Below are 55,690 nucleotides of genomic sequence, written 5' to 3' on the forward strand. Positions count from 1 at the left end.
GAGCCGGTAGGCGCGGCGGGCGCGGTCCTGCTGCAGCAGGCCGGCCGCGACCAGGGTCTGGGTCAGGCGGCTCACCGTGGAGTTGGAGAGGCCGGTCCGCTCGGCGATCTCCCCGTTGCCCAGCAGGTCCGACCCGGGCCGGAAGGCCCGCAGGATGTCGGCACCGCGCAGCAGGGAGCGGTTCGCTGCCGATCGGCCAGGGTGTTCTTCGAGCGGATTCATGGTGTGCCTTTCGAGGGTTTACCCAGGTGTCTGGGCAGCATTTCACTCGTTCACAAGGTCATTCTAAATTCCACTGAATGGAATTGAGTGGGTCTCAAAAGGGCCATGCACCCATAAGCTCAGGACTCGCCCAACAGGTCGACGCGGCACAGAACCCGAGGCGGCTTCGACCCCTTTCCATCCAGGAGACATCACATGAAGTTCTTTCCCATTTCCCTGCGTGGCATCGCCAGCGGCCTGTGCCTGAGTCTGGCGGCGTTCGCGGGTGCGGCCCATGCCGAGTACCCGGCGGAGAAGCCTGTCCGCATCGTCGTGCCGTTCGCACCCGGCGGTGGCACCGACCTGATTGCGCGCACCCTGGGCCTGGGCATGTCCCAGGCGCTGGGCCAGACGGTGATTGTGGAAAACAAGCCCGGTGCCGGCACGGTGATCGGCACCGACCTGGTGGCCAAGAGTGCGCCCGATGGCTACACCCTGGTGATCGCCACCATGGCGCATGCCGTGAACCCCAGCCTGCTCAGCAAGCTGCCCTACAACAACGACACCGCGTTCGCACCGGTGAGCCTGGTCGGCCGGGGGCCGAACGTGCTGGTGGTGCGCACCGAAAGCCCGTACAAGTCGGTGAAGGACGTGCTGGACGCCGTGAAGTCGGGCAAGAAGCTGACCTACGCCTCCCAGGGCAACGGCACCTCGGCCCACCTGGCCGGTGAAATGTTCGTCAACCTCACCAAGGCCGATCTGCTGCACATCCCCTACCGCGGCGCCGGTCCGGCCATGAACGACCTGCTCGGTGGCCAGGTGGACCTGTTCTTCGGCACCGCCGCCGCGGTGTCCAGCATGGTGGAACAGGGCAAGCTGCGCGCCCTGGCGGTGACCACACCCGAGCCGTCGCCCGCGTTCAAGGGGGTTCCCACGGTGGCCGCCACGGTGCCGGGCTACTCGGTGGAAAGCTGGTACGGGTTCTTCGTCCCCGCGGGCACGCCGGCCCCCGTGATCGCCAAGCTCAACGCCGCCGTCAAGAAAGCCGCGCAAAGCCCCGAGTTCGTGAAGAAGGTGGAACACGAGGGTCTGGTCGTCAACGCATCCGATCCCGCCGAGTTCGACCGCTACGTGAAGGCCGAAGAAGCGCGCTGGAGAAAGATCGTCAAGGAAAACAACATCAAGGCCGACTGAACCCGGATGCCTGACATGGACTACACACTGATTGAACTGAACGTGAGCGAAGGCATTGCCACGCTCACCCTCAACCGCCCCGAAAAGCGCAACGCCATGAGCGATGGCATGCGCTCGGAGTTCATCCACGCGCTGGAGTCGGTGTCCGCCGACAAGGCGATCCGCGCCCTGGTGCTGACCGGCGCCGGCAAGGGCTTTTGCGCTGGAGGCGACATCAGCGGCATGCAAAAGCGCATGAACGCCCCGGCGGGCGAAGTGGGCTTCAACGGCTGGCACCGCCAGCAGCGGGTGCACCACACGCAGGCCCTGCTGCACACCTGCCCCAAGCCCGTGATCGCCGCGGTCAATGGCGCGGCCTCCGGCCTGGGGGCCGACACCGCGCTGGCCTGCGACTTCATCATCGCCAGCGAGTGGGCGAGCTTTGCCTGGTCGTATGTGCTGCGCGGCATCATCCCGGACGGCGGCGGCATGTATTTCCTGCCGCGCCGCGTGGGCCTGGCCAAGGCCAAGGAACTCATCTTCACCGGCCGCCAGGTCAAGGTGGACGAGGCCCTGGCGCTGGGCATCGTCGACCGCAAGACTGGCGCGGACACGTTGCTGGCCGACGCCCAGGCCTGGGCCGCGGAGCTGAGCCAGGCCTCCGGCACGGCCATCGCACTGACCAAGACCATCCTCAACCAGAGCTTCGAGTTGAGCTCGCACGACGTGTTCGCGCAGGGCAGCCAGGCGCAGGGCATCTGCTACACCAGCAGCGAACACCGCGCCTCGGTGGAAGCGTTTCTGGCCAAGGCCGCCAGCAAGGAGTGAAGACCATGGACGCCATCTCTCGCCTGCTGCAGCCGCGCAGCGTCGCCATCATCGGTGCCTCGGCCGACCCCGGAAAAACCGCCGGACGCCCGGTGGCCTACCTGCAGAAACACGGTTTTGCCGGTCGCATCCTGCCGGTGAACCCCAAGGCCGACCGCATCGGTGACCTGCCGTGTTACGCCGACATCGCTTCGTTGCCGGAAACGCCCGATGTCGCCATCGTGCTGCTGGGCGCCGAGCGTGCCCACCTCGCGGTGAAGGAGCTCTCGGCGCGCGGTTGCGCGGCCGCCATCGTGCTGGCCAGCGGTTACACCGAGATCGGCGAAGACGGCGCGCGCCGTCAGAAGCAGTTGGTGGAGGCCGCCGGGTCCATGCGCATCCTGGGTCCCAACACCATCGGGCTGGTGAACCTGACCGACGCCATCGTGCTCTCCGCCACCGGTGCGCTGGAGATGGATGAGTTCCCGGTGGGCGGCATCGGCGTGGTGTCGCAAAGCGGCGGCATCCTCGGCTCGCTGCTGTCGCGGGCCGCCGCACGCGGCATTGGCCTCTCCAAGCTGATCTCCACCAGCAACGAGGTGGACCTGGAGCTGGCCGATTTCATCGACCACCTGGCCGACGACCCGGCCACCCAGGTGATTGCGCTCTACATCGAGACCGTGCGCGACCCGGCCAAGTTCCGTGCCGCCTGCCTGAAGGCGGCGAGCAAGGGCAAGCCGGTGGTGGCGTTCAAGATCGGCCGCTCGGAAGCGGGCGCACAGGCCGCCGTGTCGCACACCGGTGCCATGGCCGGCGCCGACCGCATGTACGACGCGCTGTTCAGGCAGGTGGGCGTGATCCGCGCGCAGACCTTCAACGACCTGCTGGACATCCCCGTGGCCCTGGCCACAGGCCGCCACATGCGTGGCCGGCGCGTGGCCATCCTCACCAGCACCGGCGGCGCCGGCACGCTGGTGTCCGACGACCTGGGCGTCGCCGGTTTCGAGACCCCGGCGCCCGATGCCGCCACGGCCGAGGCGCTGCGCGCGCTGCAGACCGGCAGTGAAGCCGTACTGGACCGCAACCCGATCGACGTGACCCTGGCCGGCCTGCGGCCCGACCTGCTGCGCGGCGCGATCCGTGCCCTGCTGGCCAGCCCGAGCTACGACGCGCTGGTGATCATCGTCGGCTCGTCCAGCCTGGCCATGCCCGAGCTGATGGCCAACGCCATCCGCGACTGTCTGCCCGATTCGGACAAGCCGGTGATGGCCTATGTGAGCCCGCACGCGCCCGAGGTGGGCGCGCTGCTCACGCGCCACGGTGTGCCTGCCTTCTCTGCGGCCGAGAGCTGCACCGCGGCGCTGGCCGCCATGTTCAGGGTGGGCAGCTTTGTGGCACCGGTCGAAGAGAAGGACACGGTGGGAGTCGTCGACACGGGCGATCTGCCTTCGGGCTCGCTGGACGAGGCCCAGGCCAAGCAGCTGTTCGCGCGCTTCCAGGTGCCCTGTGCGGCCGAGCGTATCGTCACCACCCGTGCCGAAGCCGAGGCCGCCGCGCGCGAACTGGGCGGCCGCGTGGTGCTCAAGATCCTGTCGTCGCAGATCACGCACAAGAGCGATGTGGGTGGCGTGGCCATCGGCCTCACACCCGAGACCGTGGGCGAGCGCCTGATCAGCATGATCGCCGATGTGCAGGCCAAGGCCGGTGTGCGCCCGGACCGCTTCCTGGTCCAGGAGATGGTGGGCGGCGGCACCGAGCTGATCCTCGGCATGCACCGCGATGCACTGGGCACGGCCGTGCTGCTGGGCATGGGCGGCGTGACGGCCGAGCTGTTCAAGGACACCACCATGCGCCTGCTGGCGCAGGATGGCCAGGGCCTCAAGGCACTGAGTCGCGCCGACGCCTTGTCGATGGCGAAAGACCTCAAGACCTGGCCGCTGCTCGACGGCTTCCGCGGCCGGCCCAAGGCCGACGTGGAGGCGCTGGTGGACGCCATCGTGGCGTTCTCCCGCATGGCGGCCCAACTGGGCGACCGCCTGGTGGAGGCCGAGATCAACCCGGTGTTCGTGCGTGCGCAGGGTCAGGGCGTGAGCGCCGCCGACGGTGTGGTCGTGCTGGCCTGAGGAACGCGCCATGACGCCACGCGTGCACCTGGAGCGGGACGGCGGGATCGCTGTCATCGTGATCGACAACCCGCCCATCAACGCCGGCTCGGCTGCCGTGCGGCAGGGCCTGATGACCGCCATCGAGACCCTGCGCAACGACGACACGCTCGAAGGCGCGGTGCTCATCGGCGCCGGCAGCACCTTCATTGCCGGCTCGGACCTGCGCGAGTTCGGTCAGCCGCTGACCGAACCGCAGCTGCCGGCCGTGATCGCGGCCATCGAGACCTGTAGCAAGCCGGTGGTGGCGGCGCTGCACGGCGCCGCGCTGGGCGGGGGCTTCGAGCTGGCGCTGGGTTGCGATGCCCGCGTGGCCGCACCGGGCTCCGTGGTGGGCTTGCCCGAGGTGACGCTGGGCATCATTCCCGGCGCCGGTGGCACGCAGCGGCTGCCGCGCATCGTCGGCATTCCACGTGCGATCCGCATGATCTGCTCGGGCGAACGTGTGCCCGCTGCGGCCGCGCTGGAGGCTGGTCTGGTGGACCAGATCGCCAGCAGTGATTTGCGCGCAACCGCGGTCGCGCACGCCCGGCAGCTCAGGGGAGAGAAGCGGCTGGTGCGCGAACGCGATGTGCCGTCCACCCAGAGCGCGGAGGTGGGGGAAGCCACGACCGCTGCGCTCAAGGCCGGCAAGCGCCGGCCTGCGGTGCTGGCGGCCATCGACGCCATCACCGCCACGGCCCACGTTGGTTTTGATGACGGCCTGGCCGACGAACGCGCGGTGTTCCAGCGCTTGCGCGTCTCGCGCGAGGCATTCGCGTTGCGGCACCAGTTCTTTGCCGAACGCGACAGCGCCAAACATCCGTCCCTGGACGGCGCCGTGCCACGTGCCGTGGAACTCGTGGCGGTGATCGGCGCGGGCACCATGGGATCTGGCATCGCCATCTCGGTGCTCGACGCAGGCCATCGTGTGCTGCTGCTGGAGCAGGACGCCGCGGCGCTGGAGCGGGGGGCTGCGCGCATCCACGCGCACTACGCCGGCCAGGTGCAGGCAGGCAAGCTGGGTGCCGGCGCAGCCGCCGCAGTGGAAGCCCGGCTGCAGACCTGCCTGGACTGGGCCGAACTGGCCAGTGCCGATCTGGTCATCGAAGCCGTGTTCGAAGACCTTGGGGTGAAGCAGCAGGTGTTCCGGCGCATCGACGCGGTGGCGCGACCGGGCGCGGTGCTGGCCTCCAACACCTCGTACCTGGATCTGGACGCCATCGCTGCGGCCACATCGCGGCCTCAGGACGTGATCGGCCTGCACTTCTTCAGCCCGGCCCACGTCATGAAGCTGATGGAAGTGGTGCGCGGCCAGGCTTCTGCGCCCGACGCGCTGGCCACGGGGCTGGCGCTGGGCAAGCGGCTCAAGAAGCAGCCGGTGCTGACCGGCAACGCCTTCGGCTTCATCGGCAACCGGCTCTACGCGGCCTACCGGCGCCATTGCGAATTCATGGTCGAAGAGGGCGCCTGGCCCGAACAGGTCGACGCCGCGTTGCAGGCCTTCGGCTTTGCCATGGGCCCGTTCGCGGTGGCCGACCTGTCGGGCCTGGACATCGCCTGGCGCATGCGCCAGGCCCAGGCCGCCACGCGCGACCCGAAGGCGCGCTACGTGCACATCCCCGACCGGCTGTGCGAAGCCGGGCGCCTGGGCCGCAAGACCGGCGCCGGCTACTACCGCTACCCCGAAGGCGGCAAGGGCCCGCAGCTGGACGAAGCGGTGCATCAACTCATCGCGCAGGCCCGCGCGGACAAGGGCCTGCAGCCCCGCGAGCTCGGCGATGACGAGATCGTGCGCCGCGCGCTGCTGGCCATCGTCAACGAGGCCGCGCTGCTGCTCGCCGAAGGCGTGGCCGAGCGCGCCACCGACGTGGACGTGGTGCTGGTCAACGGCTATGGTTTCCCGCGCTGGGAAGGCGGCACCGTGTTCTGGGCGCGCGAACGCGGTGCGGCCGCGCTGCAGGACGACATGCGGTGGCTGGCGGAGCTCAGCGGGCCGGGCTTTGTGACCGGCGACCTGCACCACCTGCTCAACACGGAGAACTGAACATGCACGCCGTTGAAACCTTCGCGCGCTTTGCCACCGGCTTTGCCCGGACACCGCTGCCCGCCGAGGTGGCGCACCACGCCCAGCGCGCCGTGATCGACTGGTACGCCTCGATCTACCCGGGGCTGGACACGCCGGCGGTGCAGGTGCTGATGAAGACCATGGCCGACGACCTGGACCGGGGCGCGGCGCAACTGGTGCAGGGCCGAAGCGCCACGACGCGCGCGGCCGCCCTGATCCAGGGCACCGCCGCGCACGCCGCCGAGGTGGACGACAGCTTCCGCGACGCGATGTACCACCCTGGCGCGGCCACCATCGCCGCAGCCTTGGCCGTGGCCCAGACCGTGGGCGCGAGCGGCCCCGAGTTCCTGCGCGCCGTGGTGCTGGGCTACGAAATCTCCACCCGCATCGGCGTGGTGATGGGGCGCCCGCACTACCGGTACTGGCACAACACCGGCACTATGGGCAGCTTTGGCGCCGCAGCGGCGGCGGCGAGCCTGCTGAAGCTGGACGAAGCGGCCTTTGCCCATGCGCTGGCCATCGCCGCAACCTTCACAGCCGGTCTGCAGCAGGCCTTCCGTCTGGAGGCGATGGCCAAGCCGCTGCATGCGGGCCGAGCGGCCGAGGCCGGTGTGCTGGCCGCGCAGCTGGCTGCGGGCGGCATGCGCAGCTCGCTCGATGTGCTCGAAGGCGAGTCGGGCCTGGGCCAGGCCATGAGCGAAGGACCAGACTGGTCCGCCATCGGCGCCACGCTGGGCACCGACTTCCACATCACCCGCCTGACCTTCAAGAACCACATCGGTTGCGGCCACACCTTTGCCGCCATCGATGGCGCTCAGGCCTTGCAGCAGCAACACGGCTTCGGCCACGCCGACATCGAACACGTGGCGCTCGGCGTGTACCAGCCCACGCTCGACATCGCCCCCCACGTGGACCCGCAGAACGCCGACCAAGCGCGCTTCAGCCTGCACTACATGGTGGCCACCGCGCTGGTGCACGGCAGCGTGCGCCTCTCGGCCTTCGAGCCGGACCGCCTCAACGACCCAGCCACGCGTGCGCTGATGCAGCGCATCCACAAGGCGCTGGACCCGGCCGTGGACGCCGCCTTTCCGGGCCGGCGCGGTGCGCGCGTGACGATCACCCTGCGCGATGGCCGCCAGCTGACCCTGCTGCAGCCCGACCGCAAGGGCGACCCGGAACTGCCGCTGTCCGACGCCGACCTCGAAGGCAAGCTCATGGAGCTGGCCACGCCGGTGATCCGTGAGGCGCAAGCCCGCGCGCTGCTCGCGCGCATCTGGCAACTGCACCAGAGCACCCAACTTCCCTGAACGGAGACACCATGACCCACGCCTTCATCTGCGACGCCGTGCGCACCCCCTTTGGCCGCTACGGCGGTGCCCTCTCCAGCGTGCGCGCCGACGATCTCGGGGCCGTCCCGCTGCGGGCGCTGATGGAGCGCCATGCGAACCTGGACTGGGATGCGGTGGCCGATGTGGTCTACGGCTGCGCCAACCAGGCCGGCGAAGACAACCGCAACGTGGCGCGCATGAGCGCGCTGCTGGCGGGCCTGCCGGTCTCGACGCCGGGCTCCACGGTCAACCGCCTGTGCGGTTCGGGCCTGGACGCGCTGGGCACCGCGGCGCGCGCCATCAAAAGCGGCGAGGCCGAGCTGATGATCGCGGGCGGTGTGGAGAGCATGAGCCGCGCGCCGTTCGTGATGCCCAAGGCCACCAGCGCCTTCTCGCGCGCCAACAGCGTGGAGGACACCACCATCGGCTGGCGCTTCGTCAACAAGCTGATGAAGGCGCAGTACGGCGTGGACAGCATGCCCGAGACGGCCGAGAACGTCGCGATGGAGTTCAACATCTCGCGCGCCGACCAGGACCGCATGGCTGTAGCCTCGCAGACCAAGGCCCTGGCGGCGCAGCAGGCGGGCGTGTTCGATGCCGAGATCGTGCCGGTCCATGTGCCACAGAAGAAGGGCGATGCCCTGGTGGTGAACCGCGACGAACACCCGCGCGCCACCTCGCTCGAAGCGCTCGCCAAGCTCAAGGGCGTGGTGCGCCCCGACGGCAGCGTGACCGCCGGCAACGCCTCGGGCGTGAACGACGGCGCCGCCGCGCTGCTGCTGGCCAGCGAAGCGGCCGCCGCGCGACACGGCCTCGTGCCGCGCGCCCGCGTGCTGGGCATGGCCACCTCCGGTGTGCCGCCGCGCATCATGGGCATGGGCCCGGCGCCGGCCGCGCGCAAGGTGCTGGCGCTCACCGGGCTCTCGCTGGGGCAGATGGACGTGATCGAACTCAACGAGGCGTTCGCTGCCCAGGGCCTGGCCGTTCTGCGCGACCTGGGCCTGGCCGACGACGATGCGCGTGTGAACCCGAATGGTGGCGCCATCGCCCTGGGCCATCCCCTGGGTGCCAGCGGCGCCCGCCTGGCCACCACCGCCGTCAACCAGCTGCACCGCGGCGGTGGCCGCTACGCGCTGTGCACCATGTGCATCGGGGTGGGGCAGGGCATCGCGGTGGTGCTGGAGCGGGTGTGACCCGACCCATTTTGTTTCGTGGGCTACCGTGGAACCAGGAAGGTGGATGGCTCGTCCACTTCTGCCTGGCCTGCCCGTTCGGGCGAAGCCACCACGAAGCGGATGGGCACCACCTCGCCGGCGTGTTGCGCCGCCTCGACGCTGGGCATGCGGACGGTGGCCGTGATGGTGGTGGCCTGTGCCGGCCCCAGCTCTGCGGTGACGGGTTGGTGAAGGCTCACCAGATGTGATGGCTCCACGGCCACCACCACCGTGCGGGTGTGGTCCGACGCGTTCATCAGCTGCAACGTATAGACGTTCTCCACCGCCCCCTGTTCCACCTGTCGCGCCATGACCGAGCGGTCGCGGATGACGTTCATGCGCACGTCCGTTCGGTTGGCGAATGCCGCGACGGTGGCAGCGATGACCAGGGCCAGAAGACCGCCATAGACCCAGACCCGGGTACGCCACACGCGCTGCAGGAAGGGGCGCTGGCTGCTGGCGGCACCACCCAGTTCGTGCAGGGAGGCCATGCGGATCAGGCCCTTGGGGGCGTGCACCTTGCCCATCACGTCGTCGCAGGCGTCGATGCACAGGCCGCAGCCGATGCATGCGGCCTGCAGGCCGTTGCGGATGTCGATGCCCGTGGGGCAGACCTGCACACACAGGGTGCAGTCGATGCAGTGACCCTGGTTCACAGTTCGGTCGTCGTCTTCGAGACGGCCGCGCCGGGGTTCACCCCGCCGATGGTCGTAGGCCACGTTGAGGGTGCGCTCGTCCATCAGCGAGCCCTGGAAGCGTCCGTAGGGGCACATGTGCAGGCAGACCTTCTCGCGCACCAGGCCGGCGTTGAGGTAGGTGAACAGGCCGTAGAACAGGACCCAGAAACTGGTCCAGGGCCCCACGGACAGTGTCAGGGTGTCGGCCGCCAGCGGCCGGATAGCGGTGAAGTAGCCCACGAACGTGAAGCCGGTCCACAGACCGAACGCCGCCCAGGCCAGGTGCTTGCCGCCCCGGCGCAGCAGCTTCTCCGGGCCCCAGCCCGCCTGGTCCAGGTGCTTGCGGTTCTGCGGGCTGCCTTCAAACCGGTGTTCGATCCACATGAAGAGCGACGTGTAGACCGTCTGCGGGCAGGCGAAGCCACACCAGACCCGCCCGACCACCGCGGTGGCAAAGAACAGCAGCAAGGCGCTGATGACCAGCAGGGCCGCGAGGTAGATGAGGTCCTGTGGAAAGAGCACGGCACCGAACAGGTAGAAGCGTTTGGCTTCGAGGTCGAACAGCACGGCCTGCCGTGCGTTCCAGTTCAGCCACGGCACGCCGTAGAAGAAGGCCTGCGTCAGCCACACGAAGGTCCAGCGCCAGCGGTTGAAGAGGCCCTGGGTGGAGCGGGCGTGGATCTTGTCAACGGGTGTCCAGGCTTCGGTGGGCTGGATCGGGATGACTTTGGGCATGGGGTGCCTCGTGTGTGTTTACGGGTGTGGAAGGTGGCGCAAGCCGGCGCGCAGCATCTGATGGGTCTGGACCAGCGATGACCACAGCGGCTGGTCGCCCAGCCATTCGTCGGCGCGCAGAAAACTCTGCTGGAACTGCACGTCGCCGCAGGCGGCCGAGGACCACAGGTCCGGGTTCTCGCCAGGGCGCACGGTGAGCCCGTTCTCCTCGGAGCGGACAAGCAGCACGCCTTCGATCTGGCCTGCGGTCTGCACCGGCAGCAAAAGGGAGAAACCATCCCATTGCAGGTTGGGCACCCCGCGCAGCAGCCCATGAAACTGCCAGCCCAGTCCCACGGTCCTGGCCTCCAGGGGTGGCGACTCCAGGGCCGAAGCGCCGGCAGCCGCACCGCCGAGCAGGTCGGGCAGGTGCAGCTCCCTCAGGCCGATGTTGTCGGTCCTGACCAGCGCCTCGATCACCAGACGCTGGGACAGGAATACCAGCCGGTCCGCGTGATGCTGGCACTCCAGCCAGTGACGGGTGCCTGGGTCGCGGAACAGGTCTTCCAGTTGGCCGCCATGGCCCCCCAGGTGGCTGGGTACGCCCACGCCGAGGCATCCGCTGGCGGCCATGTCGGCCAGTCGCACCTGGGCACAAGGCAGGGCAGCGCGCGGCTGAACGCGGAGGAGGGCGGTGTGTGCAGACATGCGCTCATGGTGCCGCCAAGGGCTCTGGTGCGCAGGATTCAGATGGATGGAAAACCAACCGTATCAGTTGTCCTCTGATACCCATGGATTTACCGCCTTCTGATACGGCCCTTCCTCAGAAAATGGGCGGACACTGCCGCAGATGAGCTGCACACGGTCTGTTCTGATTGGTTTGTTGGCCCTGGTGATCTTCCCGTTGCTGGGTGATGCCCTGTCCCGTTGGCTTCGCGTGTCGGTGCCCGGGAGCTTCTGGGGCTTCCTGATGCTGTCGCTGGCCCTCGGTGTATTGAGGGAGGTGCCCAGGGCCTTGTCCAGCGCTTCCGCCTGGCTGTTGAACCACCTGGCGCTGTTCCTGCTGCCTTCGCTGGTGGCCGCTGTGGTGGGGCTGCGGTTCGTTGCCGACGCGATGCTTCTCCTGGTGGTGACCGGTCTGCTGGTGACCGTGCTCATGGCGGTCGGTGGCAGCCTGGTCGTGTCAGCACTCAAAGACCGGCAGGAAAGCGTTGATGACGCTTGAAAAAGCTGCGGCCTGGCTGTTGGCCCTGATGTGTTACCTCACGGCGCGTGAGCTGTTTCGCCTCAGTGGGCGCCATGTGCTGGCGCTGCCGGTGTTCGTGGCTGTGCTGCTGGTGCTGGGGGCAGGGTCTGTGCTGGGGATCGATGCGGGCACGTTCGCCGGCCATACCCAGGCGCTGAAGTTCGCCATGGACGTGGCGGTGGTGGGCATGGCTGTTCCCCTGCACATGGTTTGCCGTCAGCTGGGGATCCTGCTGGTGCCCCTGCTGCTGGGTGTGCTGGTGGCCGCCACACTGTCGGTGGTTGGGGTGCTGTTGGTGGGCTGGGTGCTGGAGACGCCGTGGGTCATCACGGCGGCAGTGGCACCCAAGGCTGCCACCATGCCGGTGGCGCTGTCGCTGGTGGCCAACGATGCGGCACACCAGGCTGTCGCCGTGGCGGCGGTGTTCCTCACCGGTTTGTTCGGCGCCTTGCTGACGCCGTGGGCCCTGCGCCGAACAGGGGTGGTCGATGAACAGATCCATGCGTTCGCGCTCGGCGTGAGCGCACACGCCATCGGTCTGGTGCGAGCCCAGGCCCAGCACCCGGCGCACCTGGACCTCGCGGTTGCTGGCATGTGCGGCAATGCACTGGTCACAGCCCTGCTGTGTGCCCTGCTGCTGTTCTGAAGCATGCGCCCGGACACTTCGAACCCCCTACCATCGAGGCTTCCTCTGGGGATCCTCGAAGACATGTCGTCTGGCACCTTGACGCGCTACCAGCAACTGGCCGATGAACTGGCCGGCAGCATCCGTGCGGGGGTGCTGCGGCCGGGTGACCGGCTGCCCTCGGTGCGCGACCTGCGCCGACAGCGTGGCATCAGTCCTTCCACCGCCTTCCAGGCCTATGCACAGCTGGAATCCGAGGGGCTGGTCGAGGCGCGGGTGCGGTCCGGCTACTTCGTGCGGGCGCGGCGTCCCCTTTCTGGGAAGCCCCCGGAGGCCGCGCCACCGAGCGGGCGGATCACACCGGTGGCCATCAGCGAGCTGGTGTTCGAGCTGCTGGGTTCCACGCGCGATGTGGACGTGGTGCCGCTCGGATCGGCTTTCCCCGCGCCCGATCTGTTTCCGTTCGAGGCGCTGGCGCGGGGCGGTGCGAGGGCCATGCGGCGCCTGGGCCCGGCGCAGATTTCGGGCGCGCTGACCGCGGGTGACGAGACCTTGCGGGCACAGGTCGGTCGGCGCTATGCGCTCAACGGCGTGACCCTGCAGGCCGACGAACTCATCGTGACCAATGGCGCCATGGAGGCGCTCAACCTCTGCCTGCAGGCGGTGACGCAGCCGGGGGACGTGGTGGTGGTCGAGTCGCCCACCTTCTACGCGGCGCTGCAGGCACTGGAACGCCTGCACCTGAAGGCGGTGGAGGTCGAGACCGACCCGGTCGAGGGCGTGCGGCTGGACTCGCTCGAAACCCTGCTCCAGCGCCAGAAGGTGGCCGCGTGCTGGTTCATGCCCACCTTCCAGAATCCGCTGGGTGCGCTGATGTCGAACGCCAAGAAGCAGGCGCTGGTGCAACTGCTGGCGCGCCACGGGGTGCCGCTCATCGAGGACGACGTGTACGCCGAGCTGCACTTCGGCGCGCGCCGACCACTGCCCGCCAAGGCCTTTGACCAGGAGGGTCTGGTGCTGCACTGCTCGTCGTTCTCAAAGTCGCTGGCACCGGGTTACCGGGTCGGCTGGGCGGCCGCCGGGCGCTACGCCAGGCACGTCGAGCGCCTGAAGATGATGACCTCGCTGGCCTCGCCCATTCCGCCGCAGCTGGCCGTGGCCGAATACCTGGTGCAGGGTGGTTTCGAGCGCCACCTGCGCCATCTGCGCGAAGCCCTCAGGACCCAGCACACGGCGGCCCGGTCGCTGATCGAGCGTTGCTTCCCCAAGGGCACCCGCATGACCGAGCCGCAAGGGGGCTACTTCGTGTGGCTGGAACTGCCGCCGGGCGTGGACGCCCTGGCCCTGCACCACCAGGCCATGGCGCAGTCCATCAGCACGGCGCCCGGTGTGCTGTTTTCAGCCGACCGGCGCTTCACGCGGCATCTGCGCTTGAACGTCGGGCATCCGGTCGGACCGGCCGTCAGGGCTGCGCTGAAGACGCTGGGAACGCTGGCCAAAGAGCACGGCGTGGTGGCCGGGGAAGCAACACGAGGCGAAGGACCAAGGCGACGTTGATCTGTCTGCGCACTGATCAGCACTGATGCAACGTGTTGGGCCTTGGTATGGAGCAGCGAGCCTTCGCCTCTGATTGCACGCTTTCAGCGGTGCGGCGCTTGCACATCAGAGCCCCAACTCCGTCAGCCCCGGATGGTTGTCCGGGCGGCGGCCGAGCGGCCAATGGAATTTCCGTTCTTCGGCACTGATCGGCTGGTCGTTGATGCTGGCATGGCGATGCGTCATTAGTCCTTTTTCGTCGAACTCCCAGTTCTCGTTTCCATGGCTGCGGAACCAGTTGCCGGCGTCGTCGTGCCACTCGTACACAAACCGCACTGCGATGCGATTGGCGTCGAAGGCCCAAAGCTCCTTGATCAGGCGGTAGTCAAGCTCCCGTGCCCACTTGCGCTCCAGCAGTGCCTGCGCCTCGGCGCGGCCCCGAGGAAACTCCGCGCGATTGCGCCACACGGTGTCAGGGCTGTAGGCGAGCACGATGCGTTCAGGATTTCGGCTGTTCCAGCCGTCTTCGGCCAGGCGAATCTTCTCGATCGCAGTGTCACGGGTGAATGGGGGCAACGGGGGGCGGGTGTCCATGGTGGTGGCTTTCAGTGAATGGTCAGGATGTGCCGCAGACCTGCGGCATGTAGACAGACTTGTCTACATGCGAATTGTGGCGGATGTAGACAAGTCTGTCTATAGTGGGGTCATGAGCAAGAACACTGGCTTCAGCATCAGCGACCTGCCCCCCAGAGAGCGGATCCTGCGCACTGCGCATGACCTCTTCTATGCCGAGGGCCTTCGTGCGACCGGGATCGACCGCGTCATCGCCGAAGCCGGCGTGACCAAGGTGACCTTCTACCGGCACTTTCCGAGCAAGAACGATCTGATCCTTGCCTACTTGAACCTTCGTCACGAACGGTGGATGGCGTGGTTCACGGATGCCTTGCAGCGCCACGGCGGCGCGTCAAAAGGCGTACAGGCGCTCCCGCCTGTGATGAAGGAATGGTTCCGCGGCGAGGCGCTCGGCGATTTCCGAGGCTGTGCCTTCCTCAACGGCGTCAGCGAGATGGGGCCGGCGATGCCTGCTGTAGTGGAGGCCACCCGCCAGCACAAACAGCAGATGACCGACGCCATCGAAGCCTTGCTGCCGCTGTCGGGTCAGCGAAAGAGGGCCGCCGAGGCCTTGGCCACCGCTGTGGATGGCGCCATCGTGCAGGCTCAGTACTGCGGTGATCCAGCACCCGCGCTGCGAGCGCTCCAGTTCATTGCCGACCGGCTGAACAACAAAGCCTGAGATTGATGGCTTTGCTGGTGAGCGGTTGGCGGGAGCTGGGGGTGGGTGACGGGATGTGTCATGTGTTGCTGTCGCCCGCCTGGCAATGCGCCAGCGCATCGACTACGGCCTGCAGCGCCCTGCCGCAGTCGTCTCGTGTCAGGCTGCCGCCAAGACAGAGTCGCAGTCCCTCGGGCGGATTGCGGTCGGTGCAGAAGGTACTTCCTGCGACCGCGGCGACACCCAGGCTTCTCAATTTGTCAGCCATCTCGGACGCGATGCAGTGGCCATCTTCACGCGCCAGCAGCGGCAGCCACGCATGAAAGCCGTTGGGCTGGGTGCGTACGCCATGATTCGCCAGACGGGTGCGTATGGTTTGACTGCGCCATTGGCATTCCTCACGGACTGCCGCCAGAACCTCGGCGCTGTGACCCTGTTCGAACCATTCCGAGACCACATGGTTGATCAACGGTGATGCCATCACCGTGGTTGCTCGCAGGGCGCCGGCCAGTCGCTGGTGGGTGGCTGATGTGGGGGTCAGCACGTGAGCGGTGCGGACCCCGGCCCCCAGCCATTTGGACAGGCCGCTGATGTAGTAAGTCAGTTCCGGTGCGAACTCGATCAGCGGCGGCGGGACTGCGGTAGGCAGCATGCCATAGGCGTCGTCTTCGATGATCGGGACACTGTGCCTCAGGGCGATGTCGGCCAGCTGTTCCCGGCGCCGGATGGGCAGGGTCGCTGTGGTGGGGTTGTGCAGGTTGGGGCACAGGTAGAGCGCGCCGACCGGCAGGCTCTTGCAGGCGGCCTCAAGGCTCTCCGGGATCAGACCCTGCTCGTCCATGGACAGCGGATGCAAACGTGTGCCCAGTTGGGCAGCGATGGCCTTGATGCCCGGATAGACCAACGGTTCGACGCACAGCGACTGCCCGGGCTTGACCAGCAGGCTGGTCAGCGCCAGCAGCACGCTGTGGATGCCCGGGGCCACGAGCAGCCGCTCCGGCACGGCCTCGGGCACCCACTGGGCCATCCACTGCGCTGCAAGGTGGCGGTCCCGGGGAGTGCCACCAAAGTCCTGATAGCGCATCAGGTCCTGGAAGTTTGCCTGTGCCATCGACCGGGCGGCCTGCTCCTGGGCCCGTTGGATGGCGGGATGCTCCGACAGCTCTGGCGGCATGTTCATGGTCATCTCCGCCCCCGTGCCAGCGCGCAACGGCAATCCGATGAACGAGCCACGCACAAACGAGCCCAAGCCGGGTCGGGAGACGATCAGGCCGCGCTCCCTGGCTTCTGCAAAACCGCGGACCACGGTGGTGTAGTTGAGGTCCAGCTTCGATGCGAGATCCCGCAGCGGAGGAAGGCGCTCTCTCGGTGCCAGCCGACCCGACTGAAGGTCTTGTGCGATCAGTTCCGGGATGAGCTGGTAGGCCGGCAGCGTACTGCTCCTGAGCCGGGCGATCCAATGGGTGAACGGCATGAGGGTTTCAGGCGGAGGGTCAGGGTCTTCAACAACCACCTGAGTGTGCCTGCGTCACTGGCAGATTGCATCGGTGGTGATCCATTTCTCACGGGCAAAACGGTGCGCAGCCCCCATTGATCGGGTGCATTGATTGCATGGGTGTTTGTTCGTTTTGGTGCACCCCCGGGAAGAGCAACAGCGGTGCTCGAAGCGCTCGCGGCGACGCCACGCCCCTTTGATCGGGCATTGATTGCCGGCGACGGTGCTGGTGTGGCACGTCCTTGGCTATGGGAAGGCAGGTGCCCAGCCCGTGCTGGCACCCACCGGTCTCTGCGGAGCCCGCCTTTCAACCCATCGCCATAGGACCACCATGCCCCAAGTCACTCACCCCGCTGCCCAGAAGGGCGATTTCCTGGTCGACTACGAAGAGAAAGTTTTCGAAGACGTGAAGGCCGCACCCGGCGAGAAGGCCCTCGTGACCTTCCACACCGTGGCCTTCGAAGGCTCGATCGGTTTCGTCAACCTGCTGCAGGCCACGCGGCTTCAGCGCAAGGGCTTCGAGACCTCCATCCTGCTGTACGGCCCGGGCGTGACGCTGGGCGTGAAGCGCGGCTTCCCCAAGCTGGGCGACTCGGCTTTCCCCGGGCACCAGAACTTCAACGAACAGATCACCAAGTTCATCGCTGAAGGCGGCAAGGTCTATGCCTGCCGCTTCGCGCTGCAGGCGCTGTACGGCCACGGCGAAGGCGCGCTGATCGAAGGCATCCGCCCGATCAACCCGCTGGATGTGCTGGACATCGTGCTCCTGCACCGCAAGGACGGCGCGTTCATCCTCGACACCTGGACGCTCTGATCCCGGAAGGCACGGCATGGCTGACATGAAGAGAACCGTTCGGGCGGCCGCCGCCCAGATCGCCCCCGACCTGGAGAGTGCCGATGGCACCCTGGCGCGCGTGCTGGAGACGATCCGCGATGCCGCCAGGCAGGGGGTGGAGTTGATCGTCTTTCCCGAGACCTTCGTTCCCTACTATCCCTACTTCTCCTTCATTCAGCCGCCGGTGCAACAGGGGCCTGCGCACCTGCTGCTGATGGAGCGTGCGCCCACCGTGCCGGGCCCGCTGACCGACGCCGTGGCAGCCGCGGCGCGCGAGGCCGGCATGGTGGTGGTGCTGGGCGTCAACGAGCGCGACCACGGCAGCCTCTACAACACCCAGATCGTGTTCGATGCGGACGGACGCCTGCTGCTCAAGCGCCGCAAGATCACGCCCACCTACCACGAGCGTATGGTGTGGGGGCAGGGTGATGGCTCCGGCCTCACTGCGGTGGACACGCGCGTCGGCCGCGTCGGCGCGCTGGCCTGCTGGGAGCACTACAACCCGCTGGCCCGATATGCGCTGATGGCCGAACACGAAGAGATCCATTGCGCGCAGTTTCCCGGCTCGCTGGTGGGGCCCATCTTTGCCGAGCAGATGGGCGTGACCATCCGCCACCACGCGCTCGAATCGGGCTGCTTCGTCGTCAACGCCACCGGCTGGCTGACCGACGCGCAGATCCGCTCGGTCACGCCGGATGAGAAGCTGCAAGGCGCTCTGCGTGGTGGCTGCCACACCGCCATCGTCTCGCCCGAAGGCAGGTACCTGGCCGAGCCGCTGACCGAGGGCGAGGGCCTGGTGATCGCAGACCTGGACATGGCCCTGATCCAGAAACGCAAACGCATGATGGATTCGGTGGGCCACTACGCGCGTCCCGAGCTGCTGAGCCTGACGGTGCGCCGCGAGCCCAACCGCACCACGCGACCCTGGCCCGCGGCCGACACGGACGCCAGTCTCATCCCCGAGCCGGCCACCGGCCCGGCCAACGAAGTCCTCAACCCCCTTTGAACGGAGATGACCATGACCGCGATCGCCCTCGACACGCCGCCGCGCCTGGCGGACGCGCCGGACAGCCGGCAGCTGATGACCGAGCTGCAGTCCCAGGGGCTGCGTCTGGTGGACCCGTCGGCCGGGGCTGCCAGCCGGCGGGGCGGGGCAGGGCCCTCGGACCACAAGGCGGTGACGGTGGACGGCGTCACGCTGATGGTGCCGGTGCACACCGCCACGGCCTTCAGCTCGCCCTTCGTGGCAGACGCGCCAGGAGCCGATGGGGTGAGTGTGCTGCGTCGGGGCAGCATCCCCATCGCCAGCATCCGCTTCCCGACCCAGCCGCGCTTCTACGGCCTGAGCACGGCCGACGGCATTCCCTACCAGCAGATCGCCACCCTGCACGGGGCCGATGTGCTGGCCACCACGGTGCTGCAGACCTGCATCCGTTACGAAAGCCGGCGCAAGGCCTGCAAGTTCTGCGCGATCGGCCAGTCGCTGGCGGCGGGGCGCACCATCGCCCGCAAGACCCCGGCCCAGCTGGCCGAGGTGGCCAAGGCCGCGGTGGAGCTTGACGGTGTGAAGCACATGGTGATGACCACCGGCACTCCGCCCACGCCCGACCGGGGCGCGCTCATCCTGTGCGAGAGCGCAGCGGCCATCCGCGCGGCGGTGGACCTGCCGCTGCAGGCGCAGTGCGAGCCGCCCGACACCGACGCCTGGTTCCAGCGCCTCAAGGACGCGGGTGTGGACACGCTGGGCATGCACCTGGAGGTGGTGGGCGAGGCGCTGCGACAGCACATGCTGCCCGGCAAGGCGGAGGTGCCCATGGCGCGCTACTGGGACGCGTTTGCCGCTGCGGTGGAGGTGTTCGGTCGTGGCCAGGTCAGCACCTACCTGCTCGCCGGTCTGGGCGACAGCGCCGAGACCTTGCTGGCCACCAGCCGGCGCCTGCTGGACCTGGGCGTCTATCCCTTTGTCGTGCCCTTCGTGCCCATCAGTGGCACGCCGCTGGAAGACATGCCCGCGCCCACGGCTGATTTCATGCGCAGCGTGCTGGCACCGCTGGGCGACATGGTCGCTGAGGCGGGCTTGAGGGCGAGCGACATCAAGGCCGGTTGCGGCCGTTGTGCCGCCTGCTCCACGCTCTCCCGCTACGAAGCGCCACTGGCCGGCTGATCGCGAAGGAGATGCCCGCCATGCACAGCTTGTCTCAAGTGATGACCCACGCGGTGACTGCCATGGGACCCGCCCTGGAGCCCTGGTGCGAACTCAGCAGCAGCTACCGTCCGCAGGCCTTCCGCATCCAGTGGGCCAGCGTGCCGTGGATGAACCGGGAAGCGCATGCCCTGCGCCGCCAGGTGTTCTGCCAAGAGCAAGGCTTGTTTGATGGCGACGACGAGGACGACATTGACCGGCAGGCGCCGTCGGTGCGTTCGCTGGTGGCGCTGTCCTGCCTGGCCGGGGAGCCCGACGAGGTGCTGGGCACGGTGCGCATTCACGAAGCGCTGCCCGGCACCTGGTGGGGCTCGCGCCTGGCGGTGCGCCGCGACTGGCGCCAGCATGGCAAGCTGGGCAGCACCCTGATCCGTCTGGCGGTGTGCAGCGCCCATGCGCAGGGGTGCACCGAATTCCTGGCGCATGTGCAGGCGCAGAACGTGCCGCTGTTCCGGCGCATGCACTGGCAGGTGCTGGACGAGATGGTGCTGCACGGCCGTGTGCACGCGCTGATGCGCGCGGACCTGGATCACTACCCGCCGTGCACCACGCCGTATGCGGGCTTCGTGCTGGCACAGGGCGGTGGCGCATGACCCCCGTTGAAGACCTGGTCGTTCGGCTGCGCGCCAGCCGCGGCTTCACCCACAAACGCGACATCGCCGGTGTGATGGCGCAGCTCGCGCCCACCACCGGTGTCACGGCCGTGCCCAATGGGGACGACTGCGCCGTGCTGCCCGACCCGGCCGGAGCAGGGCACCTGCTGCTGGCCATCGAAGGCCTGGTGCAGGACTTTGTGGAGGCCATGCCCTGGTTCGCGGGCTACAGCGCCGTGATGGTGAACCTGAGCGACGTGGCAGCCATGGGCGGACGCGCAGTGGCGGTGGTGGATGCCCTGTGGGCCAGCAGCGAACCCCAGGCTCGCGAGGTGCTGGCGGGCATGCGCGCCGCGGCCGAGCGCTACGGCGTACCGCTGGTGGGCGGGCACACCAACCTGCAGAGCGCCAGCGGGCAGCTCGCGGTGGCCGTGCTGGGCCGGGCGCAGCGGCTGATCAGCAGCTTTGCCGCGCGGCCCGGCGACCACCTGCTGGTGGCGGTGGACCTGCGCGGCCAGTGGCAGGCGCCGTATCCGTTCTGGAACGCTTCGACCCAAGCCCCGGCCGAGCGCCTGCGCGGCGACATGGAGCTGTTGCCCCAACTGGCCGAGTCGGGCTGGTGCGACGCCGGCAAAGACATCAGCATGGCCGGCGTGCTGGGGTCGGCCCTGATGCTGCTGGAGTGTTCCGGTGTGGGTGCCGAGATCGACCTGGACCGCCTGCCGCGTCCGGTGGACGACACCGGGTCGGACGCCGACAACACCCAACTCCTGCGCTGGCTGTGTGCTTTCCCCAGCTTCGGCTACGTGCTGAGCGTGCGGCCCGAACACGTGGAGCAGGCGCTGGCGCACTTTGCGCGGCGCGACATTGCCTGTGCCGACGTGGGCGCCGTGTGCGAAGGCAGCCGTTTGGTGGTGCGCCACGCAGGGGAGCAGGCCTTGTTGTGGGACCACGCACAGAGCCCCTTCATCAAGGGTGGGGAGGCGCCATGATGCCCCGTTTGCGCATCGGTCTGCTGACCCATTCGGTGCGGGCACGTGGCGGCGTGGTGCACACCCTGGAGCTGGCGCAAGCGTTGGTCGAGCGGGGCCATGCCGTTACGGTGATCGCGTCTGCAGAGCCGGGCGAACAACTGTTCCGCGCGGTGGATTTTCCGGTGCAGGTGCTGCGCCTGCCCTCTCTCACGGGTGATCTGCGAGCGCAGGTGGCGCAGCGCATTGACACCCTGGTCCAGGGCTTGCCAACGCTCCTGACGGCCGGTCGATACGACGTCCTGCACGCTCAGGACAGCCTGAGCGGCAACGCCCTGGCACTGCTGCGGCAGCAGGGCATGGACTTGCCGCCCTGGGCGCGCACGGTGCACCACCTGGACGTGTTTCAGGACGCCACCCTCATGGCCTGGCAGGAACGCGCCTGGCGCGCCGCCAACGGGGTCGCCTGCGTGAGCGATCTATGGACCAACCACTTCCGCGAAGTGCTGGGGCACGCCGCACGCCGCATGCACAACGGCGTGAACCTCGGTCGTTACCAGATCGAACCAGCGGCTGGCGATGCGGACCGACTGGCCGCGCTGGGGTTGGCGCCGCAGACGGGCCCCGTGTGCCTGCTGGTCGGAGGTGTCGAACAACGCAAGAACAGCGTCCGCCTGCTGCAGGCCTTTGCGTGGCTGCGCCTCGCCGACCCGGACTGGCCGACGCGCGCCTGGTGGTGGTGGGAGGTGCCAGCATGCTGGACCACAGCGCTGCCCAGCGCGCCTGGGCGCACACCCTGGCCGAGCACGGCCTGGGCGAAGGCCCCGGCCAGCCTGTGCTGCGCACCGGCACCGTGCCCGACGAGTTGCTTCCGGCCCTGATGCGGCGCGCGGCCGTGGTCGCCATGCCGTCGCTGATGGAGGGCTTTGGTCTGGCGGCGCTGGAGGGGCTGGCTTGCGGCACGCCGGTGCTGGTGTCGCGCCGGCCGCCCTTCACCGAACACTTCAGGAACTCGCCCGGAGTCGCCTGGTGCGAGCCGGAAGACACCGCCTCCATCGCCGCCGGCCTGCAAGCGGCCGCACGCATGCCGCGCCTCGCAGCCACGCCCCCCGTCTGCCTGGAGCACAGCTGGAGCCGCAGCGCGGCCCTTCACGAAGCCTGGTACGCCGAACTGCTGGCCGCCCGCCTCGCCACCGCGGATTTGGAGCTTCAAACCCTTTGCAACTGAACAGGAGACCTCATGCCCGCCATGCACTACACCATCCAGTGGCCCGACGCCTCACAGAGCGTGGCGTACTCGCCCTCGCTGGTGATTGAAGACTTCTTCACGCCCGGCGCCGACTACCCGCTGGACGATTTCCTGCGCCGTGTGCGCGAAGCAACGGCCGTCGCCAACCAGCGGGTGCAGGCCAAATTCGGTTTCGTGTGTTCCCGCGCCGGCGATCAGCTCGCGGACACCGAAGCACGCGCCGCCGGCTTTGCCGGCCAACCGGGCGCGTCGGTCCGCATCCTCGGGTTTGCTCCCGTCCTTTCCTGACCCACCACCTCGACCCATCAAGGAGCTATTCATGTCTTCATCCAACCTTCCCCGGCACAGCGTGGTCGTCGTGGGCGGCGGCCAGGCCGGACTTTCGGTCAGCCACGGCCTGCAGGCCCTGGACATCGACCATGTGGTGCTGGAAAAGCACGAAGCGATGCACGCCTGGCGCACCCAGCGCTGGGACAACTTCTGCCTGGTCACGCCCAACTGGCAGTGCGCCCTGCCGGGCCATCCCTACGATGGCGACGACCCGCACGGTTTCATGAAGAAGGACCAGATCAACGACTACCTGTCGGCATTCAAGGCCAAGGTGGGCGCCTCCCTGCGCGAGGGCGTGGCGGTGGAACTGGTCCAGCCCGTGGCGGGCGGCTTCCTCGTCCGCACCAGCGAGGGCGAGTGCCTGGCCGAACAGGTGGTGGTGGCTTCGGGTGGCTACCACCAGCCCATCGTGCCGCGCCTGGCCGAACGCCTGCCCGAGAGCATCCGCCAGATCCATTCGGCCGACTACCGCAACGCCGACCAACTGCCGCCCGGCAAGGTGCTGGTGGTCGGTTCAGGCCAGAGCGGTGCCCAGATTGCGGAGGACCTGCATCTGGCGGGCCGGCAGGTGGTGCTGGCTGTGGGCGATGCACCGCGCTGCGCGCGGTTCTACCGCGGTCGCGATGTGGTGGACTGGCTGGCCGACATGGGCTACTACGACATGCCCGTGTCGCAGCATCCGCTGCGCGAAGGCGTGCGCGACAACACCAACCACTACGTCACCGGCCGCGACGGCGGGCGCGACATCGACCTGCGACGCTTCGCGCTGGAGGGCATGGAGCTGTACGGGCTGCTTGAAGGGCTGGAAGGGGACACGATGCGCTTTGCCCCCAATCTGGCGGACGCGCTGGACCAGGCGGACCGCACCTACAACGGCATCAACGCCGCCATCGACAAGCACATCGCCGAACAAGGCATTGATGCGCCGTCGGGCGAGGTCTACCAGCCTGTGTGGCGTCCGGCCGTGGAGCGGGAGACCCTCTCGCTGGCCGAGTCCGGCATCACTTCGGTGATCTGGTGCATCGGTTTTTCGCCCGACTTCCGCTGGCTCAATGCGCCGGTCTTCACGGGGCGTGGTCACCCGGTGCACGAGCGTGGAGTGACGTCGGTGCCGGGTCTGTACTTCGTCGGTCTTCCCTGGTTGCACACCTGGGGGTCGGGCCGCTTTTCGGGTGTGGCGCGGGACGCGAAGTTCATCGCAGAACGCATCGCACACCACCAGGCGCATGTGGCAGAGACCAGCACCGGTGAGGTGTGCAGCGCCGAGTCCACGCTGGCGTGAGCGTGCACGTGCTGGAGGCAGTCGCGGTCGATCCGAAGGTGGCGCACCTGACGCAGCCCAGGCGTGCCGCCGCCTCCCTCGTGGACCGGGAAAAGACGCTGCAGCTGGTGGCAGGCATGCCGGAACTCAACGCCTGCGGCTTGTCGGAAACCTGGCTGCAACGGACCTGCGGGTCGCAGCACTGGCTCGCCCTGGGTCAGGCGCTGGGCCAGCCATCGGATCGATGGGTGGACACACGGGGGCTGCGGGTCTATGCGGCCTTCGGCTGGCTGCGCCTGCGCGAGGCGCAACTGGACCTGGTCCGGGAGGGGCAGGCGCTCCGGCTCAACAGCCGCCTGCGCTGGCTGGGGCGCTCCCATGCCTGGAGCCACCACCGCCTGGCCGGCACCAGCGACGCGCTGGCAGAGCTGGACATGCTGTCGGTGTTTGTCAGTCGCCACCGGCCGGGTGACAACCACTCGGTGCGCCGGGCCGACATGCCCGAGGCCATGGTGGATGAACCCGCGCCCGACACCGCTGCGTTGCTGGGGCGCCTGCGCCAGTGGCGGCAGGCCTCGGACACTCGTGATCCGCCTGCGCGTTCATGGCGCACCACGCCCTGTCCGCGATCCGACTTCAATGGGGCAGGGTTGCTCTACTTTCCCTCGTTCACCGCGCTGGCCGACAGGGCCATGTGGCATTGGGGCCTGCTGGGGCCCGGTTCGGCGGTGTTGAGCCGGGAGTGCCTGTTCCTGGGAAATGTCGGCCTGGGTGAGTCGATCGACGTCCGGCTGTTGGACACCCAAGTCTCGGGAGCGTGCAACCGGTTCCTGCTTCAGGTGGTCAGCGCGGACCTTGGCCGTCGCCTGGCAGAGGTGCAGGTGGTGGTGCTCGAACGCGTCTGACCAGGTGCGTGGCAATTCCACGCTTTGGAATGTGAGGGGTGCTGTTGGTTCGCAGAGCTCCTAGAGTCGTGTTGGCCGGAGACGAGATCCGTCGCCCATGGCACACAACACATCCTCTGGAGACATCAATGAACACATCCCTCGCAAGCGGCTTCCCCCAGCTGCTCAAGACGCTCGCAGGCCTTGCAGCGGTCGTCGTGCTGGTCGGCGCGCCCGCCCACGCCTTCCCCGACAAGCCCATCAAGCTGGTGGTGCCCTTCGCTCCCGCCGGTGGCACCGACCTGATCGCCCGCACGCTGGCGGTGGAGATGGCCAAGGAGCTGGGGCAACCTGTCGTGGTCGACAACAAGCCGGGCGCCAGCACCATCATCGGCACCGAACTGGTGGCCAAGAGTGCGCCCGATGGCTACACGCTGGTGGTCTCGTCGATTGCCCACGCAGTCAACCCCAGCCTGATGGCCAAGATGCCTTACTCGACCGAGAAGGACTTTGCGCCCGTGTCCATGATCGTGCGCTCGCCCAACGTGCTGGTGGTGCGTGCCGACAGTCCGTTCAAGTCGCTCAAGGACATCATCGCCGCAGCGAAAGCCGATCCGGACAAGCTGACCTACGCCTCGCCCGGCAACGGCACCTCGTCCCACCTGGCCGGAGCGCTGTTCGCCGACATGGCCAGGGTCCAGATCAAGCACGTGGCCTACAAGGGTTCGGGCCCCGCGCTCACCGACCTGCTGGGCGGTCAGACCGACATGATCTTTGCCACCTCCGGTTCGGTCGGCGGCTTCATCGACAGTGGCAAGCTGCGCGCACTGGCCATCACCTCGGCCGAGCGCTCCACGGCCTATCCCGGTGTGCCGACCGTGGCCGAGGCTGGCGTGCCCGGCTACGCCACCGAAGGCTGGTACGGCTTCTACGCGCCGGCCGGAACGCCCGCGGCCGTGATCGACAAGCTCAACGCCGCCACGCGCAAGGCCGCCAGCAGCGAGATCTTCAAGTCCAAGGTGGTGAGCGAGGGCATGGTGGTGCAGACCGGCACGCCGGCCGAGTTCGACGCCTTCGTGCGCGCCGAAATCGTGCGCTGGTCCAAGATCGTCAAGGCCGATGTGCTCGCCAAGTGAGGCGGCTGCCATGAAGCCCGTTCTCCACGGTGTCCGGGTGCTCGACCTGACCCATGTGCTGGCTGGCCCGTTCGCGGGCTACCAGCTGGCGGTGATGGGCGCCGAGGTCATCAAGATCGAGTCGCCCGAGGAGCCCGACCAGGCCCGTTACCAGGGCTCGGACGCCGCGCTCAACGACGCCGGCATGGGCACGGCCTTCCTGTCGCAGGCGTCGAACAAGAAGGCCCTGGCGCTCAACCTCAAGACCGAGGCAGGGCGCCAGGTGCTGCGGCAACTGGTGAAGACCGCCGACGTGCTGATCGAGAACTACCGGCCCGGAGCGTTCGATGCGCTGGGCCTGGGCTATGCGGACCTGTCGGCCATCAACCCGCGGCTGGTCTACTGTTCCATCTCGGCCTTCGGCAGCTCCGGCCCCAAGCGCGAACTGACCGCCTACGACGGCGTGGTGCAGGCTTACTCCGGGATGATGGCCATGACCGGCGAGCCGGGCACGGCGCCCGTGAAATGCGGCGCACCCGTGGTGGACTACGCCACGGGCACCACCGCCGCCATGGCCATCCTGGCGGCGCTGCTGCAGCGCAGCCATGACGGCAACGGCCAGTTTGTCGAGGTGGCGATGTCGGACGTGGCCATGATCCTCGCCAGCTCGCACCTGACCGGCTACCTCTGGAACAGGGCGCACCCGGAGCAGAAGGGCAACCGCTACCCGTTTGCCACCATCGGTTGTTACCCGGCCAGCGATGGCCCCCTGATGGTGTCCGCGTCCAACCTGCGGCAGCAGCGACGGCTCTGGGAAGCGCTGGGGCGCACCGACCTGGTCAAACACAACAACCGGGACCGGATCAAGGGCTATGCCGAAGAGGCCCAGGCACTGACCGAGATCCTGGCCACCGCTTCGCTTGACCACTGGGAGGCGTTGCTGCGCGAACACCGCGTGCCGGTGTCCCGCGTGCAGCGCCTGGAGGCCATGCTGGCGGACGAGCATGTGCGCAGCCGCCAGGTGCTGCATCGATTCGCAGACGAGGCCGGTGCGCTGGCGGGGCTGACCGTACCGGTGGCGGGCTTCCAGCTCTCGCGCAGCCCGGTGCAGGTCACATCACCGCCGCAAGCTGTGGGCGCTCAGAACCAGGAACTGCTCATGGCCTTGGGCTACCCGCCCGCCGACATCGAAGCGATGCGCGCCCAGGGCGCGATCGCCTGAACCGGCACCTCCCAACACCTTGAATTCACAGACACCCATGAACCCATCATCCCAACCCGCCTCCTTGCGGCGCCGCGAACTGATCCTGGCCGCGGGCCTGGCCTGCGCATCCGTGCCCGCGCTGGCACAAACGACCGCCAGCTTCCCCGCCAGACCGGTGCGCCTGGTGGTGCCATTTCCCGCAGGTGGTGGCACCGACAACATGGCGCGGGCCCTGGCCGACAGCCTGTCGAAGATGTGGGGGCAGACCGTCGTCGTGGACAACAAGGCCGGCGCCGGCACCGTCGTGGGCAACGACTTCGTATCCAAGAGCGCGCCCGACGGGCTCACGCTGCTGCTCAACACCAGCGCGGTCGCCATCGTGCCCGGCCTGAACCCCAGGCTGCCGTACCCCGCCGAGACCGGACTGATCTCGGTGACCACGCTCGGCCATGCGCCCAATGTGGCGGTGGTGCGGCCCGACAGCCCGATCCGCTCGGCCTCCGACTTTCTGGCGCAGGTGCGGGCCCAGCCCGGGCGCTTCACCTACGGTTCGGCTGGCAACGGCACCTCCACCCACCTGGCGGCCGAGCTGCTCAAGACCACGGCCAAGGTGTTCATGGTCCATGTGCCCTACCGCGGCGCCACCCCGGCCCTGACCGACCTCATGGGCGGGCAGATCGACCTGGCCTTCGGCACCCTGCCCAGCGTTGCGCCCTACCTGGCCAACGGCAAGCTGCGTGCGCTCGCCGTCACCAGCGCCACGCGCACGGCCCTGCTGCCCGATGTGCCCACCTTCGCCGAATCGGGGCTTGCCGGGTACGCCGCGCCGGTCTGGTACGGCATCTTCGTGGCCGGTGGCACACCCGCGCCGCTGGTGCAGCAGCTCTACCAGTCGATCCAGCGGGCCGCCGACAGCGAAGAGTTCCGCAAGCGCATCCGGGCCGAAGGGCTGACGCTGACGCTGGACCCACCGGCCGCGGCCGACGCGCTCTACCGCACCGACATTGCCAAGTGGAAGAAGGTGATCCAGGTCCAGTCCATCAAGGCGGACTGAGCATGGAGGGACGTGGTCCGAGCCGGGCCGCCGCCGGCGCGCAGATCGCGGCGCTGGAATCGGCCTGCGAGTGCGTGGTGCAACCGGTGCTCGGACATCACATCGTGTGGCGCAGGGTGGGCAGTGGCCCGCCTCTGGTGCTGCTGCACGGCGGCCATGGCAGCTGGCTCCATTGGGCTCGCGTGATCCCCGATCTCTCGTTCAGCTTCACCTTGTGGATGCCCGACATGCCCGGGTACGGTGACTCGACCTTGACGCCCAAGCAGGGGCTCGACGAACTCGTCGCCCAGTTGCGCCAGGGGCTGGATGATGTGCTGGGTGCCCGCACCCCGATCCTGCTGTGCGGGTTTTCTTTCGGCGGCCTGGTCAGTGCCCAACTGGCCGCGCAGCGTGACCATGTGCAGCGCCTGGTGCTGATCGGTCCTGCAGGACACGGCGGTCCCCGACGGCAGACCGTGACGCCCTTGCCGTGGCGGGACCTGGACCCCGATGCCGACCCCGTGGGCTGGGCGAACCGCATGCGGCACAACCTGCTCGCGCAGATGCTCCACAGCGAGACCGCCGTGGACGCACTGGCGTTGGAGATCCAGTGGCGCGGCTGCCTGAACACCCGGTTTCGCAGCAAGCCGTTCTCCCGCTCGGCGGCGCTGGCGTCTGCACTGAGCTGTTACCCGGGGGAGGTGCTGACCATCTGGGGCGAGCATGATGTCACCGCTGTGCCGCGCGACATGGCCGATGGCGTGGCACCGCAAGGCGCGTCGCGCCGCCAGCGGGTGGTGGGCGGCGCGGGGCACTGGCTCATGCACGAACGTTACGCCGCCACCACCCTGCTGATCCGACAGGGCCTGACCGCAGCCTGATGCCGACACGCCGCGCGCGGATCAGGCTGCCACGGTTTCCGCTTGGCGGCGCCGGGACAGCATCCGCATGCCCACCGGCACCACCAGCATCAGCACCGCCGCGGTCCACAACCCGATGGTGATGGGGCTGCCCACCAGGATGGCCGCATCGCCGTTGCTGATGGACAGGGCGCGGCGCAGGTTCTGTTCCATCATGTCGCCGAGCACGAAGCCCAGGATCAGCGGCGCCATGGGCACGCCCTGCTTGCGCAGCAGATAGGCCACAAAGCCCAGCCCGGTCATCAGCACCAGGTCGAACGTGGTGGCGTGCACGGCGTACACGCCCACGCTGCTGACGGCCACGATGCCGGGCACCAGCAGCCAGTTGGGCACGCTCAGCACCTTGGTGAACACGCCCACCAGCGGGATGTTGAGCACCAGCAGAATGACGTTGGCCAGGAACAGCGAGGCGATCAGGCCCCAGACCAGGTCGGGCTGCTGGGTGAACAGCGCCGGGCCGGGCGTGATGTTGTAGAGCGAGAGCGCGCCCACCATGACCGCCGTGGTGCCCGAGCCGGGCACGCCCAGCGTGAGCATGGGCACGAAGGAGCCGGTGGCGGCCGAGTTGTTGGCCGCCTCGGGTGCGGCCACGCCGCGGATGTCGCCTTTGCCGAAGCTGCCGTCCTTGTCGGTCAGGCGCTTTTCCATCGAGTAGGTCATGGCACTGGCGATGGTTGCGCCGGCCCCCGGCAGCACGCCGACCACGAAGCCCACCACGCTGGAGCGCACGGTGCCCCACCAGGTGTGGGCCAGTTCCTTCCGGTTGAACAGCATGCGGCCGGTCTGCGTCACCAGGCCGGTGCTGCTGTGGTGCTCCTGCAGCATCAGCAGCAGCTCGCTGATGGAGAACACGCCGATGACCACCACCACGAACTGGATGCCGTCGGAGAGGTGGATGTCGCCGCCGGTGAAGCGGTAGACGCCCGAGTTCGAATCCAGCCCGACACAGGACATGGACAGGCCGATGATGGCCGCCAGCCCGGCCTTGACCGGCGCGTCGCCCATCAGGCCCGCGATGCAGGCGAAGGCGAAGCACATGAGCGCGAAGTACTCGGCTGGCCCGAAGGACAGGGCCCAGCTCGCCAGCAGCGGCGCGAACAGCACGATGCCGATGGTGGCGATCAGCGAGCCCACGAACGAGCTCCAGGCGGAGATGGACAGCGCCACGCCGCCCAGGCCCTGGCGCGCCATGGGGTAGCCGTCCAGCGCGGTCATGATGGCGCCCGCATCGCCCGGCACGTTGAGCAGGATGGACGAGATGCGGCCACCGTATTCGCAGCCGATGTAGACCGCGGCCAGCAGGATGAGCGAGGTCTCGGCCGGCAGCTTCATGGCAAAGGCCAGCGGCATCAGGATGGCCACGCCGTTGATCGGCCCCAGGCCGGGCAGCAGGCCGACGACGGTGCCGATGAAGCAGCCGATGGCGGCGATCAGCAGGTTGGTGGGGCTCAGCGCTACACCGAAGCCGGCGATCAGGTGTTGCAGGATGTCCATGTCAGCTCCCTCCGAGCAGCGATGCCAGCGGGCCGGCGGGCAGCACCACGTCCAGCACCTTGTCGAACAGCAGGTAGAGCACCCCGCCCAGCGCGGCGCCGCCGATGAGCGACTGCTTCCAGCTGCCGCCGAAGGCCATGCCCACGGGCACGGCCATCAGCGCGGTGGCGAGCGGAAAGCCCAGCCACTGGAACAGCAGCGCGTAGACCAGCACCGCGGCCGCGCACAGGGCGGTGGGCTTCCAGGGCACGCCGTGGAAGGCTTCCGTGCCGGCCGTGGGCCGCAGCACCAGCCACAGGCCTGAGAGGCCGAGGCCGCAGGCCAGCAGCAGCGGAAACGCGCGCGGGCCGACGGGTTCGTAGGAGATGGCGGCGGCGTAGTCTTGCGCGGCCCAGGCCATGGCGGCGGACGCGACAACACACACCGCGCCGAGGGCGCGGTCACTCATGGCGGGGCTCCGGCTTTACTTGGCGGGGACGACGTTCAGGCCGAACTCTTCGGCCAGCTTGCGGTAGCCGGCCACCTGCTTCTTGACGTAGGCGTCCAGCGGCGCGCCGGTCAGGGCCATGGGGAACAGGCCGCGCTCGTCGCGCAGCTTGCTGTCGGCGGGCGTGGCCATCAGCTTGGTGAAGGTGTCGGCCCAGACCTTGTAGTCGGCGTCGCTGACCTTGGGGCCGAGGTAGAAGCCGCGCACGATGGGCCAGTCCACGTCGTAGCCCTGTTCGGTGGCGGTCGGGATGTTGGCCATGTCGCCGGGCAGGCGCTTGTCGTTCATCACCGCCAGGATGCGCACCTTGGCGCCGGCCTTGATCTGCTGCTGCGCCTCGGCCGCGTCGCCGGTGAAGACGTGGATGTGGCCGCCCTGCAGCGCGGTCAGTGCCTCGCCGCCGCCCTCGAAGGCCACGTAGCGCATGGTCTTGGGGTTCACGCCGCCGGCGCGCGCGGTGAGCGCGGCCTTCATCCAGTCCTGGCTGCCCACGGTGCCGCCCGCGCCCAGCACCACCTTGGTCGGGTCGGCCTTCATGGCAGCCATCACGTCCTTCAGGGTCTTGAAGGGCGAGTTCTCGGCCACCACCACCGCGCCGTAATCGGTGCCGATGGCGGCGAGCCAGCGCACGTCGTTCTCGGTGTAGCGGCCGAACTTGCCCTGGGCCAGGTTCAGAAGCGAGCCGCCGGAGAAGGCGACGATGGCGTTGGCCGCGTCGGGCTTCTGCGCGATCACGGTGTTGTAGGCCACGGCACCGATACCGCCGGGCATGTACGTCACACGCATCGGGTCGGCGATGAACTTGCCTTCCTGCAGCGCGCTCTGCACCAGCTTGCAGGTCAGGTCGAAACCGCCGCCGGGCTTGGCCGGGGCGATGCACTCGGTCTTGTCGAGCGGGTTGGCGAAGGCGTTGAGGGCTGCGGCCGACACGGCGGCGGCGATGAACTTGGAAGCGATGCTCATGAAGGTGTCTCCTCGATGGGGTGGAAGCCACGCAGCACAGGCGCTGCGATGAGGGCACTGTAGAAATCCGGCACTTTCAACGCGCTTTCAGAAAACCGCCGCAAAACCACGGGTTAACCCGCAAGCGCGTCGGGCGCCGGCTGGGCGGGTAGCGTGAGTGTGACGGCCAGCCCGCGGCCGTTCGGCCCCGCGGCTACCCGCATCTGCCCGCCATGCCGCTGGGCCACGGTGCGCACGATGGCCAGGCCCAGGCCGGAGCCGGGCAGGGCACCGCCACGGCCGCGGAAGAAGCGCTCGCCGGCGCGCGCCAGTTCGTCGGGCGGCAGGCCCGGGCCGTCGTCTACCACCGTTACCTGCACCGCACCACCGGCTTCGCCGCGCACCACCAGCGTGACGTGGCAGCCCGCGCCGCCGTGGCGGATGGCGTTGTGCAGCAGGTTGGACAGCGCCTCGCGCAGCAGGTCGGGCTCGCCCTGCAGGGGCGGCGGGCCGTCGGGCGCGTCCAGGCCCAGGTCCACGCCTTGTTCGCGCGCCGGTCCCCACCACTGGCGCACCAGGGCCTCGGCCAGGGCCACGGCGTCGAAGGGCTGGCGCTGCGGTGGGGCGCTGTCGGCGCGCGCCAGCGAGAGCATCTGGTTGGTCTGGCGGATCGTCTCGTCCAGCTGCTCACGGATGGTTTCCAGCACCTGGCGCTGGGCGGCGGGGTCGGCCTCGCGCTGCGCGTAGGCCACCTGGGTGGCCAGCGTGGTCAGCGGCGTGCGCAGCTGGTGCGAAGCGTCGTCGACGAAGCGGCGGCGTGCTTCGGTCTGCTCGCGATTTCGTTCGATGTGGTGGTTGATGGCCTGCACCAGCGGCCGCACCTCGGCTGGCGAGCCGGTGTCGTCCACCGGGGTCAGGTCCTGCGGGTCGCGCGCGTCCACCTCCTGCCGCAGCTTGTCCAGCGGGCGCATGGCCCAGGCGATGGCCAGCGCCAGCAGGCCGGTGGCGGCCAGCATCAGCAGCACGTCGCGCGCCAGCGACTGCAGCACCAGTGCGCGGCGGAAGTCGTTGCGCGCCTCCAGCGTTTCGGCCACCTGGATCAGCACGCGCTGCGGCCCCGCGTGCCCGGCCAGCGGTGGGTTCAGTTCGCGCGCATAGCTGCCCACGCGCACCGCCTGGCCCAGGTACTCGCCTTCGTGGAACTGTGGCTGCCCGGTCTTCAGCGGCCGGGGCGGGGCGGGCAGGTCGGCGCTGCCGATCTCGACCAGGCCGTCCTCGGTGGCCACGCGGTAGAACACCTGGCCCTGCGCGGTCAGCTCGAAGAATTCGAGCATGCGGTAGGGCAGCTCCACGCCGATGCCGCCGCTGGCGGTGGAGATGCTTGAGTCGATGGACTTGACCGCGCCCAGCAGCGAGCGGTCGTAGGCCGCATCGGCGGCGTCGCTGGCCGTGCGCCAGCCCAGCCAGAGTTCACCCGCGATCACCGCGCCCAGGCCCGGCAGCAGCAAGACCAGCAGGAAGCGGCGGATGCTCGCGCGCGACCACGAGAGCGGTTTCACGCGGGACATTCCAGCAGGTAGCCCAGGCCGCGCAGCGTGGCAATGCGCACCGGCGAGGCTTCCAGCCGCTTGCGCAGACGGTGGATCAGCACCTCGATGGCCTCGGGGTTCACGTCCTGCTCGTCGGAGAACACGCGCTCCAGCAGATCGCGCTTGGACAGCGGCTCGCCCGGGTGCTGGATCAGCGCACGCAGCACCGCGTGTTCGCGCGGCGTGAGGCCCAGCACCTCGTGCTGCAGGCGGAATTGCTTGGACGCGCTGTCGTAGCTCAGCGGCCCGCAGGCAAAGCGCGGGTGCTCCTGCCCGCGCGAACGGCGGATCAAGGCGATCAGCCGCGCCTCCAGCTCGGCCACGTCGAAGGGTTTGGCCAGGAAGTCGTCGGCCCCGCCGTGCAGGCAGCTCACCCGCTCCATCAGCGAGTCGCGCGCGGTGAGGATCAGCACCGGCAGGCGCTCATCGGCTTCGCGCAGGTCGGACAGCACGTCGTGCCCGCCCAGGCCGGGCAGGCCCAGGTCGAGGATGAGCGCGTCGTACTTCGTGGCCTTGAGGCTGCGGCGCACCAGGCGGCCGTCGTTCACCCAGTCAACCTGGAAGTCGTTCTGGCCCAGGGCCTTGACCAGCCAGGTGCCCAGTTCGGTTTCGTCTTCGGCGAGCAGGATGCGCATGGGGCGAGTCTCTCCGAGGCTCAGGCGTAGAGCAAGGCGCCGGCCGCGCGCACGCGGGCGGCTCGGGTTTCGCCCAGCGCCTGTACCACAGGCTGCCAGACGCTGTGATAGGGCGGCAGGGCGTCGGGGGCGAACGCGGTGTGCGGCCAGTCGGAGCCCCAGACCAGGCGCTCGCCCAGGGTCTGCGCCACGTGGCGGATGTGGTCATCCAGTGCGTCGTACGGCGCCTGAGCCTGCAGCCGGTACCAGCCCGAGAGCTTGACCCAGGCGCCCTGGTCGGCCAGGCGCTGCAGCGCGGCCCAGGCGGGGTCGTCTTCACCGACGCCGGTGTGCAGGCCGGCCAGGTGGTCGAGCACGGCGGTGAGGCCGCCGCCGGCGTGCAGCCCAGCGATGGTGGCGAGCTGGTCGTGCCGCGCGTACCACTGCACATGCCAGCCGCGCGCCTTCAGCCGCGGGGCGAGTGCGCGGAAGGCCTCGTGCCCGTTGCCCACCGGCGAGACCAGGTTGAAGCGCACGCCGCGCACGCCGAGCGCGTGCATGGCGTCGAGCTCGGCGTCGGTCACGCTGGTGCCCAACACGGCCACGCCGCGGTGGCGGCCCGGTTCGCGGGCCAGCGCGCGCAGGATCAGGGCGTTGTCGGTGCCGTAGACGCTGGGCTGCACCAGCACCAGGTGGCCCACGCCCAGCGGGAGCGCGGTCTGCTCGATCTCGGGCAGGTCGCGCAGCACCGGCCGGTAGTGGCCGGCCTGCGCCGGGTGCGCGGGGTCGAACACGTGCACATGGCAGTCCCAGCCGGAGGGGATGGCGTTGTTGCTTGCGCTCATCCGGTGGTGATGTTGCGGTCCTTGATCACCTTGGCCCACAGCGCCTGCTGGGCCGCGATGAACTGGCCGGCGCTCTGCTGGCTGGCGTCGGCGAACACATCGCCCCCCAGCTGGCGGATGCGGCCCAGCACCTCGGCGTCGTCCAGCGCCTTGCGGATGCCGGCCACGAGCGTGGCCTTGGCGTCGGCCGGCAGGCCGGCGGGTGCCAGGATGGGGTTCCACTCCAGCACCTCGTAGCCGCTGACGCCGGCCTCGGCCATGGTCGGCACATCGGGCAGCGAGCGGGCGCGCAACCGGCTGGTGACGGCCAGCGGGCGCAGCTTGCCAGCCTTGATGTGGCCGAGCGACGAGGCCACGTTGGCGAAGAACAGCGGCACCTGGCCGCCCATCACGTCGTTCATGGCCGGGCCGCCGCCGCGGTAAGCCACGTGGGTCAGGTCCACGCCCGCGCGCTGCTCGAACAGGGCACCGGCCAGGTGCTGTGCCGAACCGTTGCCGGAGGAGGCGTAGTTCAGCGGCCTGGTCTTGGCCAGGCGGATCACGTCCTTCACGTCTTTCGCCTCGAAGCTCGGCGTGCACACCAGCACGTTGGGGAAGGTGGCGAGCACGGCCAGCGGCGTGAAGGCCGTGGCCGTGTCATAGGGCAGCTTGGGAAACAGCGAGGGGTTCACCGCGAAGGACGAGGCGTCGAGCAGCAGCACGCTGCCGTCGGCCGCGGCGCGGGCCACTTGGCCCGCCGCCAGCTGCCCGCTGGCGCCAGCCTTGTTCTCCACCACCACGGTCTGGCCCAGCGCGGCTTCGAGCCTTGGCGCGATGGTGCGGGCCATGAGGTCAGCGCCGCCGCCGGGCGGGTAGGACACGACCAGCGTGATCGGCTTGCCGCCGGCGACCTTGCCCTGCGCGTGCGCGCCGATCCAGGGGGCGGCGAGTGCTGCGCCGGCCGAGGCGATCAGATGGCGGCGCGAGGGCGCCCAGCTTTGGGCGAGCGTGTTCGGTTGGACCATGGGGGGTTCCTTCAGGTGATGTTGACGGTGTAGTGGAAGGCGTGGGCGTCGCCGCGCGTGGTGCGCAGCTCGACGCAGCGGCCCGAGAGGTCGTAGGCCGAGCGCTGCACCTGCGCACAGGGGTGGCCGGCGGGCAGGCCCAGGTGGCGGGCCTGCGCGGCGCTGAGCTGGCCGAAGCCGATGTCGTCCAGCGCGCGGTGGATGTGCACCTGCAGCTTGCGCGCGAACATGGGGTAGAGCAGGTCGTCCCAGGTGGCCAGGTCGTCGTCGGCCAGCGGCGCGAACAGGTCCAGCGGCAGCCAAAGTTCCTCGAACAGGCGTGGCTGCTCGGCCATGAGGCGCAGGCGGTGCACGCGCAGCACCGGCTCGCCGGTGCCGATGCCCAGCGCGCGCGAGACGGCCGCCGGGGCGCTGACGCGGCTGCGCTGCAGGATGCGGGAAACCGGCACCTCGCCGGTGCCGCTGTCGAAACGGAAGAAGCGCAGCATGGACGCCCCGGCCAGCCCCTGGCGGACGAAGGTGCCGCGGCCGTGGATGCGTTCGATGAAGCCCTGTTCCACCAGCAGTTCCAGCGCGCGGCGCATGGTGCCGAGGGCCACGCCGTGTTCTTTGGCCAGCTGGCTTTCGGCGGGCAGGGCGGAGCCGGGCGACCACTCGCCCGCCACCACGCGGGCCCGCAGCGCCTGTGCCAGCGAGGCGTAGCGGCTGACGCCGGGTTCCGGGGATGTCACCAGTCGGAGAGAAGAGTTCATGGGAATAAACTCTAGTCCTCTATAGGACTTGGCGATAAAGGGAAAACCCTGATCAGGGCGGTGTGCGGGTGCCCGGGCTGTTGCCGGGCGACCCGCGGGGGACGGTCAGCGGATCACCGCAAGCTTCTCGCGCTGGCCTGCCTTGAAGGTGTAGAGGGTGAGTGCGGCGTTCTGGCGGTCGCCCTTGTCGTCGAACACCACCTTGCCGGACGCGCCCTGGTACTGGATGGCCTTGAGCGCGGGCAGGTACTGCTTCGGGTCGGCCGATCCGGCGGTCTGCATGGCGCTGGCCAGCAGCTTCACGCCGTCGTAGGCGTAGCCGGCGTAGGCCTGCACGTCCACGCCGTACTTGGCCTTGAAGTCGGCGCGGAACTTGTCGTTGGCCGCGGCTTCTTCACCGTCCACGCCACCGGCTTCCACACAGTACACCTGCCCGTCGCCCAGGGCCTCGGCCGAGAGGGTGATCATCTCGGCGGTGCACAGGCCGTCGCCGCCCACCAGCTTGGAGGTGTAGCCCAGGGTCTTCATCTGGCGCAGCATGGGGCCGCCCACGGCGTCCATGCCACCAAAGAAGATGACGTCCGGCTTCTTGTCCTTGAGCGAGGTGAGGATGGCGTTGAAGTCGGTGGCCTTGTCGTTGGTGTATTCGCGGCCCACCACCTCGGCGCCGGCGGCCTTGGCGGCCTTCTCGAACTCGTCGGCCAGGCCCTGGCCGTAGGCGGTGCGGTCATCGATGACGGCCACGGTCTTGGCATTCAGGCCCTGCACCGTGTAGCGCCCCATGGCACCGCCTTGCTGGGTGTCGTCGGCCACCAGGCGGAACGCACCGGGGAAGCCCTGGCGCGTGAACTTGGGGTTGGTGGACGAGGGCGTGATCTGCGGGACGCCGGCTTCGTGGTAGATGAGCGAAGCGGGCAGCGTGGCGCCGGAGGTGAGGTGGCCCACCACACCGTTGACGCCGGTGTCCACCAGCTTCTGCGCGGCTGCGGTGGCCTGCTTGGGGTCTGCGGTATCGTCTTCGGCCAGCAACTCGAAGCGGGCGGTCTGGTTGCCGATCTTCACGCCCGCGGCGTTGAGTTCCTCGATGGCCAGGCGTGCGCCGTTCTCGTTGTCCTTGCCCAGGTGGGCCACCGCGCCACTGGTGGCACCCACGTGACCGATACGGACCACCAGTTCGCCCGCAGCGGGTGCAGTGCCATCAGCGGCCGGGGCGGCTTCCTCTTTCTTGCCGCAGGCGGCCAGCGCGACAGCTGCGGCCAGCACGGCCAGTTTCAGTTCGGTATTCATGGACGGGACTTCCTTGGGTTGTGCAACAAAAAAGCACACATATGGTGTGTATGCATATCATTTTACTAGCCAGCGCTCTTTCGCGTGGCTTGTTGTTGCGCGAGGCCAGCAGCGCGCGGTGCCGGTTGACAGCCGCTGGAGGTCTTTGGGGGGTGTTGCTGGCGGATGTGCCGCCGGCCATGGGATCGGCCGTGGGCCGACCTGGGTGATGTGGTGGAGACGAGGAGGATCGAACTCCCGACCTTCGCATTGCGAACGCGACGCTCTCCCAGCTGAGCTACGTCCCCACGAACGACGAAAATTCTATCAAACCGGGGCGGCCTCAGCGCACCTTGTCGGTGGAAGCTGGTGCCCGCTCCATGGTCAGCTCCACGCGGCGGTTGTGCACCCGGTCGACCGGGTTGTCGCGCGCGCCCAGCGGCCGTGTGTCGGCGAAGCCGCTGGCCTGCACACGCTGTGGCGCCACGCCGCGTTCGATCAGGTAGCGCGCCACAGCGGCGGCACGCCCTGTGGACAGTTCCCAGTTGGATGGAAAGCGCTCGGTCTGGATCGGGACACTGTCGGTGTGGCCTTCGACCACCAGGCGAAGGTTCGGGTCGCTGTTGAGCAGGGGGATCAGCCGGTCCAGCACAGGCTGGCCTTCTGCGGCGAGGTGGGCCGCGCCCGACTCGAACAGGATTTCGCTGCTGATGCGAAAGCGCACCGCGTCGTCCGTCATGATGATGTCCACGTCTGCACCCAGCTGGTCCAGCGGCAGGCCATTGAGTGTCTTCGGGGTTGCCGCTGCAGCGGGCGCTGCAGGCGGTTCGGGCGAGGTCGGCGGTACCGCAGGCGGCACGATGCTGCCGGCGGGGTAGGGCGCGCCGGGCACCGGTCCGCTGGTCTGCGTGGATGCACCGTCTGCTTCGGCCTGTTGACCGTCCTTGCCTTTTCCGGGGCCCGCGAAGGCGAGCAGGACCACCATCAGCACCAGGATCAGCGTGATCACGTCCAGGTAGGTGATGAGCCAGCCTTCCTCTTCCACCTCCACGCGCGAATCGACGTGCCAGCGGCGGTAGCGGCCGACCGAGGTCGACACCCGGGGCTGGCGGGCGGGGGAGGGTCCGGTCTGCGAAGTGGCGGCCATGGTTCAGCGGGTGGCAGGTCGGGGCGCTCCCCGGCGGTCGTAGATTTCGTCGTCGTACTGCGCCACGAAGGCCTTGAGGGTCTCTCGCATCAGCGACGGGCTGCGGCCCACGCACATCATCGAAATGCCTTCGAGCACCATGTTCATCAGCACCAGGCGCTGTTCGGTGCGACGTTCCAGCTTCACCGCGATGGGCTTGAAGACCAGGTTGGCCAGCAGCACACCGTAGAAGGTGGTGACCAGGGCGACGGCCAGTTGCGAGCCGATGGCGCCCATGTCACCGCTGCTGACAAGATCCATCAGGTTGATCAGGCCCAGCAGCGTGCCCAGCATGCCGAAGGCCGGCGCGTAGCTGGCCATGACGCGGAACAGCTGTGCCTCGGCCGCCTCGCGCTGGCGCAGGTGGGCGATGCGCCACTGCAGCAGGTCGATGATTTCTTCCTCGGGGGTGCGGTCGATCACCAGTTGCACGCCGGTGCGCAGGAAGGGGTTGGTCACATGGGTCAGCGCCTTCTCCACCGCCTGCAGGTCGCCCTGCACCCAGAGCTTGGAAAGGCCGACCAGTTCCTCGATGTCCTGTTTGGTGTTGAGCTTTTCCTCGCGCATCACCTGCGAGACAAGATGGAACACGCGCAGCACCTCGCGCAGCGGGTAGCTCAGGAAGGTGGCGGCCAGCGTGCCGCCGAGCACGATGGCGATGCTGGGGGCGTCGATGAAATTGCCCGGCTTGTCGGAGCCGAACAGCAGGATGACGGCCATCAGCGCGACGCTGGCCACCATGCCGATCAGGGTGGACGGGTTCACGCCAGGGGCTCCTTGGGATTGCGGTGCATACCCTGGAGATTCTCGGCAGGCCAGCGCCTGCGGACGGGGAGATAAGGGGGGTATTTCCCCTCTTGATTCAGTTCATTCCATTCCGGCTGGCCAGCTCCATGAACAGGGCCGAATGGTCCAGGTCGGCCAGGCCGTGCTCGGCGGCCTGGGCGAACAGCTGCTCGAACAGGCCGGTGATGGGGGCGTCGAAGCCGATCTCGCTGGCGGTCGTGAGCGCATTGCGCATGTCCTTGAGCTGCACCGTGATGGCGGCGCGCTTGGCGAAATCGCGCTCGACCATGCGCTGGCCATGCACCTGCAGGATGCGGCTGTCGGCAAAGCCGCCGCTGATGGCCTGCTTCACCTTGCCCATGTCGGCGCCGCCCTTCTCGCACAGCAGCAGGGCCTCGGCCACAGCGCCGATGGTGATGCCCACGATCATCTGGTTCGCCAGTTTGGCCAGTTGTCCCGAGCCGTGCGGGCCCACATGGGTGGCGCGACCGAGCGTGGCAAAAACAGGCAGGGCGCGCTCGAAATCGGCCGGCTTGCCGCCCGCCATGATGGCCAGCGTACCGGCCTCGGCGCCCACCGTGCCGCCCGAAACGGGCGCGTCGATGTGGTGGACGCCCAGCGCGGCCAGGCGTGCGGCGTGGTCGCGCGCCTGGCGCGGCTGGATGGAGGACATGTCGACGACCAGGCTGCCGGGGCGCAGGCCATCGGTCGTGCCCTGGCCGAACAGCACGTCTTCGACCACACGACCGTCTTCGAGCAGGCAGACCACGATGTCGGCCTGGGCCACGGTGTCGGCCGGACGTTCGAATACCTGGGCGCCGAAGGGTTGCAGGCGCTCGGCCTTGGCGCGCGAGCGGTTCCAGACGCTGACGCGATGGCCTGCTTCGCACAGGCGGCGGGCCATGGGAAGGCCCATCATGCCGATGCCCAGCACGGCGATGGACAGGGATGGGGTGGTGGAGGCGGTGGTCATGGACTCGGGGGAAGAAAAAATGCGGTTTCCGGGAGTGTCCCGGAAACCGCATGAAGTGGTTCAACGAACCACGGAGTTGTCGGGGCTGGGCGCGCTGGCAGCGGGTGCGGCCTGGGCACCTAGGTAAAGGCTGGCCTGGTGGCTGTGCTCGCGCATCAGGGCTTCGGCGCGGTCTGCGTCGCCCTGGGCCACGGCCTGCGCGATGGCCGCGTGTTCGTCCCAGACCGGGTCGCGCAGGCCATCGTGCTGCAGCGCCTCGCCCATGGCGCGGCGGATATGGTGCCAGTGCAGCAGGGCGCTCTGTTCGATCAGCGGGTTGGCCGAGGCCTGGTAGAGCGCGCGGTGGAAGGCCAGGTCGGCGTCGATCATGGCCTTGATGTCGCCGGCGTCCACGGCCTGACGGCCTTGTTCGATCAGTGCCGGGTCGATGTGCGCACGGCGCTCCGCAGCCAGCCGGGCGGCCAGGGTGTCCAGTGCCCCGCGCACCTCATACACCTGCGCGATCCAGGCCGGGTCCAGCGGCGTCACCTGCAGGCCGCGGCTGCGGCCGGCATTGCCCGCCAGCGGCGCGTCCTGCACGAAACCGTCGCGCTTGAGCAGGCGCAGCGCCTGCATCACCGGCTGGCGCGAGACCGCTAGGCGTTCGGCCAGCTCTTCCTGTGTGACCCGCTGCCCGGGCGCCAGAGCGCCCGCACTGATCGCGTCCAGCAGGGCGCGGTAGACCTGATCGACCAGGTCGGGCGCGGTTTCGAGTTGCAGCAGCTGGGCAGTCATGGCAATGTATTCTGTACTCCGTATACAGAATACGTCAATCGGGCCTCGGCAAGGCTGTCAAGGGACTGACGCTTCCTGCGTGACACAATTTCCCGCCATGAACACACCCTTGCAACCCGACCCGGCCTGGCTCGACGCCCAGTACAACAACCGCGCCCTGGTGCCTGACCATGCGCAGTACTTCGAGCGCTGGGCGCGGGACTCGAAGGCTGCACGCGAACAGCTGGTCTGCCTGCCCGACCTGGCCTACGGTCACGGGCCGGGCGAAACGCTGGACCTGTTCCCGGCGCAGCGCCGAGACGGCGACCCGCTGGCGCCGGTGCTGGTGTTCATCCACGGCGGCTACTGGCGCAGCCTGGACAAGTCGGACCACAGCTTCCTCGCGCCGGCCTTCGTGAAGCAGGGCGCCTGCGTGGTGATTCCGAACTACGCGCTGTGCCCGGCGGTCACGATTCCCGAGATCACCATGCAGATGGTGCAGGCCCTGGCCTGGACCTACCGCCACATTGCCGTGCATGGCGGCGACCCGCGGCGCATCTCCATCGTCGGCCACTCGGCGGGCGGGCACCTGGCGGCGATGTTGCTGGCCTGCGAATGGGCACGTTTTGCGCCTGATCTGCCGGAGGATCTGGTCTACAACGCGCTGTCGATTTCCGGTGTGTTCGACCTGGAGCCGCTGCGCCACACACCCTTCCTCAAGGACTCGTTGCGCCTGACGCCCGAGCAGGTGCGCATGGCCAGCCCGGCCTGGCTGCCCAAGGAGCTGCCCGACACCGAGGAGGAGCGGGGCGTGCTGCTGAGCGTGGCCGGCGGTGACGAGAGCGCCGAGTTCCAGCGCCAGGCCCGCCTCATCCGCGACACCTGGGGCGAGGCCGTGGTGCCGATCTGCGAGACCCTGCCGGGCCTGAACCACTTCAGCGTGCTAGACGCGCTGGTGCGGCCGCGCCACCGGCTGAACAACCTGGCGCGCCAGCTGCTGGACCTCACATGAACAGGTGCTCGCCAGCGTTCTCGCCGCCGAGGATCACGTAGTTCACTTTCTTCAGGTCGCTCAGCTGGGTGCCGCCGGCGTAGCTGATCGAACTCTGCACGTCTTCCCGCATCTCGCGCAGCGTGTCGGCGAGCTTGCCCTTGATGGGCTCGAGGATGCGCTTGCCCTCGACGTGCTTGTATTCGCCCTTGTTGAAGTCGCTGGCCGAGCCGTAGTACTCCTTGTAGAGCTTGCCGTCGACCTCGACCGTCTGGCCCGGTGACTCCTCGTGGCCGGCGAACAGCGAGCCGATCATGACCATGGTCGCCCCGAAGCGCACGCTCTTGGCGATGTCGCCGTGGTGGCGGATGCCGCCGTCCGCGATGATGGGTTTGGTCGCCACGCGCGCGCACCACTTGAGCGCCGAGAGCTGCCAGCCGCCGGTGCCAAAACCGGTCTTGAGCTTGGTGATGCAGACCTTGCCCGGGCCCACGCCCACCTTGGTGGCGTCCGCGCCCCAGTTCTCCAGGTCGATCACGGCTTCCGGTGTGGCCACGTTGCCGGCGATCACGAAGGCCTGAGGCAGCTTCTTCTTGATGTGTTCGATCATCAAGCGCACGCTCTCGGCGTGGCCATGGGCGATGTCGATGGTGATGTAGTCCGCGCCCACGCCGTCGGCGGCCAGGCGGTCGATGACTTCGTAGTCCGGCGCCTTCACGCCCGAGCTGATCGACACGAACAGGCCCTTCTCGCGCATGCGCTTCGCATAGGCCACGTTGTCCAGGTCGAAGCGGTGCATCACGTAGAAGTAGCCGTGGGCGGCCAGCCATTCGCTGATGGACTCGTCCAGCACCGTCTTCATGTTGGCGGGCACCACCGGCAGCTTGAAGCGCCGGCCGCCGAATTCGATGGAGGGGTCGCACTCGCTGCGGCTTTCCACGCGGCATTTGCGCGGCAGCAGCAGGATGTTGTCGTAGTCGAAGATTTCCATGTGGGCCTTTCAGTCACCCCCGCATTGCGCAGTGGGGTGGGTTGGTGAAAAGGCGCTTGGAACTGGCCGGTGTTTGCCCCCAGGAGCGGGAAACAAAAAACCGGGCGCAATTGCTTGGGCCCGGTGCTTGATTCTAGGCGCTCAGGCGCTGGCCTGGATAGCCGCCCATACGCGTATGAGGTTCATATGCCTGTCCGTATGGGCAGGTCGTCCAGCCGCACGGGCAGGCGCTGCGGGCGGTGGCCAATTGCATCGACCAGGGCGTTGAAAACGGCGCCTGCGCCCGCGACCAGTGCAGGCTCCCCTGCGCCGCCGGGAGGCTCGCTGCTGCTCACCAGGCGGATGTCCAGCATTGGCATGTCGGGCATGCGGGGCAGGGGGTACCCGGCCAGGCCGGTGATGGCCGCCCGACCCTCGGGCGCCGGCAGGGCTTCGTGGAGCACCATCGAGAGGCTCCAGACCAGGCAGCCTTCGATCTGGGCGTGCACCCCCTGCGTGTCGACCACAGTGCCGCAGTCGTGGTCGCACCACAGTCGGGTGACGCGAATCCGGTTGCGGCTGACCAGCACCTCGGCCACCGCCGCCACGAACGACTGGCCCTTGTACACACCACAGGCCACACCGCGGCCGACGCGCTCTCCCGGGCCCGGCGCAGGCCTCGGGTGCGCCGCGGCCCGGGCGCTGACCGAGCGCAGCACCCGGGCCAGGCGATCGGCGTCGGGCAGGTGGGGGCGGGCGGCTTGCGCGTCCAGGTGCCGCAGGCGGAAGGTCACCGGATCCTGACCGGCGGCACGGGCCAGGGCGTCCATGGCCGACTCGATGGCCAGCGCATTCGGGCCGGCTCCCAGTCCGCGCCAGGGTCCGGTGGCCAGGCTGAGCCGGGTCAGCTGCAGGGACTCCCTGCGCCGCTCGATGGCGTAGGGCGGCACCAATCCGCGCGAGGTGCCAGGGTCGCCGACCAGGTCGGTCAGCGCCTGCAGCCACCGCGGCAGGCCGGCCGAGGTGAAGATGATGTGGGAGCTCGAGAGCGCGTGCCACCAGTCGCTGATGAACCCCCGGCTGTCCAGCCGCGCACGCAGACGGTGCGAGGAGGGTGGCCGGTGAAAGCCCGCGACGAACTCGTCCTCGCGTGTCCACTGGAGCTTGACCGGTTGGCCGGCGGCGCGCGCGATGAAGGCCACCTCGCGCTCGATCAGCGCCACGGTGCGGCTTCCGAAGGCGCCTCCCATGCGCTGCGCATGGACCCGGACCTTGTCGGCGGCCAGTCCATGGTCGCGTGCCAGCACGTCGCGCATGTAGAAAGGGTCCTGGCTGCCGCACCACAGTTCCAGGGTGCCGTCGGCGTTGAAGCGCGCGATGGCGCAACGGGGCTCCAGGGCCGCGTGGGCGGCCATGGGGATGTCCAGCCGCAGGTCCACCGTCCAGGGCCCCTCCGCGACGCGGCCGCTGTCCTGGGTGAAACGGTCACGCGACAGGGCATTGTCGATGTCGACCACTGTGTGCGGGTCGGCGGCGCCGCGCGGCAGTTCCCAGCGCGGGCGGGCGGCCTGGCGCAGCCCGGGCAGCGCGCCGGGGTGGTCGGCCAGCAGCACCGGTCCGTCGAGTTCGGCGATGTGCAGCACGGCCACGAATCCGGGGACGCGCCTGAGGGCGGCCTCGTCGAGACCGAGCAGCCGTGGGCCGAGTTCGCGCCGCCACTGCGGATGCAGCACCGTGGCGTGGCGCAGGCCCGGCAGCTGGATGTCGGCGGTGTAGCCGGGCTGGCCGGTGACAAGCGCGATGTCGTCGGCGTGCCCCACCAACGGGGCCATCGCATTCCGGCTGCGCCTGGCGAGCGCCAAAGGTGCCCGCAACGCGTCGGCTGGAGTGCCGGGAGCCGACAGCGTCAGGCCCGGCTCGGCGAGATCGGCCAGCGCCAGCGACTGGCCATGGGCCTGGACGCGCCCGTCGTCGGTGACGTGCAGCTCGGTCGGCGCCTGCCTCAGTCGCCGCGCGGCGCGCTCGAGCAGTGCTGTGCGCAGGGTGGCGCAGGCGGTGGCGAGCGGCAGCAGCAGTTCGCGCACCGAGTCGCTGCCGACCGTGGCCTTGAACGGGGGCACGTCGGTGGTGGCCGGCAGGCGGGTGTCGATCAGGCCCGGGGGTACGCCCAGTTCGAGCGCGGCCACTTCGCGCAGGGCGGCAGTGATGTGCTGACCCATCTCCATGCGCACGCACCAGATTTCGAAGCGGCCGCCCGGTGTGAGGCGGACCCAGCCGGCCGCGTCCGCCTCGGTGGGCATGGGACGCTTGGGGATCGGCGGGACGAGCGAACAGCCGGGCAGTGCCCATGCGACGGTCAGTCCTGCGGCGCCGGTGAGTGCGGTGCGGCGGCGGATGCCAGGCCGTGCGGAGCCTTTCATGACTGCGCTCCCCGGCCAGCCTGCATGAGGTGGGTCGCATGGTGGATGGCCTGCCTGATCCGCTGGTAGGTGCCGCAGCGACACAGGTGGCCGGCCATTGCCGCGTCGATCTGTTCGTCGCTCGGATCGGTCACCCGCTGCAGCAGGGCGGCTGCGGCCATGATCTGCCCGCTCTGGCAGTAGCCGCACTGCGGCACCTGCAGCTCGATCCAAGCCTGTTGCACGGGGTGCAGGCGCCCGCCCTGCGCCAGGCCCTCGATGGTGGTGATGTGGCGTCCTTCGGCAGCGCTGCACGGGGTCACGCAGGTGCGCACCGGTTGTCCGTCCAGCCAGGCGGTGCAGGCGCCGCAGGCTCCCTCGCCACAGCCGTGGCGGGTGCCGAGCAGGCCCATGTCTTCGCGCAGCCACCACAGCAGGGTATGGGCGCGCCGGGTGGCGTCGGGCAATGCCACGGGGTGGCGGTTGAGCAGGGTGTTCATGGGCGTACGGTAGGCCGCTTCGCCTGGTCTGTCGTTATCCCTTGTTAAGCCGCTGCCCTGGCCGCGGTTCTAAGATCGGCGCATGACCCACGACGCTGTCGGTGCCGCGCACGCATTGTTCGAAGGCCTGGCGCAGACTGCTCTGCCCGAATGGGAGCAGTTGGCCGGCCGCGCCAGTGTCCGGAAGGTGGCGCCGGGCGAGACCCTGCTGCGGGAAGGCGCGGCCTGGCCCCAGGTGGCCGTGGTGTTCCGGGGTCTGGTCAAGCTGGTGTACCTGCGCGACGATGGCACGGAGCGCATCAAATCCTTCATCGATGCCGGAGGGTTCTTCGCCAGCCTGTCGGCTTTGGCTCCCGGAGGCGTGAGCAGCTTTTCGGTCGTGGCCGTGGAGCCCAGCGAGATCGCGTGCCTTCCCTATCCCGTGATTCTTGAACTGGCCGACCGGCACCTGTCCTGGCAGAAGGCGCTGCGCCGGGCGCTGGAGTTTTATGGGCAGCGCAAGGAGCAGCGCGAGCGCGAACTGCTGACGCTGGGCCCGCCGGACCGCTACAGGCTGTTGTTGCAGCGGTCGCCCGAACTCCTGCGGCGGGTGCCTCAGAAAGACCTGGCGCTGTACCTGGGCATTACCCCCGTGAGCCTGTCCCGCATCCGTGCCCGCCTCGGCCGGGAAGGCTCCGGCGGACGGACGCTGCCTACAATCCTGTGATGAGTCTTTTCAACCACGGCGCCCTGTCCGACGGCATGGCGCAGGTCTCCGCGTCGCTGGTCGCGAGCCTGAACTCCGAGCAGGCCGCGGCCGTCACCCTGCCGCCCGAACACGCGCTCATCCTGGCCGGTGCCGGATCGGGCAAGACCCGGGTGCTGACCACCCGCATCGCCTGGCTGCTGCAGAGCGGCCAGGCGGGGCCGGGCGGCATCATGGCCGTGACCTTCACCAACAAGGCGGCCAAGGAAATGATGACCCGCCTGACCGCCATGCTGCCCGTCAACGTACGCGGCATGTGGATCGGCACCTTCCACGGTCTGTGCAACCGCTTCCTGCGCGCGCACCACCAGCCGGCGGGTCTGCCGCAGACCTTCCAGATTCTGGATTCGCAGGACCAGCTCTCGGCCATCAAGCGCCTGTGCAAGCAGCACAACGTGGACGACGAGCGCTTTCCGCCCAAGCAGCTGCAGTACTTCATCAGCGGCTGCAAGGAAGACGGCCAGCGCCCGCGCGACGTGGTGGTGCGCGATGACGAGACGCGGCGCAAGGTCGAGATCTACCAGCTCTACGAAGAACAGTGCCAGCGCGAAGGCGTTGTCGACTTCGGCGAGCTGATGCTGCGCAGCTACGAGGTGCTGCGCGACAACGACCCGATCCGCGTGCACTACCAGCGGCGTTTCAAGCACATCCTGATCGACGAGTTCCAGGACACCAACCGCCTGCAGTACGCGTGGATCAAGATGTTCTCGTCGCCGCCGCTCGAAGGCCTGCCGCCCTCGGGCAACGCGGTGTTCGCGGTGGGTGACGACGACCAGAGCATCTACGCCTTCCGCGGCGCGCGCGTGGGCAACATGGCCGACTTCGTGCGCGAGTTCCAGGTGAAGCACCAGATCAAGTTGGAGCAGAACTACCGCAGCGCCAGCAACATCCTCAACACCGCCAACGAGCTCATCAGCCACAACAGCCGCCGCCTGGGCAAGAACCTGCGGACCGACGCCGGTGCGGGCGAGCCGGTGCGCGTCTATGAATCGGTGAGCGACTTCGCCGAAGCGCAGTGGATGGTGGACGAGATGAAGCAGCTCGAACGCGAGGGCACGGCGCGCAGCGAGATGGCCGTGCTCTACCGCAGCAACGCGCAGAGCCGCGTGGTCGAGACGGCGTTGTTCAATGCCGCCATTCCGTATCGCGTGTACGGCGGCCTGCGCTTCTTCGAGCGCGCCGAGATCAAACACGCGCTGGCCTACCTGCGCCTGCTGGAGAACCCGCACGACGACACCAGCTTCCTGCGCGTGGTGAACTTCCCGCCGCGCGGCATCGGCGCGCGCAGCGTCGAACAGCTGCAGGACGTGGCGCGCAGCAGTGGCTGCTCGCTGCACGACGCGGTGAGCGGCGTGACCGGGCGTGCCGGCACCGCCATCGCCAACTTCGTCGCGCTGCTGGACGTGATGCGCGAGAAGACCGAAGCGATGACGCTCAAGGAGATCATCGAACTGGTGCTCGACAAGAGCGGCCTGATCGAACACTTCCGCAACGAGCGCGAGGGCGAAGACCGGGTGGAGAACCTGGAGGAACTGGTCAACGCGGCCGAGAGTTTCGTGATGCAGGAGGGCTTTGGCCGCGATGCGGTGGCGCTGCCGGTCGATGAACATGGGCCCAGCCTGTCCCAAAGCCCGGTCAGCCAGGGCCTGGACCCGGATGCGCCGGTGCTGAACGAATCGCTGGCCCCCGACGCGGAGACCGGCGAGACGCTCAGCCCGCTGGCCGCCTTCCTCACCCACGCTGCGCTGGAATCCGGCGACAACCAGGCGCAGGCCGGGCAGGACGCGGTGCAGCTGATGACGGTGCACGCCGCCAAGGGCCTGGAGTTCGACTGCGTGTTCATCACCGGACTCGAAGAAGGCCTGTTCCCGCACGAGAACTCGATGAGCGACCGCGACGGGCTGGAGGAAGAGCGCCGCCTGATGTACGTGGCCATCACCCGCGCGCGCAAGCGCCTGTACCTGAGCCATTCGCAGACGCGCATGCTGCACGGCCAGACGCGCTACAACATGAAGAGTCGGTTCTTCGACGAGCTGCCCGAGGCCTGCCTGAAGTGGCTCACACCACCGCAACCCGCCTGGGCGGCGGCTGCGCCGTCGGTGGGCGGCTGGCAGGGCGGACGCCGTGGTCTGTACGCCTCCGGCGGGTCACCGGCCGCGAACCCGTCCTGGTCCCCGGGCTTCCTGTCCACGGGCAGCGGCAACCCGCCGCCCAAGGCCCGCGAGCCCGACCGCGGCGTGGACATCCGCACCGGCCAGAAGGTGTTCCACAACAAGTTCGGCGAGGGCAAGGTGCTGGCCCTCGAAGGCGCGGGCGCCGATGCCCGGGCGCAGGTGAACTTCAGCCGCCACGGCGTCAAGTGGCTGGCGCTGTCGGTGGCCAAGCTGACCCCGGTCGACGAATGAAAAAAGCCACCGGCGCGTGAACGCCGGTGGCATCAAATCGTTGCGCAGACGCTGATTGCAGTAACGGAATTTCCCCCTGCGCAACTTCCCCGGAGACGGTGCTCAGAAGTCGTGGCGCAGGCCCACGGCGAACAGGCGGGTGCCGGCCGTCTTGGTGCCGGCGCCATCCTTCACGTTGTGCGAGCGGAAGCCGCCGTATGCCTTGGTGCGCTTGGACAGGGCGTAGGTCGCGCCGATGCCGAAGCCCGAGGACTTGCCAGCGGTGGAACCACCGATTTCGGTCTTGCTGGTGGCGTAGCCGAACGACAGGTTGACGTTGCCCATCGGCACGTTCAGGCCCACGGTCAGTTCGTTGTCATCGCCCTTTGCATCGTCGCCACGGCGGGTGTTGTAGCCACCCGAGAGGCTCACGACGCCCAGGTCGTAGGCGGCAGCGACCAGCATGTAGTCGTTGTCCTTGCCTTTTTCCTGTTGCAGGCCCAGGGCCACGTCCAGCGGGCCGGCCTTGTAGCCGATCTTGGCGCCCACCATGTTGGCGTCCACCGTGGCGTCTTCGTCGAGTGCGTACTCGATGCCGCCGTACACGCCACCCAGCTTGGGCAGGTTGTAGGTGACCTTGTTGTTGAAGCGGCTGCTGTAGTCGCCACCCGAGCCCCACACGCCGTTGGAGGCGGGGGTGAAGGCGGAGTCGAACACGTTGGAGGTGAAGGCCAGGCCACGCACTTCGTCGTAGATGGTGGAGCTGCGGCCCAGCTTGACCTCACCGAAACCACCGGCCAGGCTCACGGTCGACTCGCCCTTCCACATCGGGTCTTGCGAGGTGCCGTCGTCGGCGTTCAGACGGTGCTCCAGCTTGAAGTTGGCCTTGAGGCCGCCGCCGAGGTCTTCGGTGCCGCGGAAGCCCAGGCGCGAGGTCGTCAGACCGCCGTCGCCGCCGTTGAACACCTTGGTCTGGCTGCCCTTGTCGAGTTCCTTGAGGCTGCCGACCGACAGGTCGACGCGGCCGTACACGGTGACGGAGGACTGGGCCATGGCGGCGCCGGAAGCGGCCAGCACGGCCAGAGCGATGAGGCTCTTTTTCATGAAATTTCCTTGATGGATTCGTTGGAACGTGTGGGGCGGATGCCCACCTGATGCAGAGAACATTCAGGTGGCGCTATTTCACCGGGTGAATGTGAAATTCAGAAGACGGTGTATCGCTGTTGCCACGAAACGCGGCGTTTCTGTTTTTGACGGTAATGCCTTCAAGGTCTGCCCGCGTTGAGCAGGCGAGTCCAGCCAGCGCCGTCGTTGTCGTTCACGACCCAGAGATCGCCTTTGAAAACCACCATGCCCTCGGCCTTCTCGTGCAGCCAGTTGTGGTCCTGGCGCAGGTCCTTCACCAGGGTCTTCTTCAGCACCGCGCCCTCGACCACATCGGACAGGTTCACGCTGTAGACCCGCTTGACCTCGGCGTTGATGGCGCGGCCTTCGCCACCGCCCTTGTCTCGTTCGAGCAGCAGCAGGCGGTCGTCCTGACCGCCGGGGCCGCCTTCCATGAGCTGAATTTCGGACAGCCCCATCCAGTAAGTCTTCGCGTCCTTGCTGTGCTTCTCCAGCGGGTAGAGCGCGCTGGTCCAGGTCATGTTGGGCAGGTGCAGCCTGAGGATGGCCGCTTGCGGCTTGTTGAGGTCGTAGCCACGCTGGATGGCCATGTACAGCGTCTGCCCGTCGGCGCTGGCGGTCACGCCTTCGTAGCCGGTGCTGGTCTTTGTATTCGCGAACTTCGCCTGCACGCTGGTGGGCAGCTTGATGCGCTGCTGCACCACGCCCGCGGCGTCCACCTTGATCAGCTCGTTGCCATCCACCGTGGCGCCTTCAGAGGCGATCCAGAAGCCATCGGCTACGCGCGCAGTGCCTTCGGGGTCCAGCTTCAGCGGCTGGCCGTTGTCGGTGATCGGAATCACCTGGTCGATCACCACGCGGCCCTGCGCGGCCTCGGCCATGTTCAGGCGCCAGATGCGCGATTGCGCAAAGGCGTTGTCGGGCACGGCGTAGAGGTGGCTGCCGTCGGTGGTGAGGCCCGAGAGCGCGCCCCAGGGCATGGAGGCATTGCGCGCGACGATCTGCGGTTCGCCCGCCGGCGCGCCCTGGGCGTGGAAGCGGTAGAGGTTGATCGAGCCGTCGCCTTCGTTGGCCGTCACCGCGAGCTGCTGGCCATCGGCGCGGCGCGTGATGGTGGTGATGCCCTCGGGCGACAGGCCGGTGGGCAGCAACTGCACGAGGCGCGGTTGTTTCGGGTCGCTGACCTCGTGCACCTCCAGGAAGGCGCCGCGCTCCGAGCCCACCAGCAGGTACGGCCGGCCGCCGAAGCGGGCGCTGGTGATGCCTTCGATCTCCACACCCTTGGCGGCCGAGCGGCTATCGGGGTAGTGGCCGTGCAGCACCGCGTGCTGCTCGGTGCGTTCGCCGGTCTCGTACACCACGGCGCCGCGGGTGTTCATCAGTGTGAAGCCGCGGCCGCCGGGCAGGCTGCCGTCCGCGCCCTTCTTGCCGTCGCCCTCGTTGGCCAGGGCGAACACCTCGTTCGACACCCAGGTGACGGCGTCGGGTTCGCGCCGGCCGCTGAAGCTGTCCTTGAAGACGATCTCCTTGTCGCGCTGCAGGTCGGCGTTGCCCTTGCGCTCCACCGTGCCGGCGGGGAGCACGCGCAGCAGACGGGCCTGGCGCGGGTGGCGCAGGTCGAGCAGCGCCACGGCATTGTTCTCCTGCAGCGTCACGGCGGCGGTGTGGCCGTCCGGCGAGATGGACACGAACTCCGGCTGCGGGTCCTGCGGGTAGATCGCGCCGGGCAGGGCCTTGAGTGCGTCCACCAGATCGATGCTCTGCAGTCCGCTGGAGGTGGCGCCGTAGAGGTCCTGCAAACCCACCACGTCGATGCGGCCGGGGCGCTTCCCGTCCAGCGTGGCGTCGCCCTTGGCGTCGGTCTCTTCGTCCTCGATGGCGACGATGGCGCGCAGGGTCTTGCCGCGGCCGGCCAGGGCCAGCGAGTCGGGGCCGACGCCCACGGTGATGTCCTTCACATGCCGGACCGCTTGCGGGTTGCGCACGTCGTAAACGCGCAGGAAGCCCCGGCGCGCGTTGGCCACGTCGTCGTCCATGCGCATGGCGACCACGGCGTAGCGCCCGTCGGGGCTGATCGCCACCGAGGTGGGCTCACCCACACCGCCCAGGCGCACATCCACGCGCGGCAGGTGGGCTGGACGGGCCGGGTCGCGGATGTCCACCAGGCCCAGGGCGCCAGCGTCGGCGCTGGTGTAGAGCAGGGTCTGGCCGTCCGGGGTGGCGGTGATGATCTCGGCCACGCCGTCCACCGGCAGGTGGTGGACCATGGTGAAGCGTCCTGCGGGCGGGGCGGCGAGGGCGGGTGTGGAGGCGGTGAATGCGGCGGCCAAGGCCAGGGCCGAGGCGGTCAGGCGGAACAGGGGCATGGTGGCGGGGGAGGGGAAGGACACAAAGCGCCGCAGCCTAGAGGCCTTGTGTGTCATGGCCGTGACGGGGTCACCGGTCACCCTGGCTGCAGGCGTTCCACCCATTGTCGAACCTGGGCGATCACCCAGTCCGGGTCGTCCAGTGGCAGGTCGTGCCCCGCGCCGGGGTGTCGCGCCAGCCGGCAGCCCCAGGCCCGCGCGAGCGCTTCCGAGCAACTGGTGTGGACCAGCCGGTCCCCTTGGCTGGTCAGCACCAGCACCGGCCGCTGTGGCGCCTGGGCGGGGGCCTGGAAGCGGGCCGCAGCCAGCAACTGCCGCAGCGCGTTGGCCGCCTGCACCGGGCGCTGTCGCCGTGCGGCGACCCAGGTCGCCAGCACCGCTTCGTCCACATCGGGGCGCGCGCTGGTCATGTGCCAGATCAGGCGCTCGGCGGTGTCCGGCGGCAGGCGGCCGACCACCAGCCGCAACAGCATCGGCAGGTTGTGCGGCCGCAGCCGTCGGTGCAGCGGGCTGAAGGGCCGCATGCTGGTGTTGACCAGCACCGCCGACGCGATGTCCTGCGGTGCGCTGTGCAGCCACTGTGTGGCCACCATCCCACCCAGCGACAGGGCCAGCAGGTTCACCGGGCCGTGGATGCCCAGGCGGTGCAACTGTTCACGGCCGTCGGACACCATGTCCGTCACCGTGGCCGGGCTGCGCTTGTGGCAGCGAAGGCCGTTGCCGGCCAGGTCGATCAGGTGCACGCGGGTGCCGGGCAGGGCCGCTTCGAAGCGCGCCGGAAGGTCGCCCCAGTGCGCGGATTCGCGGGTCAGGCCGCGCAGGAACACCCAGTCGCTCATAGCGGCCGTCCTTTCAGAACCAGTCGACCAGCGCCTGCGCATGGCCGTTGGCGCGCTCGTGTGGCGCGGGGGTCCACTGCGCATGGCTGCCGGCGGCGCGCGCCAGGAAGTCCAGCAGCGCCAGATGGCGCCGCAGCACGCGTTGCTGCCGGTGGCCGATGAGCGGGTTGAAGATGCCCTTGCGCGAGAACAGCTGGCGCGGGTTCTTCTTGACCCAGAGCCACGAGCCCATCTCCAGCGTCAGCGGCAGGAAGGTGCGCGCCGGGTCGGTGCAGGCCTGCAGGTAGAGGTGGTCCCAGAGGTCGCCGTGGGTCAGGTACTGGGTGCTCTGCGGTTCGATGATGTAGGGGTGGTGGTGGTGCGCCTGCTCGAAGATGGTCTTGAGCGCCCGTACCTCGGCCAGATGCGGAATCGGCTCGCGCGTGTGGGCGAAGGGAAACCACAGCCGGTCGCTGATGCCGAAGCCCGAGTGGCAGTCCAGCGCGAGCGAAAACGGGCGCGTCAGCAGCTCCGCCTGCACCACCTCGCACAGCGCGGCGCTCTCGGTCTCCAGTGGGTCGCCCAGGCGGCCGCGGTACCAGGGCAGGCCGGCGCTCAAGCGCTGGCCGCCCATCAGCCAGGGCACCTTCTCGCGCGCCTCCACCGGGGCGTTGCGCATCAGGTCGATGCCGCGCGGGTTTGCGCGGGTCGCGGCCCACATGCCGCCCGGGTTGACGATGGGCATGAACACCAGCCGCACCTCGTCCAGCAGGCGGTGCAGCGAACGGTCCCAGGACAGGCGGGTGACGATGTTCTGCAGGAAGGCGATCACCACCTCGGCGCCGATACGCTCCAGCCCGTGCACACCACCGAAGTAGCCCACGCCGGGGCAGTGCGGATCGGGGTTGCCCAGGGTGATGGCCCAGACCGGAAAGCTGGGTCCGACAGGGGGGGAGACATGGCGCACCGGCCGCGCCTGCAGGTGCCGGCCGCCCAGCTCGATCAGCCGTTCGAGCGTCTGCAACTCGGGCAGCGGGTGGGCGGTGCTCATGGGCGGGGGTGACACAGGGTTGTCACAGACCGGGCCTACCGTGGGGCCTCGACCTGTGCAATGAAGAGAACATGAGCGCCAGCTTCAACCCCGCTTCCCGCCGCTCCGCGCGGCCGACCCTGTTGTGTCGCTGCGTTCAGGCGGGAGTGGTGGCGTGTGGTCTGGCGGGCGGGTTGGTGGAGTTCCTGGCCTTGCAGCGCTGGCGCGTGCAGGTGCGCCAGCGTGGGGCACCGCCACCCTGGCGGCGCTAGCGCGGGCTCGCTCAGCCCGCCTTGGCGGGGGTCTTTTCTGCAGCAGCAGGAGTGGCCTCGGCCTTCTCCATGTCGCCGAGCTGCACCGACAGGTCCAGCAGGCGCACCTTGCTCATGCAGTAGCGGTCCAGGCGCCATTCCTTGAGCAGGTCCAGCGCGAGTTCGAAGTTGTTGAAGTTGAGCTTGTAGAGGTCGTTGACCGGGTAGGAGGCCTCCGATTCCAGAGCCACGACCAGGGACGACAGGATGCGCGCTTCGCTGGACTCGGGGGAGGTTTCGATCAGCTTGCGGGCTTTCTTCAGG

The 55,690-nt window shown here is 68.7% G+C and carries 52 protein-coding genes, 1 tRNA gene and 1 pseudogene (1 of these 54 cut by a window edge); 27 read left to right on the plus strand and 27 right to left on the minus strand.

All coding sequences use genetic code 11. From position 1 onward, the window contains the following. The coding region (locus HFL01S_RS13120; protein WP_157538866.1) for a helix-turn-helix domain-containing protein at positions 1-222 on the minus strand (222 nt) is incomplete at its 3' end. 195 nt (positions 223-417) lie between these two features. Here HFL01S_RS13120 and HFL01S_RS13125 point away from each other — a divergent pair. The 6 genes from HFL01S_RS13125 to pcaF are packed head-to-tail and all read left to right on the plus strand — an operon-like array spanning position 418 to position 8,911. Further along, positions 418-1,395: a tripartite tricarboxylate transporter substrate binding protein gene (locus HFL01S_RS13125; RefSeq protein WP_066259133.1), complete on the plus strand. Its 978-nt coding sequence runs from the start codon at positions 418-420 to the stop codon at positions 1,393-1,395. A 15-nt stretch (positions 1,396-1,410) separates the two neighbouring features. Then, complete coding sequence (locus tag HFL01S_RS13130; RefSeq protein ID WP_066259405.1) at positions 1,411-2,202, plus strand: enoyl-CoA hydratase/isomerase family protein; 792 nt, start codon at positions 1,411-1,413, stop codon at positions 2,200-2,202. Between the two features lie 5 nt (positions 2,203-2,207). Then, the gene (locus HFL01S_RS13135) at positions 2,208-4,304 is read left to right on the plus strand and encodes an acetate--CoA ligase family protein (RefSeq protein WP_066259135.1); all 2,097 of its coding nucleotides are present in this window, start codon (positions 2,208-2,210) and stop codon (positions 4,302-4,304) included. Positions 4,305-4,314: 10 nt separating this feature from the next. Further along, the gene (locus tag HFL01S_RS13140; RefSeq protein WP_066259137.1) at positions 4,315-6,369 is read left to right on the plus strand and encodes a 3-hydroxyacyl-CoA dehydrogenase NAD-binding domain-containing protein; all 2,055 of its coding nucleotides are present in this window, start codon (positions 4,315-4,317) and stop codon (positions 6,367-6,369) included. 2 nt (positions 6,370-6,371) lie between these two features. Beyond that, the gene (locus HFL01S_RS13145) at positions 6,372-7,697 is read left to right on the plus strand and encodes an MmgE/PrpD family protein (protein ID WP_066259138.1); all 1,326 of its coding nucleotides are present in this window, start codon (positions 6,372-6,374) and stop codon (positions 7,695-7,697) included. Between the two features lie 11 nt (positions 7,698-7,708). Next, positions 7,709-8,911 carry a 3-oxoadipyl-CoA thiolase gene (gene pcaF / locus HFL01S_RS13150; RefSeq protein ID WP_066259140.1) on the plus strand — a complete coding sequence of 401 codons (1,203 nt, stop codon included), beginning with the start codon at positions 7,709-7,711 and terminating at the stop codon, positions 8,909-8,911. 23 nt (positions 8,912-8,934) lie between these two features. Here pcaF and ccoG read toward each other — a convergent pair whose 3' ends face one another. Beyond that, the gene (gene ccoG, locus HFL01S_RS13155) at positions 8,935-10,344 is read right to left on the minus strand and encodes a cytochrome c oxidase accessory protein CcoG (RefSeq protein WP_066259143.1); all 1,410 of its coding nucleotides are present in this window, start codon (positions 10,342-10,344) and stop codon (positions 8,935-8,937) included. An 18-nt stretch (positions 10,345-10,362) separates the two neighbouring features. Then, on the minus strand, positions 10,363-11,031 hold the full coding sequence (locus tag HFL01S_RS13160) for a hypothetical protein (RefSeq protein ID WP_066259146.1): 669 nt from the start codon (positions 11,029-11,031) through the stop codon (positions 10,363-10,365). 184 nt (positions 11,032-11,215) lie between these two features. Here HFL01S_RS13160 and HFL01S_RS13165 point away from each other — a divergent pair, with 184 nt between their 5' ends. The 3 genes from HFL01S_RS13165 to HFL01S_RS13175 all read left to right on the plus strand — a co-directional run bounded on the left by HFL01S_RS13165 (position 11,216) and on the right by HFL01S_RS13175 (position 13,751). Further along, positions 11,216-11,548 carry a CidA/LrgA family protein gene (locus HFL01S_RS13165; RefSeq protein WP_245644813.1) on the plus strand — a complete coding sequence of 111 codons (333 nt, stop codon included), beginning with the start codon at positions 11,216-11,218 and terminating at the stop codon, positions 11,546-11,548. Beyond that, entirely contained in the window at positions 11,538-12,215 is a 678-nt protein-coding gene (locus tag HFL01S_RS13170) for an LrgB family protein (RefSeq protein ID WP_066259152.1), read from the plus strand. Before HFL01S_RS13165 ends, HFL01S_RS13170 begins: the two co-directional genes overlap by 11 nt. 63 nt (positions 12,216-12,278) lie before the next feature. Next, positions 12,279-13,751 (plus strand): aminotransferase-like domain-containing protein, encoded by a 1,473-nt coding sequence (locus HFL01S_RS13175; protein ID WP_245644809.1) that lies wholly within the window; start codon positions 12,279-12,281, stop codon positions 13,749-13,751. 105 nt (positions 13,752-13,856) lie between these two features. Here HFL01S_RS13175 and HFL01S_RS13180 read toward each other — a convergent pair whose 3' ends face one another. Further along, positions 13,857-14,324, minus strand: coding sequence for a nuclear transport factor 2 family protein (locus HFL01S_RS13180; RefSeq protein WP_066259155.1), 468 nt, complete (start codon positions 14,322-14,324; stop codon positions 13,857-13,859). 112 nt (positions 14,325-14,436) lie between these two features. Here HFL01S_RS13180 and HFL01S_RS13185 point away from each other — a divergent pair, with 112 nt between their 5' ends. After that, positions 14,437-15,024, plus strand: coding sequence for a TetR/AcrR family transcriptional regulator (locus HFL01S_RS13185; protein WP_066259156.1), 588 nt, complete (start codon positions 14,437-14,439; stop codon positions 15,022-15,024). A gap of 58 nt (positions 15,025-15,082) precedes the next feature. Here the strand turns inward: HFL01S_RS13185 and HFL01S_RS13190 are convergent, their stop codons facing one another. Further along, positions 15,083-16,477 (minus strand): aminotransferase-like domain-containing protein, encoded by a 1,395-nt coding sequence (locus tag HFL01S_RS13190; protein ID WP_066259158.1) that lies wholly within the window; start codon positions 16,475-16,477, stop codon positions 15,083-15,085. Positions 16,478-16,829: 352 nt separating this feature from the next. Between HFL01S_RS13190 and HFL01S_RS13195 the strand changes: the two genes are divergently transcribed. From HFL01S_RS13195 to HFL01S_RS13260, 14 genes and pseudogenes are all read left to right on the plus strand, one after another. Continuing rightward, the gene (locus HFL01S_RS13195; RefSeq protein ID WP_066259162.1) at positions 16,830-17,312 is read left to right on the plus strand and encodes an MSMEG_0572/Sll0783 family nitrogen starvation response protein; all 483 of its coding nucleotides are present in this window, start codon (positions 16,830-16,832) and stop codon (positions 17,310-17,312) included. A 16-nt stretch (positions 17,313-17,328) separates the two neighbouring features. Beyond that, complete coding sequence (locus tag HFL01S_RS13200) at positions 17,329-18,339, plus strand: Nit6803 family nitrilase (RefSeq protein WP_084383286.1); 1,011 nt, start codon at positions 17,329-17,331, stop codon at positions 18,337-18,339. A 75-nt stretch (positions 18,340-18,414) separates the two neighbouring features. After that, complete coding sequence (locus tag HFL01S_RS13205; RefSeq protein WP_066259411.1) at positions 18,415-19,497, plus strand: MSMEG_0568 family radical SAM protein; 1,083 nt, start codon at positions 18,415-18,417, stop codon at positions 19,495-19,497. Between the two features lie 62 nt (positions 19,498-19,559). Further along, on the plus strand, positions 19,560-20,129 hold the full coding sequence (locus tag HFL01S_RS13210) for an MSMEG_0567/Sll0786 family nitrogen starvation N-acetyltransferase (RefSeq protein WP_066259413.1): 570 nt from the start codon (positions 19,560-19,562) through the stop codon (positions 20,127-20,129). Next, a complete protein-coding gene (locus tag HFL01S_RS13215; protein WP_066259166.1) occupies positions 20,126-21,121 on the plus strand; it encodes a sll0787 family AIR synthase-like protein in 996 nt (331 codons plus the stop codon). Before HFL01S_RS13210 ends, HFL01S_RS13215 begins: the two co-directional genes overlap by 4 nt. After that, positions 21,121-21,639: pseudogene (locus tag HFL01S_RS25700) on the plus strand (glycosyltransferase); the annotation flags it as partial. The gene HFL01S_RS13215 and the pseudogene HFL01S_RS25700, both read left to right, overlap by 1 nt. 215 nt (positions 21,640-21,854) lie before the next feature. After that, positions 21,855-22,328 (plus strand): glycosyltransferase, encoded by a 474-nt coding sequence (locus HFL01S_RS25705; protein ID WP_245644810.1) that lies wholly within the window; start codon positions 21,855-21,857, stop codon positions 22,326-22,328. Positions 22,329-22,340: 12 nt separating this feature from the next. Continuing rightward, positions 22,341-22,637: an MSMEG_0570 family nitrogen starvation response protein gene (locus HFL01S_RS13230; RefSeq protein WP_066259173.1), complete on the plus strand. Its 297-nt coding sequence runs from the start codon at positions 22,341-22,343 to the stop codon at positions 22,635-22,637. Positions 22,638-22,668: 31 nt separating this feature from the next. After that, positions 22,669-23,961: an MSMEG_0569 family flavin-dependent oxidoreductase gene (locus tag HFL01S_RS13235; protein ID WP_066259175.1), complete on the plus strand. Its 1,293-nt coding sequence runs from the start codon at positions 22,669-22,671 to the stop codon at positions 23,959-23,961. Continuing rightward, entirely contained in the window at positions 23,934-24,845 is a 912-nt protein-coding gene (locus HFL01S_RS13240) for a Pnap_2097 family protein (RefSeq protein WP_157538867.1), read from the plus strand. The genes HFL01S_RS13235 and HFL01S_RS13240 overlap by 28 nt, the downstream gene beginning before the upstream one ends. A gap of 128 nt (positions 24,846-24,973) precedes the next feature. After that, a complete protein-coding gene (locus tag HFL01S_RS13245) occupies positions 24,974-25,960 on the plus strand; it encodes a tripartite tricarboxylate transporter substrate binding protein (RefSeq protein WP_066259179.1) in 987 nt (328 codons plus the stop codon). 10 nt (positions 25,961-25,970) lie between these two features. Then, on the plus strand, positions 25,971-27,161 hold the full coding sequence (locus HFL01S_RS13250; protein WP_066259184.1) for a CaiB/BaiF CoA transferase family protein: 1,191 nt from the start codon (positions 25,971-25,973) through the stop codon (positions 27,159-27,161). A 37-nt stretch (positions 27,162-27,198) separates the two neighbouring features. Further along, a complete protein-coding gene (locus HFL01S_RS13255) occupies positions 27,199-28,197 on the plus strand; it encodes a tripartite tricarboxylate transporter substrate binding protein (RefSeq protein WP_084383287.1) in 999 nt (332 codons plus the stop codon). A 2-nt stretch (positions 28,198-28,199) separates the two neighbouring features. Next, the gene (locus HFL01S_RS13260; RefSeq protein WP_066259186.1) at positions 28,200-29,057 is read left to right on the plus strand and encodes an alpha/beta fold hydrolase; all 858 of its coding nucleotides are present in this window, start codon (positions 28,200-28,202) and stop codon (positions 29,055-29,057) included. Between the two features lie 21 nt (positions 29,058-29,078). Here the strand turns inward: HFL01S_RS13260 and HFL01S_RS13265 are convergent, their stop codons facing one another. From HFL01S_RS13265 to HFL01S_RS13330, 14 genes are all read right to left on the minus strand, one after another. Beyond that, positions 29,079-30,590 (minus strand): tripartite tricarboxylate transporter permease, encoded by a 1,512-nt coding sequence (locus HFL01S_RS13265; RefSeq protein WP_066259187.1) that lies wholly within the window; start codon positions 30,588-30,590, stop codon positions 29,079-29,081. A gap of 1 nt (position 30,591) precedes the next feature. Then, complete coding sequence (locus HFL01S_RS13270) at positions 30,592-31,038, minus strand: tripartite tricarboxylate transporter TctB family protein (RefSeq protein WP_066259189.1); 447 nt, start codon at positions 31,036-31,038, stop codon at positions 30,592-30,594. A gap of 15 nt (positions 31,039-31,053) precedes the next feature. Next, a complete protein-coding gene (locus HFL01S_RS13275) occupies positions 31,054-32,040 on the minus strand; it encodes a Bug family tripartite tricarboxylate transporter substrate binding protein (protein ID WP_066259191.1) in 987 nt (328 codons plus the stop codon). Between the two features lie 113 nt (positions 32,041-32,153). Next, positions 32,154-33,578, minus strand: coding sequence for a sensor histidine kinase (locus tag HFL01S_RS13280; RefSeq protein WP_066259194.1), 1,425 nt, complete (start codon positions 33,576-33,578; stop codon positions 32,154-32,156). After that, entirely contained in the window at positions 33,575-34,243 is a 669-nt protein-coding gene (locus HFL01S_RS13285; RefSeq protein WP_066259197.1) for a response regulator, read from the minus strand. Before HFL01S_RS13285 ends, HFL01S_RS13280 begins: the two co-directional genes overlap by 4 nt. Positions 34,244-34,263: 20 nt before the next feature. After that, positions 34,264-35,067: an amidohydrolase family protein gene (locus tag HFL01S_RS13290; RefSeq protein WP_066259200.1), complete on the minus strand. Its 804-nt coding sequence runs from the start codon at positions 35,065-35,067 to the stop codon at positions 34,264-34,266. Further along, complete coding sequence (locus HFL01S_RS13295) at positions 35,064-36,071, minus strand: tripartite tricarboxylate transporter substrate binding protein (protein WP_066259203.1); 1,008 nt, start codon at positions 36,069-36,071, stop codon at positions 35,064-35,066. Before HFL01S_RS13295 ends, HFL01S_RS13290 begins: the two co-directional genes overlap by 4 nt. 11 nt (positions 36,072-36,082) lie before the next feature. Next, positions 36,083-36,823 carry a GntR family transcriptional regulator gene (locus HFL01S_RS13300; RefSeq protein WP_066259205.1) on the minus strand — a complete coding sequence of 247 codons (741 nt, stop codon included), beginning with the start codon at positions 36,821-36,823 and terminating at the stop codon, positions 36,083-36,085. 105 nt (positions 36,824-36,928) lie between these two features. Continuing rightward, positions 36,929-38,110, minus strand: coding sequence for a branched-chain amino acid ABC transporter substrate-binding protein (locus tag HFL01S_RS13305; RefSeq protein ID WP_066259207.1), 1,182 nt, complete (start codon positions 38,108-38,110; stop codon positions 36,929-36,931). Positions 38,111-38,321: 211 nt separating this feature from the next. Continuing rightward, positions 38,322-38,397, minus strand: a tRNA-Ala gene (locus HFL01S_RS13310). 35 nt (positions 38,398-38,432) lie between these two features. Beyond that, positions 38,433-39,236, minus strand: a complete 804-nt coding sequence (locus tag HFL01S_RS13315) for an OmpA/MotB family protein (RefSeq protein WP_066259209.1) — start codon at positions 39,234-39,236, stop codon at positions 38,433-38,435. A 3-nt stretch (positions 39,237-39,239) separates the two neighbouring features. Then, positions 39,240-40,040, minus strand: a complete 801-nt coding sequence (locus HFL01S_RS13320; protein ID WP_066259210.1) for a motility protein A — start codon at positions 40,038-40,040, stop codon at positions 39,240-39,242. 97 nt (positions 40,041-40,137) lie between these two features. After that, positions 40,138-41,034 carry an NAD(P)-dependent oxidoreductase gene (locus HFL01S_RS13325; protein ID WP_066259212.1) on the minus strand — a complete coding sequence of 299 codons (897 nt, stop codon included), beginning with the start codon at positions 41,032-41,034 and terminating at the stop codon, positions 40,138-40,140. A gap of 60 nt (positions 41,035-41,094) precedes the next feature. Next, complete coding sequence (locus HFL01S_RS13330; RefSeq protein WP_066259213.1) at positions 41,095-41,808, minus strand: GntR family transcriptional regulator; 714 nt, start codon at positions 41,806-41,808, stop codon at positions 41,095-41,097. Between the two features lie 97 nt (positions 41,809-41,905). Between HFL01S_RS13330 and HFL01S_RS13335 the strand changes: the two genes are divergently transcribed. Continuing rightward, entirely contained in the window at positions 41,906-42,799 is an 894-nt protein-coding gene (locus HFL01S_RS13335; protein WP_066259216.1) for an alpha/beta hydrolase, read from the plus strand. Here HFL01S_RS13335 and HFL01S_RS13340 read toward each other — a convergent pair. The 3 genes from HFL01S_RS13340 to HFL01S_RS13350 form a co-directional block, all read right to left on the minus strand. Further along, positions 42,792-43,769: a GMP reductase gene (locus HFL01S_RS13340; protein ID WP_066259218.1), complete on the minus strand. Its 978-nt coding sequence runs from the start codon at positions 43,767-43,769 to the stop codon at positions 42,792-42,794. The genes HFL01S_RS13335 and HFL01S_RS13340 overlap by 8 nt on opposite strands. A gap of 182 nt (positions 43,770-43,951) precedes the next feature. After that, on the minus strand, positions 43,952-46,168 hold the full coding sequence (locus HFL01S_RS13345) for a xanthine dehydrogenase family protein molybdopterin-binding subunit (protein WP_066259221.1): 2,217 nt from the start codon (positions 46,166-46,168) through the stop codon (positions 43,952-43,954). Further along, the gene (locus HFL01S_RS13350; protein ID WP_066259224.1) at positions 46,165-46,647 is read right to left on the minus strand and encodes a (2Fe-2S)-binding protein; all 483 of its coding nucleotides are present in this window, start codon (positions 46,645-46,647) and stop codon (positions 46,165-46,167) included. The genes HFL01S_RS13345 and HFL01S_RS13350 overlap by 4 nt, the downstream gene beginning before the upstream one ends. Before the next feature lie 82 nt (positions 46,648-46,729). On the opposite strand from HFL01S_RS13350, the gene HFL01S_RS13355 reads away from it, so the two are divergent. Further along, a complete protein-coding gene (locus HFL01S_RS13355) occupies positions 46,730-47,353 on the plus strand; it encodes a Crp/Fnr family transcriptional regulator (RefSeq protein WP_066259228.1) in 624 nt (207 codons plus the stop codon). Then, positions 47,353-49,797: a UvrD-helicase domain-containing protein gene (locus HFL01S_RS13360; protein WP_066259232.1), complete on the plus strand. Its 2,445-nt coding sequence runs from the start codon at positions 47,353-47,355 to the stop codon at positions 49,795-49,797. Before HFL01S_RS13355 ends, HFL01S_RS13360 begins: the two co-directional genes overlap by 1 nt. 102 nt (positions 49,798-49,899) lie before the next feature. Here the strand turns inward: HFL01S_RS13360 and HFL01S_RS13365 are convergent, their stop codons facing one another. The 5 genes from HFL01S_RS13365 to HFL01S_RS13385 form a co-directional block, all read right to left on the minus strand. Next, a complete protein-coding gene (locus tag HFL01S_RS13365; protein WP_066259235.1) occupies positions 49,900-50,880 on the minus strand; it encodes a porin in 981 nt (326 codons plus the stop codon). A gap of 161 nt (positions 50,881-51,041) precedes the next feature. Beyond that, the gene (locus HFL01S_RS25915) at positions 51,042-53,324 is read right to left on the minus strand and encodes an esterase-like activity of phytase family protein (protein ID WP_169802336.1); all 2,283 of its coding nucleotides are present in this window, start codon (positions 53,322-53,324) and stop codon (positions 51,042-51,044) included. A 20-nt stretch (positions 53,325-53,344) separates the two neighbouring features. Next, positions 53,345-54,106: an alpha/beta fold hydrolase gene (locus HFL01S_RS13375; protein WP_066259237.1), complete on the minus strand. Its 762-nt coding sequence runs from the start codon at positions 54,104-54,106 to the stop codon at positions 53,345-53,347. Between the two features lie 13 nt (positions 54,107-54,119). Continuing rightward, a complete protein-coding gene (locus tag HFL01S_RS13380; protein WP_066259240.1) occupies positions 54,120-55,136 on the minus strand; it encodes a M14 family zinc carboxypeptidase in 1,017 nt (338 codons plus the stop codon). A gap of 262 nt (positions 55,137-55,398) precedes the next feature. Then, a protein-coding gene (locus tag HFL01S_RS13385; protein WP_066259243.1) for a hypothetical protein crosses the window boundary here: on the minus strand, positions 55,399-55,690 show its 3' portion. Its footprint extends 8 nt past the window's final position; the window shows 292 of its 300 coding nt (coding positions 9-300); its start codon lies off the right edge, out of view — the gene reads right to left on this strand; its stop codon occupies positions 55,399-55,401.

This window comes from Hydrogenophaga flava NBRC 102514, from assembly GCF_001571145.1.
Taxonomy (GTDB): Bacteria; Pseudomonadota; Gammaproteobacteria; order Burkholderiales; family Burkholderiaceae_C; genus Hydrogenophaga; species Hydrogenophaga flava.

Coding starts and splice junctions, on each gene's coding strand:
- HFL01S_RS13125 (WP_066259133.1), top strand. CDS start 418: ATGAAGTTCTTTCCCATTTCCCTGCGTGGCATCGCCAGCGGCCTGTGC.
- HFL01S_RS13130 (WP_066259405.1), top strand. CDS start 1,411: ATGGACTACACACTGATTGAACTGAACGTGAGCGAAGGCATTGCCACG.
- HFL01S_RS13135 (WP_066259135.1), top strand. CDS start 2,208: ATGGACGCCATCTCTCGCCTGCTGCAGCCGCGCAGCGTCGCCATCATC.
- HFL01S_RS13140 (WP_066259137.1), top strand. CDS start 4,315: ATGACGCCACGCGTGCACCTGGAGCGGGACGGCGGGATCGCTGTCATC.
- HFL01S_RS13145 (WP_066259138.1), top strand. CDS start 6,372: ATGCACGCCGTTGAAACCTTCGCGCGCTTTGCCACCGGCTTTGCCCGG.
- pcaF (WP_066259140.1), top strand. CDS start 7,709: ATGACCCACGCCTTCATCTGCGACGCCGTGCGCACCCCCTTTGGCCGC.
- ccoG (WP_066259143.1), bottom strand. CDS start 10,344: ATGCCCAAAGTCATCCCGATCCAGCCCACCGAAGCCTGGACACCCGTT.
- HFL01S_RS13160 (WP_066259146.1), bottom strand. CDS start 11,031: ATGTCTGCACACACCGCCCTCCTCCGCGTTCAGCCGCGCGCTGCCCTG.
- HFL01S_RS13170 (WP_066259152.1), top strand. CDS start 11,538: ATGACGCTTGAAAAAGCTGCGGCCTGGCTGTTGGCCCTGATGTGTTAC.
- HFL01S_RS13175 (WP_245644809.1), top strand. CDS start 12,279: ATGTCGTCTGGCACCTTGACGCGCTACCAGCAACTGGCCGATGAACTG.
- HFL01S_RS13180 (WP_066259155.1), bottom strand. CDS start 14,324: ATGGACACCCGCCCCCCGTTGCCCCCATTCACCCGTGACACTGCGATC.
- HFL01S_RS13185 (WP_066259156.1), top strand. CDS start 14,437: ATGAGCAAGAACACTGGCTTCAGCATCAGCGACCTGCCCCCCAGAGAG.
- HFL01S_RS13190 (WP_066259158.1), bottom strand. CDS start 16,477: ATGCCGTTCACCCATTGGATCGCCCGGCTCAGGAGCAGTACGCTGCCG.
- HFL01S_RS13195 (WP_066259162.1), top strand. CDS start 16,830: ATGCCCCAAGTCACTCACCCCGCTGCCCAGAAGGGCGATTTCCTGGTC.
- HFL01S_RS13200 (WP_084383286.1), top strand. CDS start 17,329: ATGGCTGACATGAAGAGAACCGTTCGGGCGGCCGCCGCCCAGATCGCC.
- HFL01S_RS13205 (WP_066259411.1), top strand. CDS start 18,415: ATGACCGAGCTGCAGTCCCAGGGGCTGCGTCTGGTGGACCCGTCGGCC.
- HFL01S_RS13210 (WP_066259413.1), top strand. CDS start 19,560: ATGGGACCCGCCCTGGAGCCCTGGTGCGAACTCAGCAGCAGCTACCGT.
- HFL01S_RS13215 (WP_066259166.1), top strand. CDS start 20,126: ATGACCCCCGTTGAAGACCTGGTCGTTCGGCTGCGCGCCAGCCGCGGC.
- HFL01S_RS25705 (WP_245644810.1), top strand. CDS start 21,855: ATGCTGGACCACAGCGCTGCCCAGCGCGCCTGGGCGCACACCCTGGCC.
- HFL01S_RS13230 (WP_066259173.1), top strand. CDS start 22,341: ATGCCCGCCATGCACTACACCATCCAGTGGCCCGACGCCTCACAGAGC.
- HFL01S_RS13235 (WP_066259175.1), top strand. CDS start 22,669: ATGTCTTCATCCAACCTTCCCCGGCACAGCGTGGTCGTCGTGGGCGGC.
- HFL01S_RS13245 (WP_066259179.1), top strand. CDS start 24,974: ATGAACACATCCCTCGCAAGCGGCTTCCCCCAGCTGCTCAAGACGCTC.
- HFL01S_RS13250 (WP_066259184.1), top strand. CDS start 25,971: ATGAAGCCCGTTCTCCACGGTGTCCGGGTGCTCGACCTGACCCATGTG.
- HFL01S_RS13255 (WP_084383287.1), top strand. CDS start 27,199: ATGAACCCATCATCCCAACCCGCCTCCTTGCGGCGCCGCGAACTGATC.
- HFL01S_RS13260 (WP_066259186.1), top strand. CDS start 28,200: ATGGAGGGACGTGGTCCGAGCCGGGCCGCCGCCGGCGCGCAGATCGCG.
- HFL01S_RS13265 (WP_066259187.1), bottom strand. CDS start 30,590: ATGGACATCCTGCAACACCTGATCGCCGGCTTCGGTGTAGCGCTGAGC.
- HFL01S_RS13270 (WP_066259189.1), bottom strand. CDS start 31,038: ATGAGTGACCGCGCCCTCGGCGCGGTGTGTGTTGTCGCGTCCGCCGCC.
- HFL01S_RS13275 (WP_066259191.1), bottom strand. CDS start 32,040: ATGAGCATCGCTTCCAAGTTCATCGCCGCCGCCGTGTCGGCCGCAGCC.
- HFL01S_RS13285 (WP_066259197.1), bottom strand. CDS start 34,243: ATGCGCATCCTGCTCGCCGAAGACGAAACCGAACTGGGCACCTGGCTG.
- HFL01S_RS13290 (WP_066259200.1), bottom strand. CDS start 35,067: ATGAGCGCAAGCAACAACGCCATCCCCTCCGGCTGGGACTGCCATGTG.
- HFL01S_RS13295 (WP_066259203.1), bottom strand. CDS start 36,071: ATGGTCCAACCGAACACGCTCGCCCAAAGCTGGGCGCCCTCGCGCCGC.
- HFL01S_RS13300 (WP_066259205.1), bottom strand. CDS start 36,823: ATGAACTCTTCTCTCCGACTGGTGACATCCCCGGAACCCGGCGTCAGC.
- HFL01S_RS13305 (WP_066259207.1), bottom strand. CDS start 38,110: ATGAATACCGAACTGAAACTGGCCGTGCTGGCCGCAGCTGTCGCGCTG.
- HFL01S_RS13315 (WP_066259209.1), bottom strand. CDS start 39,236: ATGGCCGCCACTTCGCAGACCGGACCCTCCCCCGCCCGCCAGCCCCGG.
- HFL01S_RS13325 (WP_066259212.1), bottom strand. CDS start 41,034: ATGACCACCGCCTCCACCACCCCATCCCTGTCCATCGCCGTGCTGGGC.
- HFL01S_RS13330 (WP_066259213.1), bottom strand. CDS start 41,808: ATGACTGCCCAGCTGCTGCAACTCGAAACCGCGCCCGACCTGGTCGAT.
- HFL01S_RS13335 (WP_066259216.1), top strand. CDS start 41,906: ATGAACACACCCTTGCAACCCGACCCGGCCTGGCTCGACGCCCAGTAC.
- HFL01S_RS13340 (WP_066259218.1), bottom strand. CDS start 43,769: ATGGAAATCTTCGACTACGACAACATCCTGCTGCTGCCGCGCAAATGC.
- HFL01S_RS13345 (WP_066259221.1), bottom strand. CDS start 46,168: ATGAAAGGCTCCGCACGGCCTGGCATCCGCCGCCGCACCGCACTCACC.
- HFL01S_RS13350 (WP_066259224.1), bottom strand. CDS start 46,647: ATGAACACCCTGCTCAACCGCCACCCCGTGGCATTGCCCGACGCCACC.
- HFL01S_RS13355 (WP_066259228.1), top strand. CDS start 46,730: ATGACCCACGACGCTGTCGGTGCCGCGCACGCATTGTTCGAAGGCCTG.
- HFL01S_RS13360 (WP_066259232.1), top strand. CDS start 47,353: ATGAGTCTTTTCAACCACGGCGCCCTGTCCGACGGCATGGCGCAGGTC.
- HFL01S_RS13365 (WP_066259235.1), bottom strand. CDS start 50,880: ATGAAAAAGAGCCTCATCGCTCTGGCCGTGCTGGCCGCTTCCGGCGCC.
- HFL01S_RS25915 (WP_169802336.1), bottom strand. CDS start 53,324: ATGACACACAAGGCCTCTAGGCTGCGGCGCTTTGTGTCCTTCCCCTCC.
- HFL01S_RS13375 (WP_066259237.1), bottom strand. CDS start 54,106: ATGAGCGACTGGGTGTTCCTGCGCGGCCTGACCCGCGAATCCGCGCAC.
- HFL01S_RS13380 (WP_066259240.1), bottom strand. CDS start 55,136: ATGAGCACCGCCCACCCGCTGCCCGAGTTGCAGACGCTCGAACGGCTG.